We start from the raw sequence: 57,671 nt of genomic DNA on the forward strand, positions 1-57,671 counted from the left end.
TACCCGCGTGTGTCCGATTCGTTCGGTTACGTTGGGCGTCATGGTGGGGAGACCGAAACACACAGGGTGGATGCTCGCCGCGGCAGTGGCGATCCTCGTGACGGGATGTGGGAGCGGTGGCGACGACGAGATCGGATTCCCGGAAGCGGGATTCACCCGACAGGAAGGCGGCAGGGCGCTGACACTGCCGGACCCGGACACGGTCACCGACAGCCGACTCGAACTCGGGATCTCGTGGGCGGGCGAGGCGGTGTTGCCCGCCGAGGGCACCACGACGTGTCGGCATGTCACGTATCCGCGGGGGAGCGGCGAGTACTGGGAGTACGAGGTGGCGACGAGCGACTTCGCCGACTACGACGGCGGGGGAGAGTTACCGGGACGGGACTTCGCGGTGCGCGCGGCCCTGGGCATCCGATCCGAGACGGAGGATCGGACGGACGCGGTCGACATCGTGTTCTCCGGCCCGGGCGGCAGTCACCACCGCCTCGGTGGCACGCGGGAGGACGGCCTGTCCGTCTCGGTCAGCGCCGACCACACCGCACTCACCTTCATGATCAACAGCCTGGCGACCAGCATCGACCGGGAGCCTCGCTGGACGGCGGCCGCAGGAACGATCCACTGCGGCGAGATCGTCGAAGTGACGTCGGGCCGCTGAGCCGAGGCGCCGGCGAAACCGGAAGTCCCCGCCGAATCGTCGACTCGGCGGGGACTTCCGGCTCGGAGGTGCTACGCGGTGAACTGCCCCACGGTGCCGAGTGCGGTGCAGGTGGCGCCGGACTCGTAGTTCACCCCGCCGAACAGCGCGGCGAGCACGATGCCCTCACCGGTGTCGACCGTCTTCGACAGCGTCGGCACGTTCAGGATCGTGTCGTCCAGTGGGACCACGCCACTCTTCAAGGTGTTGACGTTGAACCACGCGACCTGCAGATCGGACTGCTTCGGGATCTCGAGGTGCGCCGGGACCGCCTGGAAGCGCAGGTGCCCCCGCTCGATCCACGGCGGGATGGGGAAGTTCGGTCCGGACTGCGCGCTCGCGACGGTGACCGTCATCGGATTGCCCGCCACACCGCAGCCGAACGTCGGGGCCGGGAACAGGAAGTCCTGCGCGGTCGTGGTGCCCACCTCTTGGCCGGTGACGCCTTCGATGACCTCGGTGACGCCGGGCGTGGCGAGTATTCCGCCGAACAGATCCTGCGCGAGCGGCACGGTCCTGGTCAGGTCGCCGAGCAGAGTCTGCAGCGACGGCGGCGCGGCCGGCGCGGGAGCGGCGCTCGCCGTCCCCGAGAACACGACGGCTCCCGCGGCAGCGGCCGCGACGGTGGCGGTGAGACGGACGGCCAGTCGGCGTGCGGCGCCGCGCCCGAAGCGTCGTGACATGTGAACTCCTCCCTGAGTGACCGGCCCTCCCAGCCGATCTGTCCTGGTACTGCACCATGCGGGAAGTCTCTACGTCAACTTTAGGGTTAGACCGTTACCGCATCGACTCCGAGGTCCGGCGACGAACGTGGGAGCATTTTCGCGTTCCCGATCGTTGAGCAGACAGAGCATTCCGCCGCACCCGGCGGTCCGCGCCACCGAAAGGATCACCCGATGATCGCCGCACTGTTCGTTCTCTACGTCGTCGTGGAGGTCGGTGTGCTGATCTGGGTGGGCAGCACGATCGGCGTCCTGTGGACCATCCTGCTGCTCATCGCGGGCTCCGCGGTGGGCATGGTGCTGGTGAAGTCGCAGTGGCGGGCCGTCATGGACGGCTTCCGACGGGCCACCCGCGGAGAGGCGTCGCCGACCGGTGCGGTCGCCGACGGCGCAATGGTCGCGGCCGGCTCCGTACTGATGTTCGTGCCGGGCCTGGTCACTTCCGTGCTGGGCTTGCTGATGCTGTTGCCGCCCACGCGGTGGGCGCTGCGTCCCGTCGCAGTCCTGCTCGCCGGCAAGCGCGCCAACGTGACTCTCGCGGGCGTCGAGTTCGCGTCTCGCCGCGCCCGCACGCAACGGGGGACCGTCATCGACGGGGAAGTGGTGGACGTCTACCCGGACTTCGGGTCGGACACCCCGCCCCAGGGACCACGCGCGCTGCCGTAACGGGCAGACTGGCTGCCCGTGAGTACCCAACTGCTGGTCGACGGCCGCATCTACAGTCCAAGTGCCCCCGACGCCACCGCGATGGCGGTCACCGACGGCACCGTCGTGTGGATCGGCGAGGATCGGCCGGGCCGTGCGCTGCACCCGGACGCCGAGGTGATCGAACTCGACGGCGCGTTCGTCACCCCCGGATTCGTCGACACCCACGTCCACGTCACCGCGCTCGGCCTGCAGTTGACGGGCCCCGACCTCTCGGGTGCCCGCAACCGAAACGAATGCCTCGAGTTGCTGCGCCGATTCGCGAGCGAGCACGACGACGCCGTCGTCTGGGGGCAGGGCTGGGACGACAGCACGTGGCCCGACACCGCCCCGAGCACCGCGGACCTCGATGCCGCGGCCCCCGGTCGGGCGGTGTACCTCAGCCGCATCGACGCGCACTCCGCGCTGTGCTCGACGCCACTTCGCGCGGCCACACCGGACCTGAACGCTGCCACCGGATTCACGCCCGACGGCGCCCTCTCCGCCGACGCCCATCACCTGGTGCGCGACCAGGCGCGGTCGCTGTTGACCGAGGCCCAGCGCGCACAGGCCCGTAGCGCGGCACTCGACCACTGCGCGGCGCAGGGCATCGTCGCCGTCCACGAGTGCGGCGGCCCCGCGATCGGGGGACTGACCGACTTCCGCGAATTGCTCGCGCTGTCCCACGGTGTCGAGGTCCGCGGCTACTGGGGCGAGGCCGTCACCACACCCGAGGAGGCGGCCGACCTACTGGCCCGCACCGGCGCCCATGCGCTCGGCGGTGACCTGTTCGTCGACGGCGCACTCGGTTCCCGGACCGCCGCGCTGGTCGCGCCGTACCACGACTGCGCCGGTCATCACGGCAACCGCTACCTCGACACCGCCGCCGTCGCCGCGCACGTGCGCGCGTGCACGATCGCCGGCATCCAGGCCGGATTCCACGTGATCGGCGACGACGCGATCCGTACCGCCGTCGCCGCGTTCGAGTCGGTCGCCGCCGAACTCGGCGGCCCCGCCGTCGCGGCGCGCGGGCATCGGCTCGAGCACCTCGAGATGGTCACCCCGGAGCAGGCGGCACTGCTGGGCAGCTGGGGCGTGATCGCCAGCATGCAGCCGGTGTTCGACGCCCTGTGGGGCGGTACCGACGGAATGTACGCGCAGCGCCTCGGCGCCGAGCGGGCCCTGCGCATGAACGCGTTCGCCCCGATCGCTTCGACCGGAATGTCGCTGGCGTTCGGGTCCGACGCGCCGGTCACGGCCGTCGACCCGTGGGCGATGCTCCGCGCGGCGGTGAACCATCACACGCCGGGCAGTGGCGTGTCCCCGCGGGCCGCGTTCTCGGCGGCGACCCGGGGCGCATGGCGCGCGGGCGGCGTCCGCGACGGCATGGCGGGCACCCTGACCCCGGGCGCACCCGCGTCCTACGTCGTGTGGGACGCCGACGAGCTGGTGGTCGCCGCCCCCAAGGACTCCGTCCAGCGTTGGTCGACCGACCCCCGCTCGCGGGTGCCGGCGCTGCCGCGCCTCGAGGACGACGCCCCGGCGCCGGTGTGCCGGCGCTCGGTGCACCGCGGGGTCACCGTCCATGAGGCCTGACCGGACCGCGCTGACGGCGACCGCACGCGACGCGGTTCTGGCGATCGCGTCGGGTCTGCTGCTGTTCGCGAGCTTCCCGCCGCGACCGCTGTGGTTCCTCGCGCCGATCGGCATCGCGCTGTTGACCGCGGTGCTCACCGGCTACGGCCGCGGCGGACGGAAACTGCGCGCCGGCTTCGGCTACGGGTATCTCGCGGGACTGGGCTTCCTCGTCCCGCTGCTGCCGTGGATCGGCGTGTACGTCGGCCCGCTGCCGTGGCTCGCGCTGGCGGCGGCCGAGTCGGTCTTCGTCGGACTGTTCGGCCTCGGCGCGGTCCTCGTCGCGCGGCTGCGGGCCCCCATCTGGGTGCTCGCCGTCGCGCTCGCGGCGGTGTGGAGTCTCACCGAGTGGCTGCGCTCGTCGGTGCCGTTCGGCGGATTCCCGTGGGGTCGCCTCGCTTTCGGCCAACCCGAGGGCTGGCTGCTCCCACTCGCCGCGCTCGGCGGCGCGCCGCTGCTCAGCTTCGGGGTAGCCCTCACCGGCACCGGTCTCGCGGCGGTCGCCCTGACCGCGGTGCGGCGCCGGCCGTGGCGCACGCTCGCCGGCCCGGTTCTGGTCGCGTGCGGCGCGTCCGTCGTCGCGGTCGCCACCCTGCCGTACGTGCACGCCGATGCGGACGGCGACCGGACCGTCACCGTCGCCGCGATCCAGGGCAGCGTCCCCCGACTCGGTCTCGACTTCAACTCACAGCGGCGCGCCGTCCTCGACAACCACGTGCGGCGCACCTTCGAGCTGGCCGACGACGTGGCCGCCGGCCGCGCGGCGCAGCCCGATCTGGTGGTGTGGCCGGAGAACGCGTCGGACATCGATCCGTTCCGCAACGCCGACGCGGCCGAGGAGATCACCGCCGCCTCGCAGGCCGTGGGCGCCCCGATCCTCGTCGGCGCGGTGCTGGTGAACTCCGATGGCACCACCACCAACTCGGTGATCGTGTGGGACGGAACCACCGGCCCGGGCGAGCGGCACGACAAGCGGATCATCCAGCCGTTCGGCGAATACCTGCCGTACCGCGACTTCTTCCGGTTGTTCTCCTCGTACGCGGATCAGGCGGGCAACTTCGTGCCCGGCGACGGCAACGGGGTCGTCCGCGCCGCCGGGATTCCCGTGGGCGTCGCGACGTGCTACGAGGTCGCCTTCGACCGCGCGCTCACCGAATCGGTGCGCGGCGGCGCGGAACTGATCGCCGTGCCCACCAACAACGCCACCTTCGGCGACACCGAGATGACGTACCAGCAGCTGGCGATGTCGCGGGTGCGCGCCGTCGAGCACCGACGCGACGTCGTCGTGGCGGCCACCAGCGGGGTCAGTGCCATCATCGACGCCGACGGCGCCGTGACGCAGCAGTCCCCGCTTTTCGAACCGGCCGCCCTGGTATCGGAGGTCTCACTACGCACCGGGACGACGCCGGCCACGCGGCTCGGCCCGACCCCGGAGTATCTGCTGTGCCTGGGTGCGGCCGTCGCACTCGGGCTGGCCGCGGTCCGCAGCCGGAGGCACGGGTCCGAATCGGCAGTACCCCTCCCCTCGGATGCGGGGGATCGTTCGGCGCTCTGACTCCACCCGCCCGGCGAATCACCGAAAACGCCCCCGTACCGCTCTCGGTAGCGGTGCGGGGGCGTTTTCGCGCCTAACATGGTGTAACAGCCAGCGTCCGGCGGTCGAACTAAAGAATGGTGTGCATCACATTTCGTCGACAACGATCGAGAGGTGAGACGGTGACCAATCCGTTCGACGACGCCGATGCCGAATACCTGGTGCTGGTCAACGAGGAGAACCAGCATTCGCTGTGGCCCGCTTTCGCCGACGTTCCCGTCGGCTGGGCGGTGGTGCACGGCCGGGACACACGTCGCGCCTGCGTCGACTACATCGATGCGCACTGGACCGATCTGCGTCCGTCGGCCGCGATGATCGCACCGGAGCATGATTCGTCGCTCGGCTAGGCGCGGAAGAAGCGCCGACAACCCCTTCGAGCCGACCCCGGACAGCGTGCCGGGACCAACCGGACCGAAGGGTCAAATACCGCTATCTACCAGGCCATTCGAGCCGTTTTCACGGGCCCGGAAACCGTCCGTGCGCGTAATGGATCTTGATATGGTGTGGTCCCGATGCAACCAGGGCATTCTGCTCTCAGGGGGCGTGTAAATGACGATGTCAGGATCTCGGGAACCGGGTGATCACGGTTCCGGTACACCAGCTCTCCCCGCGGAAGCGTTTCCACTCTCCGCGGTGCAACGAAGCATGTGGTTCGCCCAGCAGCTCACGCCGGCGGTGCCCGTCTTCATCGCGCAGTACGTCACGCTCCAGGGCGACCTGGACGTCGACCTGCTCAGCCGCTGCGCGGTGGTCGCGGCGGAGGAGTTCCAGTCGCCGTTCCTGCACCTGCTCGACGTCGACGGCGAGCCGTACCAGCTGATCGATCCCGGCACCGACACCTCGATCGGTCGGGTGGATCTGCGCGATCATCCGGATCCGACGGCCGCTGCCCATGCCTGGATGGAACGCGACTACTCGACGCCGATCGACCTCACCCGCGATCGCCTCATCGACATGACGATCCTGCAGGTGGGTGACCGAGAGTATTTGTGGTACACCAGAATTCACCATGTCGCGCTCGACGGGTACAGCGGCATGACGATGGCGAACCGGATCGCCGCCCTCTACACCGCCGCGGTCGAGGGCCAGGAGCCGCCACCGAACCGGGCGCTCGATCTCCGGGAGTTGCTCGCGATCGACCAGAAGTATCGTGCGTCGAGCCGCTTCCAGGCCGATCGCGAGTACTGGGCCGACCACATCGCAGGGATCGAGGCCGGCTCGACGCTGGCCGAGACCGAGGCGCCGGTCGCCGCCGTGAGCAGGCTCGAGAGCGGACCGATGCCCGACGCGGTGATCGCGGCACTCGATTCCACCGACCGCACGCTCGAAGCCACCCCCGCCGCGGTGCTGATCGCGGCGTTCGCGTGCTATCTCGCTCGCATGACCGGCCGCACCGACGTCCTGGTCAACATGCCCGTCTCGGCCCGCACCACCGCGCCGCTGCAGCGGTCCGGCGGCATGCTCGTCAACGTTGCGCCGCTACGGGCGACGGTACTGCCGAACGACACGGTCGCCGACCTCGTGGGCCGGATCCAGCTGGAACTGATGGGCGCCCTGCGCCATCAGCGTTGCAGCATCGAGGACATCCGCCGCGACGCCGGTCTCACCGGCACCGCGCGCGGGCTGGCCGGCCCGATGGTCAACGTCATGCTCTTCCACCAGAAGATGACGCTGGGCGAGATCGAGGGCGAGTACCACATCGTCACGTCCGGCCCGGTCGAGGACCTGCTGGTCAACTTCTTCCAGAGCGGCAGTCCGACAAGGACGTTCGTCGAGTTCCGGGCAAACCCCGGGCGGTACTCGCAGGACGCGCTGCGCGCCCACCATCAGCGGTTCCTCGAACTCGTCGAAGAGTTCGTGCTGGCGTCCCCCGACTCCCGCGTCGCCGACATCCACACAGAGAGTTCGGCGGTGGGCGCCCAGTTGTTGCGCACTGCCGCGCAACTCGAATTCTGGTCCGGTGAGCTTGCCGGCCTGCCCGACATCCTGTCGCTGCCGTCGGACCGCCCCCGCCCGGCGCGGCGCGCCCTCACCAGCGACCGGGTGGACTTCGAAATCCCCGCGGCGGTGCATCGTGCGGTCGTCGCGCAGTCCGAAGCCCGCGGCTGCACCGTGTTCGCCGCCGTCCACGCGGCACTGGTGGTGCTCCTGGCGCGCCTGGCCGACGTCGACGACGTCGCGATCGGCACACCCGTGACCGGGCAGAGCCCGGCAGGGGAGTTCGTCAACACGTTGACCCTGCGGACCCGGGTGTCTCCGGGCATCACGTTCGACCAGCTGCTCACCGACGTGTGCCGCGCCGACACGGACGCGTTCCGGCACGCCGAGACCCCGTTCGCGCAGCTGGTCGAGTCGCTCGACCGCACCCGCGAGAACGCGCACTCGCCGCTGTTCCAGGTGATGCTCGAGTTCCTCGACGGCCGCACGCCGCATCTCGACGAGGACGGCCTGGTGGTGCGGGGTGTCGACACCGGCCCCGACATCTCCGCGCTCGATCTGCGGCTCACCGTCGAGGAACGCTTTGCGAGCAACGGTGACGGGAGCCGCACACCGAACGGGGTGAGCGCATCGTTCGCGTTCGCGACCGACATGTTCGACGCGGAGACGATCGAGACACTGTCGGGGCGGTTCCTGCGGGTGCTCGACGCGGTGCTCGTCGACCCGGCCGTGACCGTCGCCGACATCGATCTGCTGGCCGAGGACGAGCGACGACAGCTCTCCGGGGTATGGGGTGGCGACGGTGTCGAGCCGCGGACCCTCGCCGACATACTCGGCGCGGCTGCGCTCGCCGGCCCGGACCGCGCGGCGCTGACCTACGAGGGGCGGACGCTGAGTTACTGCGCACTCGACGAGGACTCGAACCGGCTGGCGCGACTGCTCATCGCGCGGGGAGTCGGACCGGAATCGGTGGTGGCGCTGTCGATGCCGCGCTCGATCGAGTCGGTGTCGTCGGTGTGGGCGGTCGCCAAGACCGGTGCGGCGTTCGTCCCGGTGGACCCCAACTATCCGACCGACCGCATCGAGCACATGCTCACCGATTCGGGGTCGATGCTGGCACTGACCGTCGCGGCCCACGCGGCCGCGGTCGCGGATCTCGTGCCGGCCCTGGTCCTCGACGACCTAGGGTTCGACGAGCAGGTGCGGCAGTGGTCGGCCGACGCCGTCACCGACGCCGACCGACTTGCCCCGGTCCGCATCGACCACCCGGCCTATCTCATCTACACCTCCGGCTCGACCGGCACCCCGAAGGGGGTCACCGTCACCCATCGCGGGCTGGCGAATTTCGCCGAGGACGAACGCCGCCGCTACCGGGTGCGCCCGACGTCGCGGACGCTGCACTTCTCGTCGCCGAGCTTCGACGCGTCGGTGCTCGAGCTGATGCTCGCGTTCGGTGCGGGCGCCACCATGGTGATCGCCCCTCCGACGATCTACGGCGGCGCCGAGCTGACCGCGCTGCTGCGCGACGAGCACGTCACCCACGCCTTCGTCACGCCGGCGGCGCTGGGCTCCGTCGATGCGGACGCACTCACCGACCTGGAGTGCGTCGTGACCGGCGGCGAGGCGTGCCCGCCGTATCTGGTGGAGCAGTGGGCGCCGCGGCACCGGATGTTCAACGCGTACGGGCCCACCGAGGCGACGGTGGTGTCGAGCGTGTCCGAGCCGCTGGTGGTGGGGCGGGACGTCACGATCGGCAGCCCGCCGATCGGCACCGGCGCTCTCGTGCTCGACGCGCGTCTGCGGCCGGTCCCGCCCGGCGTCGCCGGTGAGCTGTACGTGTACGGCGACGGCCTGGCGCGTGGCTATCACGCGCGGGCGGCGACCACCGCGGAACGGTTCGTGGCCAACCCGTTCGACGGCAGCCGGATGTACCGCACGGGCGACCTGGTGCGCTGGCGGCGGGTCGGGCGCCGGCACGCGCTCGAGTACGTCGGGCGCACCGACTTCCAGATCAAGATCCGCGGCTACCGCATCGAGCTCGGCGAGGTGGAGGCCGCACTGCGCTCCCATCCCGAGGTCGGGTTCGCGCTCGCCACCGGGTTCGTCGGGCCGTCGGGTGACACGCTGCTCGTGGCGTACGTGCAACCGGAGGGCAACCGGGAGACGGTCGCGGGTGAGCACCTGGCGTCCGAGGTCACCGCGCACGCCGCGGACGTGCTGCCGCCGCACATGGTGCCCGCGCGCGTCGTGGTGCTCGATTCGCTTCCACTGACCCCGGCCGGCAAGCTCGACCGCCGCGCCCTGCCCGAACCCCGTTTCGACACCGGCGCCGGTGAGTTCCACGCGCCGGCCACGCTGGACGAGAAGAAGATCGCCGGCGTGTTCTCGGAGCTGCTCGGGGTGGAGCGGATCAGCACCACCGACAGCTTCTTCGACCTCGGCGGCAACTCGCTCACCGCGACCCGGATCGTGGCCCGCATCAACGCGACTCTCGGCACCGACCTCACCGTCCTCGACCTGTTCGAGGCACCGACCGTGGGAGCGCTCGCCGCCCGCGTCGAGGCCGCCGGCCCGGGCCATGGCGCCCGCCCGCCGCTGGTGCCGCGGGACCACGTCGGCCCGGTGCCGGTCTCGCTCGCCCAGCAGCGGATGTGGTTCGTCAACCAGCTCGACCCGTCGTCGGCCGCGTACAACATCCCGATCGCGGTTCGGCTGAGCGGACCGCTGGACGTGCCCGCGCTCCGGGCGGCGCTCGCCGACGTCGTCGGACGCCACCAGACGCTGCGCACGGTCTTTCCGAACACTCCCGACGGCCCGGTGCAGCTGGTGCGCTCGGCCACCGAGACACCACTCGACCTCGAACCCGAGGAGGTCACCGAAGCACAACTGCCGCAGCGGCTCTCGGCCGCCGCGACCGCGAGCTTCGACGTCTCGGTCCAGGCCCCGGTGCGTGCGCACCTGTGGCGGCTCGACACCACCGAGCACGTGCTCTCACTCGTCGTGCACCACGTGGCGGCGGACGGCTTGTCGATGGCGCCGCTCGCTCGGGACGTGATGGTCGCGTACGGGGCTCGCGCGGCAGGAACGGACCCGGCCTGGACACCGCTCGCGGTGCAGTACACCGACTACGCGATATGGCAGCGGGAACTGCTGGGCTCGGAGGACGACCCACGGAGCCTCGCCGCACGTCAGATCGCGTTCTGGCGGGACGAACTGACCGGTGCGCCCGACCTGCTCGAGTTGCCCACCGACCGGCCCCGGCCGCCGCAGCAGTCGATGCGCGGCGCCACGGTGGACGTCACGATCGCGCCGCACCTGCACCGACGACTGCTCGAACTGGCCGGCGAGTACGAGGCGAGCCTGTTCATGGTGCTGCACGCGGCCCTGGCCGTGCTGCTGGCCCGGACCAGCGGCGCGAGCGACGTCTCGATCGGGTCGCCGGTGTCCGGACGCGGCGAGGCCGAACTCGACGATCTGGTCGGCATGTTCGTCAACACGCTGGTGTTGCGCAGCCGGGTGGACCACGGCGGGACGTTCAGCGACCTGCTGGCGCACACCCGGACCACCGATCTGGCAGCCCTGGGCAACACCGACGTGCCGTTCGAGCGGCTCGTCGAGGTCCTCGACCCGCCCCGCTCGGAGGCCTACTCGCCGCTGTTCCAGGTGATGCTGGTCCTGCAGGGGTCGGACCGCCATCGGCTCGAGCTTCCCGAACTCACCGTCGAGGTCGACGAGATCGACACCGGCACAGCCAAGTTCGATCTCCAGGTGATCCTGACCGAGCAGCCGGATGTGGAGGGCCGCCCCGGTCCGATCGACGCGAGGTTGTCCTACGCGGCAGACCTGTTCGATCCCGGCACCGTCATGGTGTTCGCGGAGCGGTTCCTGCGGATCCTCGAGGCCGTCACCGTCGACCCGGTGGTCCGGGTCGGCGACATCGACATCCTCGTCGACGGCGAACGCGAACTCCTCCTCGACGAGTGGAACGCCACCGCGCACCCGGTGCCGGATGCAACGCTGGCCGACCTGTTCGACGCGCAGGCTCGGCGCACCCCGCACGCGGTGGCCCTGACCTTCGGTGACGAGCAGCTCACGTACGCGGAGTTCGCATCCCGCTCCCGACGCCTCGCCCGCGAGTTGATCGCCCGCGGCGTGGGGCCGGAGAGCCGGGTCGCGCTGGCGATGCGCCGCTCGTTCGACCTGCTGATCGGCATGTACGCGGTGACCGAGGCCGGCGGCGCGTACGTACCGCTCGACCCGGACCATCCGCAGGAACGCACCGACTACGTGCTCGCGAGTGCCGAGCCGGTGTGTGTGCTGACGACCAGCCGGGACCACGCCGGCCTCGGCAACGCGGTCGAGGTCGTCGAGATCGACCGGCTCGACCTCGCCGGCCGCGACGACGGCCCGATCCGTCCCGAGGAACGCCGCGGCACCCTCCGGCCCGACGACGTCGCGTACGTGATCTACACGTCGGGTTCGACAGGCCGGCCCAAGGGTGTGGCCGTCAGCCATCGCGCGATCGTCAACCGTCTGGCCTGGATGCAGGACCGGTACCGGCTCACCGGCGCCGACGTCGTCGTGCAGAAGACACCCGCCACGTTCGACGTCTCGGTGTGGGAGTTCTTCTGGCCGTTGCAGACCGGCGCGAGTCTGGCGATCGCGCTGCCCGAGGGGCATCGCGACCCCGCCTACCTGTCGCAGCTCGTCCACGACCGGGGCGTCACCGTCGCGCACTTCGTGCCGTCGATGCTCGCCGCCTTCGTGGTCGGCGCCGATCCGGCGCAGTGCCGGTCGCTGCGCACCGTTTTCTGCAGTGGCGAGGCGTTGCCTCCCGCCACCGCGGAGGCCTTCGCGGACTTCGTCGGCGCGGGCGGTGCCGAACTGCACAACCTGTACGGCCCCACCGAGGCCGCCGTCGACGTCACCTACCGGCAGTACACCGCCGCCGACACGGTGTCGGTCCCGATCGGCGCCCCGGTGTGGAACACCCAGGTGTACGTGCTCGATGCGCGGCTGCACCCGGCCGCGGTGGGGGTGCCCGGCGAGCTCTACCTGGCCGGCGTCCAGCTGGCCCGCGGATACGTCGGACGTCCCGATCTCACGGCGGAACGGTTCGTCGCCGACCCGTTCGGCCCGCCCGGTGCGCGGCTGTACCGCACCGGCGACCTGGTGCGCTGGCGGAAGACGGGAAGCTTCGACTACTCGCTCGACTACCTGGGCCGCACCGACTTCCAGGTGAAGCTGCGTGGCCTGCGCATCGAGCTCGGCGAGGTGGAGGCGACGCTTCTCACCCGGCCGGGCGTGGCACAGGCGGTGGTCGTGGTGCGCCACGACGACCTCGTCGGGGAGGCCCTCGTCGGTTACGTCGTCGCCGATCCGGGTGCCGACGTCGATCCGGCCGCGCTCCGCGAGTCCCTCACCGCGTCGCTGCCCGCGTACATGGTGCCGTCGCAGATCCTCGTGCTCGACGGGTTCCCCCTCGGATCCACCGGCAAGCTGGACCGCCGTGCGCTGCCCGCCCCCGAGTTCGGATCCGTGGAGACCGAGTTCGTGGCGCCGCGGAACCCCGTCGAGGAGATCCTCGCGCTGATCTTCGGCGAACTGGTCGGCACGGCCCGAGTGGGCGTGTACGACAGCTTCTTCGACCTCGGCGGGAACTCGCTGACCGCGACCCGGCTGGTGGCCCGCGTCAACGACGCCCTCGACGCGCACGTCGGGGTCCGCGACGTCTTCGACGCCCCGACCGTCGCCGCGCTCGCGCTGCGGATCGAGTCCGGGGGTATGCGCGGTGCCGCGCGGCCGCCGCTGTCGGCCGCGGCGCGCCCCGCGACCGTCCCGGTGTCGCTGGCGCAGAAGCGGATGTGGTTCATCAACCAGTTCGACACGTCCTCCGCCGCCTACAACGTGGTGCTGCCCGTCCGTCTCGACGGCGACCTCGACCGCAGCGCGCTGCGTGCGGCCGTCGCCGACGTCCTCGAGCGGCACGAGTCGCTGCGCACCCGGTTCCCGATGGTCGACGGGGAACCGACCCAGCTGATCGTGCCGACCGCGGCCGTCGCCCCCGACCTGGAACCGGTGCCCACCACCGAGCAGGACGTCCGCGAGCGGGTCGCCGAGTTCGCGGCGCAGGGCTTCGACGTCACCACGGCGCCGCCCGTGCGGTCGCTGCTGCTGCGCGTGGGCCCGCAGCAGCACGTGCTCGTCATCGTCGTGCACCACATCTGCGCCGACGGGTTCTCCCTGGCACCGCTCGCGCGAGACGTGATGAGCGCGTATGTCGCCCGGACCGAGGACCGGGCCCCGCACTGGGCGCCGCTCGCGGTGCAGTACGCGGACTACGCGCTGTGGCAGCAGGAGGTGCTGGGCGGTACCGACGACCCGGACAGCGTGCTGTCCGGCCAGCTCGAGCACTGGGCCCGCACCCTCGACGGGCTGCCGGAGGTCCTCGACCTGCCCACCGACCGGCCGCGCCCGGCGCAGCGTTCGCTGCACGGCGCCGTCCACCGGTTCCGGATCGGTCCCGATGTGCACCGGCGCCTCACCGCCGTCGCCCGGGGTCACAACTCGACCGTGTTCATGGCGGTGCACGCCACCCTGGCGGCGTTGCTCGCCCGGCTCGGCGACACCGACGACGTCGCGATCGGCACCCCGATCGCCGGTCGCGGCGCCGCCGCGCTCGACGACATGGTCGGCATGTTCGTCAACACACTCGTGCTGCGCAGCCGGTTCGATCCCGCCGCCACCTACTCGGAGTTGCTCAGCGCCGTCCGCGACGGCGACCTCGACGCGTTCGGGCACGCCGACCTGCCGTTCGAGCGGCTCGTGGACGCACTGGCCCCGGAACGATCCACCGCGCACTCGCCGCTGTTCCAGGTGATGCTCGAGTTCCGCAACAACGAGCAGCCGCGGCTCGAGCTGCCCGGCCTGACCGTCACGGTCGTCGACACCGGCACCGACACCACCAACTTCGACCTGCAGCTCACCCTCACCGAGGAGTTCACCGACGCGGGTGAACCTGCCGGTGTCGCCGCCGGATTCACGTATGCGACCGACCTGTTCGACCCCGCGACGGTCACCCGCCTCGCCGAACGGTTCGGTGCGGTGCTGCGCGCCGTCACCGACGACCCGGCGGTGCGGGTGGGCGACGTCGACCTGCTGACGGTGACCGAGCGGACCGCGATCGCCCCGGTGAGCGGCGGCGCCGGCGTGCCGGCCCGTACGCTGCCCGAGTTGCTGGCGACCGCGAGCGTCGTCGATCCGGCTGCCACCGCGGTGGTGTTCGAGGGGCGCGAGGTCAGCTACCGGGACCTGGATGCGGACTCGGATCGGCTCGCGCGGCTGCTCGTCACCCGCGGCGTCGGTCCCGAGTCGGTGGTCGCGCTGGCGCTGGCCCGGTCGATCGAATCGGTGACCGCGACCTGGGCGGTCGCCAAGACCGGGGCCGCCTTCGTGCCCGTGGACCCGAACTACCCGCCGGACCGCATCGAGCACATGCTCACCGACTCCGGTGCCGTCGTCGGACTGACCGTTCGCGCACACCGCGACGCGCTGCCGCCCGGCACCGACTGGATGGTGCTCGACGACCCCGCGGTGAGCGACGAGCTGCGGCACCTGCCCGGCGGCCCGGTCACCGACGCCGATCGGGTGCGCCCGGTGCGGCTCGACGATCCCGCGTACCTGATCTACACGTCCGGCTCCACCGGCGTCCCGAAGGGCGTCGTGGTGTCGCACCGCGGCCTGGCGAACTTCGCCGCCGAGGAACGGACCCGGTTCGGTATCACGCCGCGGTCGCGGACCCTGCACTTCTCGTCGCCCAGCTTCGACGCCTCCATTCTCGAGCTGCTGCTCGCGGTCGGGTCGGGCGCCACGATGGTCGTCGCGCCGCCCACCGTCCTCGGTGGCGACGAGCTGCGGGATCTGCTGCGCGAGAACAGGGTCACGCACGCGTTCGTGACACCGGCCGCGCTCGCGTCGGTGGATCCGGCGGGGCTGACGGCCCTCGAGTGTGTCGCGACCGGCGGCGAGGCCTGCCCGCCCGAACTGGTGGCGCAGTGGGCGCCCGGCCGGCGGATGTTCAACGCGTACGGGCCCACCGAGGCCACCGTCGTCGCCAGCATCAGCGAGCCCCTCGCGGTAGGGGTGCCCGTCACCATCGGCCGCCCGCCGATGGGTACCTCGCTGGTGGTCCTCGATGCGCGCCTGCATCCGGTCCCAGGCGGGGTGCCTGGCGAGCTGTACGTTCTCGGCGGCGGACTCGCCCGCGGCTATCACGCCCGCCCCGGCACCACCGGGGAGCGGTTCGTGGCCAACCCGTTCGGCGACCCGGGCAGCCGCATGTACCGCACCGGCGACCTCGTTCGCTGGAACGGCTCCGGCCAGCTGGAGTACCTGGGCCGCACCGACTTCCAGGTGAAGATCCGCGGGTTCCGCATCGAGCTCGGCGAGATCGAGTCGGCGCTGCGCCGGTCCCCGGGTGTCGCGCGCGCCGTCGTCACCGTCGACGGGTCCGGGCCCACGAGCCGACTCGTCGGGTACGTCGTGCCCGAACCGGGTGCGGCGCTCGACCCGGCCGACGTCACCGACTTCGTCGGCACGTTCCTCGCGTCGTACATGGTGCCGTCCGCGGTGATGGTGCTCGACGCGCTGCCGCTGGGGCCCGCGGGCAAGCTGGACCGGCGAGCACTGCCGGCACCGGACTTCGGGGCCCGCGCCACGGCCGGCCGCGCCCCACGGTCCGAGCGCGAACGGCAGCTGGCCGACCTGTTTGCCGAGGTGCTGGGCCTCGACTCGGTGGGCGTCGACGACTCGTTCTTCGGGCTGGGCGGCGATTCGATCATGTCGATCCAGCTGGTGTCGCGCGCGAAGACCGCCGGTCTGCACTTCACACCGCGGGACGTGTTCGAGCACAAGACCGTCGAGGCGCTCGCTCGTGTCGCACAGGCCGGCGCGGACGCAATCGTGCTCGCCGAACTCGACGGCGGCGGCGTCGGCGACGTCCCGCTGCTGCCGGTCGCACACTGGCTCCTCGGCCGCGGCGGACACCACGACCGGTTCTCCCAGGCCGCGCTGCTCACCGCCCCCGAGGGGCTGGGCGAGCCCGCGCTCGCCGGTGCGCTGCAGGCCGTCCTGGACCGGCACGACATGCTGCGGGCCCGGATCCAGCCGGGCGCGCACCGCATGACGGTGCCGCCACCCGGCTCGGTGTACGCCGAGTGGCTGATCCGGCGCGTCGAGGTCGACGCGGTGCCGGGCACCGACGCGTTCGCGGACGTCGTGCGTGCCGAGCTGGACGCCGCCGAGGACCGCCTCGACCCGGCCGCCGGCGAGATGGTGCAGGTGGTGTGGCTCGATTCCCGGGCCGACGGCGGCCGGCTGCTGGTCGTGGTGCATCACCTGGTGGTCGACGGCGTCTCGTGGCGCATTCTGGTGCCGGACCTCGCGACCGCGTGGGCGCAGATCGTAGCCGGTGAGCGACCCGACCTGGCTCCGGTCGGCACGTCGATGCGGCGCTGGGCGCACGGGCTGGTCGATGCCGCCGCGGACCGTCGCGACGAACTGGACCGGTGGCGCGCCATCCTCGCGGGCGGCGACGACCCCCTGCTCGGCGCGCGCCCGCTCGACCCGGCCGTGGACGTGGCCGCGACTGTCGGGACGGTCACGGTCGAGGTGTCGCCCGACGTGACGGAGGCGCTGTTGACGACGGTGCCGGACGCGTTCCGTGGCAGCGTCAACGACGGACTGCTCACCGCACTGGCCCTCGCACTGGTCCGCTGGCGCCGGGATCGGGGCGTCAGTGCCGACACCGCACTGGTCACGCTCGAGGGCCACGGCCGCGAGGACCACGTGCTGCCCGGCGCGGACCTCGCGCGCACCGTCGGCTGGTTCACCACGCTGTTCCCGATCCGGCTGGACCTCACCGGGATCGACGTGGACGACGCGTTCACCGGTGGCCGCGGCGCGGGTGCCGCGGTCAAGGCCGTCAAGGAGCAGCTGCTGGCGGTGCCCGATCACGGCATCGGGTTCGGCATGCTGCGCTACCTCGACGACGAGGGCGAGCGGGCGCTGCGGGATCTGCCGTCGGCACAGGTGAGTTTCAACTACCTGGGCCGGTTGACGGCCGCGGTGCCGGAGGACCAGCGCGCCGCCGGGTGGGTGCCGACCGACGACGCCGACCTGGGCATCCTGCAGGACCCCGACCTGCCGGTCGCGTCGGTCCTCGACATCAATGCCGTGACGAGCGACGGCCCGGACGGGTCCAGGATCCGTGCTACGTGGGGGTTCCCGGAGGGTGTGCTGTCGGAGGCCGACGTGACGGCGCTCGCGCAGCTGTGGACCGACGCGCTGGTCGCGCTCGCCCGGCACGTCTCCCGACCGGGCGCGGGTGGACTGACCCCGTCGGATCTCGATCTGGTCGCCCTCTCGCAGCCGGAGATCGAGACACTCGAGCAGCGGTTCCCGAATGTGACCGACGTGTGGTCGCTGTCGCCGCTGCAGTCGGGTCTGCTGTTCCACGCGCAGTTGGCCGACCGATCCGTGGACGCCTACCTCGTGCAGATGATGCTCGACGTGCGCGGCGCCGACGCGGGGCGGCTGCGGCGCGCCGGGCAGGCGATGCTCGATCGGCATCCGAACCTGCGCTCGGCGTTCGTACACGGCGAGGACGGCGCTCCCGTGCAGGTGATCCAGGAGCGGGTCCCGCTGCCGTGGAACGAGATCGACCTGTCGGAGTCCGACGAGCCGGTGCGCGAGGCGGAACTCGCGCGGCTGATCGCCGACGACCGTGCCCGACGCTTCGACATGGCCGAGGCGCCACTGATCCGGTTCCTGCTGGTCCGCACCGGACCGGACGAGCACCGACTGATCCTCACCAACCACCACATCCTGCTCGACGGCTGGTCGACGCCGCTGATGATGCAGGAACTGCTCACGCTCTACGCGACGGACGGGAACACCGCAGTCCTGCCGCGGGTGCACGCGTACCGCGACTACCTGGCGTGGATCGGCGCCCAGGACCCCGACGCCGGGGTGCGGGCGTGGGCCGAGTCCCTCGCGGGCCTCGACGAGCCGACCCTGCTGGCGCCGCTCGACCGCGGCCGCGAACAGGCCACCGTGCCCGACGAGGTCGACCTCTCGCTCGACGCCGCGCGCACCGCCCGGCTGCAGGCGATCGGCCGGCAGTGGGGCGTCACGCTCAACACGATGGTGCAGGCGGCGTGGGCGATCGTGCTGGGCGCGACGACCGGCCGGGACGACGTCGTGTTCGGCGGCACCGTGTCGGGTCGCCCGCCGCACATTCCCGGCATCGAGTCCATGATCGGCCTGTTCATCAACACGCTGCCGATCCGCGTGCGACTCGACGCCCGCGAATCGGTGGGGGAGTTGCTCCGCCGACTGCAGTCCGAGCAGGCCGGGCTGCTCGACCACCACCACGTGAGCCTGACCGACATCCAGGATGCCGTCGGGCCGATGCTGGCCTTCGACACGCTCACGGTGTTCGAGTCCTACCCGGTGGACCGGTCGGCGGTCACCGACGCCGACATCTCCGGGCTACGCCTGGTCCGCCTGCACGAGGGATCCGACGCCGCGCACTACCCGCTCACCCTCGTCGCCAACGCCGACGACCGACTGCGGATGAAGCTGAAGTTCCTCCCGGATCTGTTCGACCGTGGCCAGGCGCGGTCGCTGGCCGAACGGGTACAGCGCGTTCTCGTCGCCCTCTCCGAGGATCCCCAGTGCCCGCTGGCGCGGCTGCGCCTGCTGTCCGACTCCGAATGGGACGAGCTGGTGCCGCTGCGCGGCCGGCCCGCTCGGTCGCTGCGGACCCTGCCGCAGCTGTTCGCGGATGCGGCCGCCATCGATCCGGATGCCGTCGCCCTGATCTCCGGCGATGTCGACGTCACCTACCGGGAACTCGACGAACGCTCCAACCGGCTGGCCCGAGTACTGATCGACGACGGCGTGGGGCCCGAATCGTTCGTGGCGCTGGGCATCCCGCGGTCCGTCGAGTCGATCGTCGCGGTGTGGGCGGTCGCCAAGGCCGGTGCCGCGTTCCTGCCGGTCGATCCGAACTACCCGGCGGAACGGATCGCGTTCATGCTCGAGGATTCCGGCGCCACGGTGGGCCTGACGGTGGCCGGGGCCCGCGACCGGCTGCCCGCCGCCGTGCCGTGGACGGTCCTCGACGACCCCGCGTTCGAGACCCGGTGCGCGGCACGGTCCGCGGCCGCGCTCGGCGCCGACGAGCTGTCGGTGCCACTGCGGCTGACGCATCCCGCGTACGTGATCTACACGTCGGGCACCACCGGCACCCCGAAGGGCGTGGTCGTCACGCACGAGGGCCTCGACAATCTGTCCGAGGAGTACCGCACCCGGTTCGCGACGCAGCGCTCGTCACGAACCCTGCACTTCTCCACACCGAGCTTCGACGCCGCGGTGCTCGACTACCTGCTGGCGTTCGGTGCGGGCGCGACGATGGTGATCGCGCCGACGACCGTGTACGGCGGCCGCGAACTCGCGGACCTGATCCGTGACACGCACGTCACGCACGCCTTCATCACGACCGCGGCGGCCGCGACGGTCGACCCGGCCGGGCTCGACGAGTTCACCGAGGTGATGGTCGGCGGCGAGGCGGTCCCACCCGAGCTGGTGGCCCGGTGGGCGCACGAGCGGCGTTTCTACAACGGTTACGGACCCACCGAGGCGACCGTCATGGCGAACGTCAGTGCGCCGCTGGTCACCGGGGAGACCGTCACGATCGGCGCGCCGCTGCGCGGCGTGTCCGAGCTGGTCCTCGACACGAAGCTGCGCCCGGTACCCGCCGGCGTGCCCGGCGAGCTCTACATCGCCGGGCCGAACCTGGCCCGCGGTTACCACCGGCGACCCGGCCTGACCGCGGAACGATTCGTCGCGAACCCGCACGGGGTCCCCGGCGAGCGGATGTACCGCACCGGCGACGTGGTGCGGGTGCTGGGCGACCGCACCATCGAATACGTCGGGCGGTCCGACTTCCAGGTGAAGATCCGCGGCTTCCGCATCGAGCTCGGCGACATCGACAACGCGTTCGGCGACCACCCCGACATCCGGTTCGCCGTCACGCTGGGCCGGCCCGGCCCGACCGGGGAGACGGCCCTGGTCACATACGTGCTGCCCGTTGCCGGCGCCCAGCCCGAACCGGGCGCGCTGCGCGAGTACGTCGCCGAACACCTACCCGCACAGATGGTGCCGTCGAGCATCATGATCCTGGACGAGATCCCGCTGACCCCGATCGGCAAGCTGGACCGGGCCGCGCTCCCGGCCCCGGAGTTCCTGCCGGCCGCCACCACGTTCCGGGCGCCGACCAACCCCACCGAGCAGACCATCGTCGACACCTTCACCGCGGTCCTCGGACTCGAACGCATCGGCGTCGACGACAGCTTCTTCGACCTCGGCGGTAACTCACTGATCGCGACCCGGGTGATCGCCCGACTCGGCGGCGCCCTCGGCGTCGACCTCGGGGTGCGGGCACTGTTCGAGGCGCCGACCGCGCACCGTTTGGCCCGCTGGGTCTCGCGCGAGCACCTCGACACCGCGTCGCGGCCCCCGCTGGTCCCGCAGCAGCGGCCCGATCCGGTCCCGCTGTCGCTGGCCCAGAAGCGGATGTGGTTCATCAACCAGTTCGACACCGAGTCGGCGGCCTACAACATTCCGCTGGCGGTGCGGTTGACCGGCGATCTCGACGCCGCGGCCCTCGCGGCGGCGGTGATCGACGTCCAGGATCGGCACGAGACGCTGCGCACGTTCTTCCCGACCCGCGACGGGGAACCGGTGCAACTGGTGGTGCCGGCCGCCGAGGCGGCACCCCGCCTCACCGTCGTCGATGTCGCACCGGATCGCGTCCCGGAGCGGATCGCGGCCCTGATCTCGCGCGGCTTCGACGTCACCACGGCGGTGCCGGTGCGCGCCGAACTGCTGCGGTTGGGCCCGCGCGAGCACGTCCTCACGATCGTGGTGCACCACATCTGCGCCGACGGCTTCTCGATGGCGCCGCTCGCGCGGGACGTGATGGCCGCGTACGTGGCCCGCACGGGCGGACACGTACCGCAGTGGGCTCCGCTGCCCGTGCAGTACGCCGACTTCGCGCTGTGGCAGCACGAGGTCCTCGGCGCCGAGGACGACCCCGAGTCGCTGGTGCGCCGCCAACTGGAGTTCTGGACCGAGGCCCTCGACGGGCTGCCCGAGGCGATCACCCTGCCGACGGACCGGCCACGACCCAGCCGGCAGAGCTTCGACGGCGCCCGGGTGGAGTTCGAGATCCCCGCCGAGGTCCACCGCGCACTCGCCGAATCCGCACGCCGGCACAGCGCGACGATGTTCATGGCGGCACACGCGGCGCTGGCGGTGCTGCTGGCCAAGCTCAGCGGCACCGACGACATCGCGATCGGCACCCCGATCGCCGGCCGTGGCGAGGCCGAACTCGACGACCTCGTCGGCATGTTCGTCAACACCCTGGTGCTGCGGTCGCGCGTCGACCCGGACGCAGGCTTCGGGGACCTGCTCGCCCGCACCCGCGAGTTCGATCTCGCGGCGTTCGGGCACGCGGACCTGCCGTTCGAGCGGCTCGTGGACGTGCTGGCCCCCGAACGGTCGACCGCCCACTCGCCGCTGTTCCAGGTGATGCTCGAGTTCCAGAACAACGAGCTGCCCAGCCTCGAGCTGCCGGGGCTGGTGGCGGACCCGGTCGCGGCCGATCTGGCGGTCGCGAAGTTCGACCTGCAGCTCACGCTCGCCGAGCGGCACGACCAGGCCGGCGTCCCCGCCGGCATCGCGGCGGTCCTCACGTACGCGACCGACCTGTTCGAGCCGGACACGGTCCGCGAACTGGGGGAGCGCTTCACCCGACTGCTCGACGCCCTCGTGGTGGACCCGGCGCGGCCGACCGGCGACATCGAGATCACCACCGCGGCCGAGCGCGACGCGCTGCTCCACGAGTGGAACGCCGCGGGCGTCCACGTCGGCGACGAGACCCTGGCCGACCGCTTCGCGCAGGCCGCGGTCCGGTTCGCCGACCGTGCGGCCCTCACCTACGACGGGTCGACGATCGGGTACGCCGACCTCGAGGCGCGCGCCAACCGGCTCGCCCGGCACCTCGTCACCCTCGGGGTGGGACCGGAGACCCTCGTCGCGGTGGCGCTGCCCCGCTCGACCGACCTCGTGGTCGCGCTGCTCGCCGTCGTCAAGTCCGGCGCCGGGTATCTCCCGCTCGACGTCGGCTACCCGGCCGAGCGGCTCTCCTACATGCTCACCGACGCCGCCCCGGTCTGCGTGCTGACCACCGGTTCCGACGCCGACGCCCTTCCGGAGACGGACGCCCCGCTGATCCGCCTCGACGCCGACGAGACCGTCGCCGCGCTGTCCGCGCTGCCGGACCGCGCCGTCACCGACGCCGACCGGCTCGCGCCGCTGCGCCCCGACGACGTCGCGTACGTCATCTACACCTCCGGGTCCACCGGACGCCCCAAGGGGGTGCAGGTCACCCACCGGAACGTGTTGACGCTGTTCGCGAACACCGCGACCGCGTTCGGCTTCGACCAGCACGACGTGTGGACGATGTTCCACTCGTACGCGTTCGACTTCTCGGTGTGGGAGCTGTGGGGCCCGCTGCTGCACGGCGGACGGCTCGTCGTCGTCGACTTCTACACCGCGCGGTCACCGGAGATGTTCCTCGATCTGCTGCGCACCGAGCAGGTGACGGTGCTCAATCAGACCCCGACCGCGTTCTACCAGCTGGCCGAGGCGGACCGGCTCGCTAGCGAACACGGTTCGTCCGCACCGGATCTGGCCCTGCGCTACGTCGTGTTCGGCGGCGAGGCCCTCGACCTCGGACAGCTGGGCCGGTGGTACACCCGCCACCCGGACACCGCGCCGCGACTGGTGAACATGTACGGCATCACCGAGACCACCGTGCACGTGACGCACCTCGAACTCGACCGCGCGTTCGCCGAGGCCGCCGACGCCAGCGTCATCGGCCGCGCGATCCCCGGCCTGCGCGTCGTCGTCCTCGACGAGCGCCTGCACCCGGTCCCGCCGGGTGTCACCGGCGAGATGTACGTCGCCGGTGAGCAGTTGACCCGCGGCTACCTGGGCCGAGGCGCGCTCACGTCCGGCCGGTTCGTGGCCGACCCGTTCGGCGCACCGGGCACCCGGATGTACCGGACCGGGGACCTCGCCCGCTGGAACCGCGACGGCCGACTCGAGTATCTGGGCCGCTCCGACTTCCAGGTGAAGATCCGCGGCTTCCGCATCGAGCTCGGCGAAATCGAGGCCTCCCTGCTGCGGTTCCCGGGAGTCGCGCAGGCGGTGGTCGCGGTGCACCGGGACGGCTCCGGACCCGCCCGCCTGGTCGCGTACACCGTCCCCGAGCAGGCGGCCGAGTTCGATCCGCAGGACGTACTCGACCACGTGGGCCGGGAACTGACGTCGTACATGGTCCCGGCGACGCTGATGGTGCTCGACGAACTCCCGCTCACCGCGAACGGCAAGCTGGATCGCAAGGCGTTGCCGCAACCGGAGTTCGGCGTCCGGATCGCCGGTGGGCGGGCGGCGGAGACCGAGGCCGAACGCACCCTCGCCGGGCTGTTCGCCGAGGTCCTCGGTCTCGACTCGGTGGGCGCGGACGATTCCTTCTTCGGGCTCGGCGGCGATTCGATCATGTCGATCCAGCTGGTCTCCCGGGCGAAGGCCGCGGGGCTGCGCTTCACCCCGCGCGACGTCTTCGAACATCGCAGTGTGGCGGGACTCGCGGCCGTCGCCGCGGCGGAGACGGGGGACGCGCCGGTCCACCTCAAGGAACTTCCCGGCGGCGGGATCGGCGAATTCCCGCTCACGCCGATCATGCGCTGGCTCCTCGACCGCAGCGACGACGTGCGCCGGTACACGCAGACCGCACTGCTGGCGCTGCCGCGCGACATCGACCTGGACGGACTCACGCGCACGCTGCAGGCGGTCGTCGACCGGCACGACATGCTGCGCGGCGAGCTGCGGGCCGGCCCGGACCCGCAGATGCTGGTGCGGCCGGTCGGCGCGGTCGATGCCGCCCGGTCGATCACCCGGATCCCGGTCGACGCGCTGTCGGGCCCCGCCTTCACCGCGACGGCGGGCGCAGCGCTCGAGGACGCCGCGGGCCGGCTCGACCCCGGTACGGGAGACCTGCTGCAGGCGGTGTGGTTCGACGCCGGGGAGGCCGGTGGACGGCTGCTGCTGGTGATCCACCACCTCGCCGTGGACGGTGTCTCCTGGCGCATCCTGGTTCCGGACCTGGCGGCCGCGTGGACCCGTATCGCGGCCGGGGAACTGCCCGACCTCGAACCCCCCGGCACCTCGATGCGCCGGTGGGCGCACGGACTGGCCGACGCCACCGGGCGGGACCGTGAACTGGGCCTGTGGCAGGCCGCGCTCGGCACCGTCGACCCGGTCATCGGGTCGCGGCCGCTCGACCCCGCGGTGGACGTGTACGGCACCGGCGACAAGGTGTCCGTGGAACTGCCGTCCGCGGTCACCGAGGCCCTGCTCACGACGGTGCCGGAAGCGTTCCGCGGCAACGTCAACGACGCCCTGCTCACCGCCCTGGCGATGGCGCTGACACGGTGGCGGCGCACGCGCGGGGCCGAGACCGACGCCGCGCTGGTCAATCTCGAGGGACACGGCCGCGAGGACCAGGTGCTGCCCGGGGCCGACCTGGGTCGGACCGTCGGCTGGTTCACGACGATCTTCCCGGTCCGGCTGGATCTGACCGGGATCGACGTGGACGACGCGTTCGCCGCGGGACCGGCCGCGGGTGCCGCCCTCAAGGCCGTCAAGGAACAGCTGCTGGCGATCCCCGATCACGGCATCGGGTTCGGCATGCTCCGGTACCTCGACCCGCGCACCGCCCCGGTCCTCGCGGCGCTGCCGGTGCCGCAGGTGAGCTTCAACTACCTGGGCCGTCTCGGCGGCACGGCCACCGAGGACGTCCCGTGGGTGCCGGTGGGCGACACCGAACTCGACGACGCCCCGAGCCCCACGATGCCCGTCGCGAACGCCCTCGACGTCAACGCGGTCGTCGGCAGCACCCCGGACGGGCCGCGGCTGCGCGCGACGTGGGCCTTCCCGCGTGGTGTCCTCGCCACGGTCGATGTCGGCGAACTCGCCGACCTGTGGGTGCGGGCGCTGTCGGCACTCGCACGGCACGCCGCGCACCCGGGCGCGGGCGGGCTCACCCCGTCGGACCTGGACCTGGTCGATCTCGACCAGGCGTCCATCGAGACGCTCGAGCACACCTACCCGGGCCTGGACGACGTGTGGTCGCTGTCGCCGCTGCAGGCGGGCCTGCACTTCCACGCGATGCTCGCCGACGAATCGGTGGACGCCTACCTGGTGCAGTTGACGCTGTCGCTGGGCGGCACCGTCGACACCGATCGGCTGTGGCGGGCCGGGCAGGCGCTGCTGGACCGGCACCCGAACCTGCGGGCGGCGTTCGCCCGGCCCGACAACGGCGCCTCGGACAGTGGTGCGGTGCAGGTGATCCCGGGTCGGGTGGAACTGCCGTGGACCGAGGTGGACCTCTCGCGCCTCGATCCGGCGGCCCGCGCCCGCCGCTACGACGAACTGATGGTCGCCGACCGGGGCACCCGCTTCGACCTGACCACGGCCCCGGCGATCCGGATGACGCTCGTCGATCTCGGCGGCGGCGACTACCGCCTCGTGGTCACCAACCACCACATCCTGCTCGACGGTTGGTCGACGCCCCTCGTGATCCGCGACCTGCTCACGCTGTACGCGACCGACGGCGACGCGTCGCTACTGCCGCGGGTACACCCCTACCGGGACTACCTGGCGTGGATGGCGGCGCAGGACCCCGCCGAGTCCACCGCGGCGTGGCGCAAGGCGCTGGCCGGGCTCGAGGAACCGACACTGCTGGCCCCCGCCCGGCGCACCGTCGGCGGCGGCACCGAGGAACTCGAGGTGACGCTGTCGGACGAGCACACCGACACGCTGCGCTCGCTCGTGCGCGAGCGCGGACTGACCCTCAACACCGTCGTCCAGGCGGCGTGGGGCATCGTCCTCGGCGCGCTGACCGCCCGCACCGACGTGCTGTTCGGCGGCACCGTCTCCGGCCGGCCCCCACAGATTCCCGGGATCGAGTCGATGGTCGGGCTGTTCATCAACACGCTGCCGGTGCGCGTCACGCTCGACGCCGGCGAGAGCCTCGGCGAACTCCTCGACCGGGTCCAGCACGAACAGGCCGCGCTGCTCGACCACCACTATCTCGGCCTCGCCGACATCCAGCGCGCCACCGGGCCCGCCGCGACGTTCGACACCCTGACGGTGTTCGAGTCGTACCCGGTGGACCGCGATGCCCTCACCGCCGACACCGACATCGCCGGCCTCAAGGTCACCGGGATCGACGGCCGCGACGCCGCCCACTACCCGCTGTCGCTGGTCGCGTCCGTGAACGGCGGCCTCAATCTGAAGTTCGAGTACTTCCCCGAGTTCTTCGATCCGGCCGTGGTCGAGTCGATCGCGACCCGGGTCGCCGTCGTCCTCGAGAACATCGCCACCGACCCGGACCGTCCGCTGGCGCGCCTCGACCTGCTCACCGAGGCCGAGCGCCACGACCTCGCGCCCGTGGTCGGGGCCGTCGGCGGATCCGTGCGCACGCTGCCCGACATCTTCGCCGACGCCGCCGCCCTGGACCCCGACGCGATCGCGCTGTCGCTGTCCGGCCGCGAGGTCACCTATCGGGAACTCGACACCCGGTCGTCGCGGATCGCCCGCGTCCTCATCGACCAGGGCGTGGGTCCGGAATCGTACGTCGCGCTCGGTATCCCACGGTCCGTCGAGTCGGTCCTCGCGGTGTGGGCGGTGGCCAAGACCGGTGCCGCGTTCGTGCCGATCGACCCCAACTATCCGATCGAACGGATCGAGCACATGCTCGCCGACTCCGGCGCCGGTCTCGGACTGACCGTCGCCGACCATCGACACCGGCTGCCCGACACCGCCACCTGGCTCACCCTCGAGGACCCCGACTTCGCGGCGGCCTGCGCGGCCCGCTCCGACGCCCCCGTCACCGACACCGACCGCACCGCACCGCTCGGCCTCGAACACGCCGCGTACGTCGTGTACACCTCCGGGTCGACGGGCCGGCCCAAGGGCGTCGTCGTCGCGCACCGCGGGCTCGACAACTTCGCCCTCGACCAGCAGGAGCGGTTCGGCGCCACCGCCGCATCCCGGACCCTGCACTTCGCGACTCCCAGCTTCGACGGCGCGGTGTTCGAATACCTGCAGGCGTTCGGGGTGGGCGCGACGATGGTGATCGCCGAGCCCACGGTGTTCGGCGGGGCCGACCTCGCCCGCGTGATCGCCGAGGGCCACGTCACCCACGCGTTCGTCACCACCGCCGCCCTCGCGACGGTCGACCCGACCGGCCTCGACGAGTTCACCCACGTCGCGGTCGGCGGCGAGGCGTGCCCGCCGGAGCTGGTCGCACGCTGGGCGCCCGGCCGGGAACTGCACAACGCGTACGGGCCCACCGAGACGACGATCATGTCGAACATCAGCGACCCGATGACCGTCGGGGACGCGATCACGATCGGCGGCCCGATCCGCGGTGTCCGCGAGGTCGTCCTCGACGGCCGCCTGCAGCCCGTGCCGGTCGGGGTGCCCGGTGAGCTCTACATCGCCGGACCGGGCCTCGCCCGCGGCTACCACCGCCGCCCGGAGCTCTCCGCGGAACGGTTCGTGGCCAACCCGTTCGGCAAGCCGGGGGAGCGGATGTACCGCACCGGCGACATCGTGCGGTGGCGCCCCGACCTGACGATCGAATACGTGGGCCGCTCGGACTTCCAGGTGAAGGTCCGTGGCTTCCGCATCGAACTCGGCGAGATCGACGCCGCCCTGGCCGCCGATCCCACGGTCGGCTTCGCCGTCACGCTCGGCGTGCCCGGCCCCGCCGGGGACACCGTCCTCGCGTCGTACGTGGTGCCCACGACGGGGTCCGTCGTCGATACGGGTGCGCTGCTCGACCGGCTGTCGTCGCGGCTGCCGGCCCACATGGTGCCCGCCGCTGTCACGGTGCTCGACGAGATTCCGCTCACCCCCGTCGGCAAACTCGACCGCGCCGCGCTGCCCGAGCCCGAATTCACGTTCACGACCGGCGAATTCCGGGCACCGACCAACCCGCTCGAGTACACGCTGTCGGACGTCTTCACCGAGGTCCTCGGCGTGGAGCGGATCGGCATCGACGACAGCTTCTTCGACCTCGGCGGCAACTCGCTGATCGCGACCCGCGTCACCGCCCGGCTGAGCGGTCTCCTCGACGCCGACATCCCCGTCCGGGCGCTGTTCGAGGCGCCGACGATCCACGCCCTCGCGCAGTGGATCGGCCGTGAACGCGTCGCCGGTGCCGGCAGCGGTCACGCCCGACCCGAACTCGATCGGCGTGAACGTCCGGCACGCATCCCGCTCTCGCTGGCCCAGCAGCGGATGTGGTTCATCAACCAGTTCGACACCGCGTCCGCCGCCTACAACATCCCGATGGCGGTGAACCTCACCGGCGTGCTCGATGTGACCGCCCTGCGTGACGCCGTCGGCGACGTACTCGAACGGCACGAGTCGCTGCGCACCGCCTACCCGATCGTCGACCAGGAACCGTCGCAGGAGGTGTGGCCGGTGAGCGAGGTCCTCACCGACCTGGAAGCGGTCGCGGTCGACGACGAGACCGAACTGCGCAAGCGGATCACGACGTTCGCCTCGCACGGGTTCGACGTCACCGCCGCACCGCCGGTGCGCGCCGAGATCCTCGAGATCGACGCCGAGCACCACGTGCTGGTGATCGTGGTGCACCACATCTGTGCCGACGGCTACTCGATGGCGCCCCTGGGCCGGGACCTCATGGCCGCCTACACCGCCCGCGCGGCGGGCGCGTCCCCGCAGTGGGCGCCGCTGCCCGTGCAGTACGCCGACTTCTCGCTGTGGCAGCACGAGATGCTCGGCTCCGACACCGACCCCGAGTCGCTCATCTCGCGGCAACTGCAGTTCTGGACCGAGGAACTCGCGGGCGTCCCCGACGTCATCCAGTTGCCGACCGACCGGCCCCGCCCCGTGCAACAGACGTTCCGCGGGGGTCGGGTCGAGTTCCGCGTCCCCGTCGAACTGCACACGCGCGTCACCGAACTCGCGCACCGGCACGGGGCGAGCATGTTCATGGCGATGCATGCGGCCCTCGCGACCGTGCTGGCCCGGCTGGCGGACACCGACGACATCGCGATCGGCACCCCGATCGCCGGCCGCGGCGAGATCGCCCTCGACGAGCTCGTGGGGATGTTCGTCAACACCCTGGTGCTGCGGACCCGGATCGATCACGCCGCCTCCTTCGACACCCTGCTGCGCCAGGTGCGCGAGTCGGACCTGGCCGCGTTCGGGCACGCGGAGGTCCCGTTCGAGCGTCTCGTCGAGGAACTCAATCCACCCCGGTCGACGTCCTATTCACCGCTGTTCCAGGTGTCGATCGAGTTCCAGAACAACGAACGACCCCGACTCGAACTGCCCGGCCTGGTGGTCGAGGGCGTCGGCATCGACGCGCAGGTCGCCAAGGAGGACCTGGAACTGGTGCTCGCCGAGGAGTTCACCGACGACGGCGGGCCCGCCGGGATCGTCGCGTCGCTGGACTTCGCCACCGACCTGTTCGACGAGTCCACCGTGCGCCGCATCGCCGACCGGTTCGTCCGGGTGCTCGAGGCGGTCACGACCGATCCCGGGCGGGCGGTCGGCGACATCGAGATCCTCGACCGGGACGAGTTGGCGGCCCTGGCACCCGCACACGGCGACGTCGACGTCTCGCCACACGTGTGGCCCGAACTGCTCGCGTCGGCGGCGGCCGTCGACCCGGACGCGGTGGCTCTGTCCTACCTGGGTCGGACCGTCACCTACCGGGAACTCGACGAACGTTCCAACCGCCTCGCCCGTGTCCTCGCCGGCCGCGGCGTCGGCCCGGAAACCTTCGTCGCCCTCGGCATGCCCCGCTCGATCGACGAGATCGTCTCCATCTGGGCGGTCGCGAAGGCGGGCGCGGCGTTCGTCCCCGTCGACCCCAACTATCCGGCCGAACGCATCGCGCACATGCTCACCGACTCGGGAACCCGCGTCGGCCTCACGATGTCGGCACTGCGCGAACGACTTCCCGACACGGTGCCGTGGCTGGTCCTCGACGACGATGCGCTCACCGCGCGTCTGGCGGAGGCGGCACCGGCCCCGGTCACCGACGCCGACCGGACGATGCCACTGCACCTGGAACATCCGGCGTACCTGATCTACACGTCGGGATCGACCGGACGGCCCAAGGGCGTCATCGTCACCCACGTCGGCATCGCGAACCTCACCGAGGAGGAACGCCGCCGGTTCATCGTCTCCCCGGACGCGCGGGTCTCGCATCTCGCCTCGCCCAGCTTCGACGCCTCCGTGTTCGAGATGATGATGGCGTTCAGCGCCGGAGCCCGCCTGGTGATCGTCCCGCCCACCGTCTACGGCGGCGCCGAACTGACCGACCTCCTCTCCCGGGAAGGCGTCACGCACGGCTTCATCACGCCGACGGCACTCGCCTCGATCGAGGACGAGGGCCTCGAGGCGCTCCGTGTCCTCGCGGTCGCCGGTGAGGCGTGCCCACCCGAACTGGTCGCCAAGTGGGCGCCGGGACGGCGAATGTTCAACGGCTACGGGCCCACCGAGACCACCATCCAGGCCAGCGTCAGCGCGCCGATGCAACCGGGTGAGACCGTCAACATCGGCGGCCCGGCGATCGGCTTCGAGGAGGCCGTTCTCGACGGCCGACTGCGCCCGGTCCCGGTGGGCGTGCCCGGCGAGCTGTACATCTCCGGGCCGGGCCTGGCCCGCGGTTACCACAACCGCCCGGGACTGACCGCCGAACGGTTCGTCGCAAGCCCGTACGGGCCGCCCGGATCCCGCATGTACCGCACCGGTGACGTGGTGCGCTGGCGGCACGACAACACGATCGAGTACATCGGCCGCTCCGACTTCCAGGTGAAGGTCCGCGGCTTCCGCATCGAACTCGGCGAGATCGACGCCGTCCTCACCCGGCACCCCGCCGTCACGTTCGCGGCCACCCTCGGGCACACCGGCCCGTCGGGGGACACGCTCCTCGCCTCGTACGTGCGGCCCGTCGAGGGGCACTCGGTCGAATCCCGGGAGCTGCGGGCGCACGTCGCCGCCCAACTGCCGGCCCACATGGTGCCGTCCGCGGTGGTGGTGCTCGACGAGATCCCGCTGACCCCGGTCGGCAAACTCGACCGCCGGGCCCTGCCCACACCGGAATTCACGTCCCTCACCACCGAGTTCCGGCCACCGACCACGGCCACCGAACGCGCGGTGACCGAGGTGTTCGCCGACGTCCTCGGCGTCGACCACGTCGGGATCGACGACAGTTTCTTCGACCTCGGCGGCAACTCGATCATCGCGACCCGGATCATGTCGGAACTGCAGGCGCGTCTCGGTCGGCAACTGCCGCTGCAGACGATGTTCCTCGACCCGACCCCGTCGGGCCTGGCGAAGCGGATCGACCTGCCGGTCGGCTACCTCGGACGCAGTGATTCGCCCGTGGACGACGCCCTCGGCGTGGTGATCCCGCTGCGGCCCAACGGCGAACGGCCGCCGCTGTTCTGCGTCCATCCCGGAATCGGCCTGTCGTGGGGCTACGCGGGCCTGGTGCAGCACCTGTCGAAGGACCGCCCGGCCTACGGTCTGCAGCTGCCGCTGCTCAGCGGCGGGCCGGACTTCGCGTCGGTACAGCAGCTCGCGCACCGGTACGTCGAGGAGATCCGCACGGTGCAGCCACACGGGCCGTACCACCTGCTCGGCTGGTCGCTCGGCGGTGTGATCGCGCACGCGATGGCCGTCGAGCTCCGCAACGCCGGCGAGGACGTCGCGACGCTCGCGATCATGGACAGCTACCTCACGGAGGGGGAGGAGGAGCCCGGGCACCTCACGGTGATCGAGCTGCTCGAGGGCCTCGGACTGGACCTCGCCCCGTACGGCGACGTGCAGGACCTGACGTACGCGCAGGCCGTCGACCTGCTGAACGAATCCCTCGGCCAGGACACCGGTCTCACGCCGGCGCACCTCGAACGGATCAACGAGGGGTTCACGACGTCGGCCCGCATCATGAATCGCTACGCCCCGGACGTGTTCGACGGCGACCTGCTGTTCTTCACCGCCGGCCGCGGCGACGGCAACACCGACTCGACGTCGCAGCATTCACCGCAGGTGTGGCAGCCGGCGATCACCGGACGCATCCGCGAGTTCACGATCGACTGCGAGCACAACCAGATGATCGAGCCGGAAGCACTGTCCGCGATCGGTCCGGTACTCGAGGAATACCTGCTATCGCACTGAAATCGGTTTTGCGACAACAAACTTCGCATAGAGCACGGACACCGCAGATTCTGTGCGGAGGAGGGGAACTCCGACTAGCGTCGGAACGACTGGCCTGCGATCTTCCACACAGTTTGGAGAGCGTCATGAACCTATCGAAGGCTTCGAAGGCCGCTGCCGCGTCCGTTGCCGCCGTTGCAGCGCTCGGTGCGGGAGCCGGCACCGCCTATGCAGCACCCACGCCGGGAGACGTCTCCGTGCCGCTCGTGCAACCCGTCGTCGACAAACAGACGGCGCAGGACAATCTCATGCGCGAGATCGGCATCGGATGGGAACGGGGAGGTCTGGCGGGCATGGGGACCGGGGCCGGCGTCGGACTCGCGATCGGCTGCGTGTCGATCTTCCCGAACTTCATCGCCGGCTGCATCCTCGGCACGGGCATCGGCGCCGGGATCGGCGCGTACAACGGCATCACCGGCGCCAACCCGAACGTCCAGCCGGCGTTCTACGAATGGCTCAACGCCACACCGTGAGCCGGGCCGGTCCCCTGCGGGTGGTCGTCACGACCACTCGTAGGGGACCTCGTCGGTGACCCCGAGGTCGTCGCACAGCCGCCGGATCGCACTGCAGTCCTGCACCAGGCGTTGCCGCCCCGCGTCGTGCGCGGCGTCCGCCACGATCGTGTCGGCCCCGGGCACGTTCTCGTGGTCGAGTACCGCCGCCCAGGTCGCGAAGTCGTTGGACCGGAACGCCTCGAGCCCGTCGGCGAGCCCGGTCAGCAGCACCCGCCGGTCGTCGCCGTCCAGCCGCTCGAACACGAGCTTGAGCAGTTCGCCGGCGATGGACGAGTGGCAGTACTCGTCGCGGCGGTGCAGAACGACGGTGGCCCGGTTCACCGGTTGCACGTCCTCGTCCTCGGCCATCAGGCCCAGGTACGAGCTGATCGACGTCTCGGCGACGGTCGTGAACGCCAGCGACACCAGCGCCGCCTCCCGTGGTGTCCCGGCGGCGTCGACGGCCGCATGGTGCCGACGGACCGTGGGCCCGTACGGAAGTCGACGCTCGGGCAGATCCCACGCCCGACGCCTCCGGGTCAGCGCACTCGCGTTCAGGTGCATGAGTGTGTGGTACTGCTCGTCGACCATCGCCTGCATCGTCGCGACGGTGAGCGTGTCACCCAGCCCGGTGCCGAACGCGTCCTGCGACAGCAGCCGGAAACCCGGGTTGACCACGTACTGTTCGACGTCCATCACGTTCTTGTTGTAGGCGATCCAGGCCCACGCCAGGATTCGGCGCCGCACCGGATCGTCGAGCTCGGCGAACAGGTCGTGGTCGTGGAACGGAATCAGCGCCGCGGGATAGTCGGCCTTCTCCGGATCGAACAGCTCGTCCAGGTCGGGTTCGGGCCGTTTGACGACGGCCCGGCGCGGCCAACTCCCGGCGAGGCTGCTGATGATCGCGCTCTCCACCGGATCGGCCGGATCGAACGGGGGCAGCGACGGCAACCGCAACAGCTCCTCGTGCTCGGCGGCCTCGTTCCCGACTGCGTGATCGGTCATCGTGTTCCTCCCTCCGATCGTTCCCGCGGCGCGAGCGGACCGCCGAACACGTCCGCGCACAATGCCCGGTAGTCGTCGACGTGGTCGCCGAGCGGGGCGAGCGCCGCCGCCATCAGATCGCCGAACTCGCGCTCGTCACCCTCGGCCACGACGTCCGACAGTCTGCGGAGCGCCGCGGCCAACGCCGTGCGGGCCGAGGTCGCGTGCGGGTTGCCGGACTGGATGTCGTGGTAGACCTCGGGCGCCCCCGACCCGACCCGCGCGAGCAGCGCGAGCAGCGCCGCGTGCGGTGGGGTCGCGGCCCCCACCAGCGTGTCCGCGTCGACGTCGAGATCGCCGAGCGCCAACCCGAAGGCGAGGACCGCGGCGTGGGTGAGCGCCTGCGTCGCGGCGGCGATGCGGTCGTGCTCGTCCGCGTCCATCACCACCACCCGTGCGCCCCAACCCGTCACGGCTCCGAGGAAGCGGTCGACGGCAGGCGAGTGGTGGTGGACCACGGCGGCGACGGGCCGACCGGACAACCCCAGGCCGGGCGCGAACAGCGGGTTGATTCCGACCGCCGGACGCGTCGGCGCGGACTCCGCCAGCACGCGATGGATACGCGACTTGACCGACAGGGTCTCCACCAGCACCGCACCGGGCCGCATGCACCGGTCGACGACGGGAGCCGCGTCCACCGCGACCGACTCGGGAACCGCCAGAATCACCGTGTCCGCGCCGGCGAGCGCGGCTCGCATCGCCGGGCCGGGGGAAGTGACGTCCCCGGAAAGCCCACCGGATTCCTGCGTGTGCGGGGCCGAATCGACCACCGTCACCGAATCACCCTGGGCACGGGCCGATCCCGCGAGCATTCCACCGACCGCCCCGGCCCCGCCGACGATCACCAGCGCGCACGTCGTCGTGTCGGCGGGCGTCGTCACGGATCACCCACCTGCTCGCCCGAATCCTCCTGCGGGTCGTCGTCCGTCGAGGTCACCGACAGGCACCGTCGCATGGTGACCGCCTTGACCATCGTCTCCTCGAGTTCCTCCTCGGGATCCGACAGCGCCACGATCGCCCCTCCGACACCGAACGTCACCTGATCCGCGGTGGCCACCATCGTGCGGATCACGATGGAGAAGTCGGCGGTGCCGTTGATCGAGAAGTAGCCGATCGCCCCCGAGTAGACGCCGCGCGGCCCCTCCTCGAGTTTGTCGATGATCTCCATCGTCCGCAGCTTCGGTGCCCCTGTCATCGACCCGCCGGGGAACGCCGCCCGCACACAGTCGACGGACGACACGTCGTCCCGAAGTGTGCCGCGCACCGTCGACACCAACTGGTGCACGGGCGCGTACGTCTCGACGTCGAACAGCTTCGGGACGTGCACCGAACCGGGGACACACACGCGCGACAGGTCGTTGCGGACCAGGTCCACGATCATCAGGTTCTCGGCACGGTCCTTCTCGCTGTCGAGCAGATCCTGGCGGAGAGCGGCGTCCTGGTCCGATGCCGCGTGCCGCGGACGGGTTCCCTTGATCGGCTTCGAGTCGACCACCCGGTCCGCGCCGATCCGCAGGAACCGCTCCGGGGAGGCGCTGAGTACCGCCACGCCCGAGAACTGCAGCAGCGCACTGTACGGGGTGGGGCTGATCTCCCGGAGCGTCTCGTAGCTCTGCAGCGGATCGATCACCCGATCTACGGTGGCGGCGTTCGTCAGGCACACCTCGTACGACTCACCGGAGCGGATCTCGTCCAGGCACTGTCCCACCAGCGCCAGGTACTCCTCCCGGCCGTGCCGCAGACGAGGTTTCGTGTCGTCTTCCAGTTTCACCAGCGGGTGCGGAGGCGGCGCCTCGACCGCCTCGTCCAGCTTCCGGATACGGGACTCGGTGTCCGCGAACCACTTCGCGACCCCGGGATCGTCGGGCTCCTCGCTCAAAGCGAGCAGGTGGCAGCAGCCGCCCAGATGATCGATCACCACCGCGCGGTCCGCGAACACGAACGCGGCGTCGGCGGTGGGGGAGGTGTGGACGAGCTGGCTGCCGGCGTCGGCCTTGAGTTCGTAGCCGAGGTAGCCGACGTAGCCGAGCCCGAACGCGAACGGCAACTCCGGTATCGGCGGCACCGCGCGGATACGGAGCTGCTCGTCGATGTAGTCGAAGAACCGTTGGTGCACATGTTCGTCCGGCCGGCCCTGCCGCTGCACGCACACGGTGGTCTCGGCGACCCGATAGGTGATGTACTCGGCGAGCGGGCCGGAACAGTCGCCCATCACCGAGAACTGCGACTCGGGCTCGAGGGCCGCAGTGCCGTCCAGCCAGAAGCTGTTGGGGCCGTCCGCGAACAGGCTGCCGTACACCGCCTGCGGATCGACCGCACGGTCCACGCGGGTGCTCGACACGTGGTAGCGGGCGGGTCGTTCCCCGGAGCGCGGCGCCGCCGCCGGCGCCGCGGGGGCAACCGGGCGGCTCGTCCGGCTGCCCGACGACCGCGTCGGGGTCAGGTCCCGGAAGTTGCCGAGCAGTTCGCGTCCGTACTGCGTGCAGATCGATTCCGGATGGAACTGCACACCCCACAGCGGGTGCGCGCGATGCCTGGCGGCCATGATGAGACCGTCCTCGGTCCACGCCAGCTCGTCCAACTCCGGGGGCATGGAGTCGACGATGAGGGAGTGGTAGCGCACCGCCTGGAACGTCGACGGTATCCCCGCGAAGAGGTCGGACTCGGTGTGCCGGATCGACGAGATCCGCCCGTGCATGGGCACCGGCGCCAGTCCGACGCTGCCGCCGAACAGGTGACACAGTCCCTGGTGCCCCAGGCACACGCCGAGCACGGGGACCTCCCGGTTCGCGATGGCCCGTGCGCTGATCCCGAAGTCCCGTTTGCGGTCCGGGCGGCCCGGTCCGGGGGAGATGACGATGTTGTCGAAGTCGACGAGCGGCACCGACGCCCAGTCGGCGTCGTTGTGCACCACGACGGGTGGCTCACCGTTGACCTCCGACAGCAGGCTGTAGAGGTTGTAGGTGAACGAGTCGTAGTTGTCGATCAGGAGCGTGCGGGTCGCCATGGCGCCATCAGCCCGTCGCACGATTCGCGTCGCCGTCCGCCCCGATGACCAGATCCTCGACCCGGCAGGTCTCGCCGATCATCACTTCGTACAGCCTGCGCAGGAACTCCGGCGACAGCCCGTGGGAGCGCGCGAACTCCTCGGCCCGGTCCTGCACCAGGTTCACGCGTTGGGGCTGCATCATCGGAATGCTTTGATGTCGCTTGACCTCGGCGATCCGTACACACACGTCGATCCGTGCACGGATGTCCTCGAGGAAGCGGCGATCGATCTCGTCGAGTTCGGCTCGCAGGCGGACGAGACTCGGCTCGTCCACCGGAAACGTTCCCGTCGATCGTTCTGAGGTGTCGGCCGTAACCGGGCCACTGGTGTCGTCCATGCGCCACCTCGCCTTACGTCTACTGGACCTGCGCGGTAGTTCTGCGAGCCATCGCGTCAGCCGGATCCGCTAGCTGCGTGCGTTCCTTTCATGATGGCACGGGGGCTGGGGCGTGGCGAATCTTCGGCGATATTCCGGCGGCCCCGCACGGACACGTCGAACGGTTCGGTTTCGATGCGGTCACGAACCCCGTGATGTGTGCGGATTCGATTGCAGCGCTGACGATCGCACGGTATTCAAGGACGAAACCTCGGGTGCCGCAGCATGGTTCGCCCGAACGGCCCTGGTCCCGCGCCGGCGTCGCATATGCTGGGGCGCCGTTCGGCCGACTCGCACCCGTCATCGGATTCTCGGGGCGATCCGAAAAGCGTGGTTTCGGCGAACATGAACCGTTTGTGGTGCCGCGCTTTTCGAGGGGGATCTACCGATGTCTTCTGTTCAGATGCCACCGCCGCTGCGGGCGCGGTCCGCCGGTCGCCTCGCACGGGCGGTCGTGGTCGCCCTCGGGTTGCTCGTCGCGGCGCCCGTGACCGCGACGGCCGCGCCGGCGCCCGTTTCGGCCGATCCCGACCCCTTCTACGGGCAGCCGGCCGACCTCGGGGAGCGCGCGCCCGGCGACGTGCTGGCCGCCCGGCGCATGCCGCCGCTGCCGCAGTTCCCGGGCACCACGGTCTGGCAGATCCACTTCCGCTCGACAGGCTCCGAGGGCCGCCCGATCGCGGCCGTCAGCACCATCCTCGTGCCGGACGTCCGCCCACCCTCCGGGCCCCTGCTGTCCTACCAGCACATCATCAATGCGCTCGGCCCCCGATGCGCCCCGTCACGGACGCTGTACACGAACGACCCCGACCTGGCGATCCGGGAGGCACCGGCACTCAACGTCGCGCTCAGCCGCGGATGGACCGTCGCCCTGCCGGATCATCTCGGCCCGGAAAGCGCGTACGGTGCCGCCAGGCTCGGCGGACAGATCACCCTCGACGGAATCCGGGCGGCGCAGCGCGTGCCGGAACTGGGGCTGGCGGCCGGCCCGGTCGGAATGGCCGGGTACTCCGGCGGTGGGATGGCGACCGCGTTCGCGGCGGCGCTGGCTCCGTCGTACGCCCCGGAACTGAACATCGTCGGGGCCGCGGCGGGCGGCGTGCCGATGAATCTCGGCAAGATGGCGCGCGGCCTCGGAACGGCGCCGCATCCCGCGTTCGGGCTGGCGCTCGCCGCGGCCCTCGGCCTCGAGCGCGAATACCCGGACCGACTGCCGGTGAGCGATCAGTTGAACGCACAGGGGCTCGCCATGCGAGACGCGGTCACCGACGCCTGCACCAACGGCATCCTCATCGCCGGCGCCGGGCACAGCGCCTCGGAGATCGCCACGACGACCGATCTCCTCTCCAGCCCGTCGGCGCAGGATGTCCTGTCCGACAACAGCATCGAGGACTACCCGGGGGTTCCCACCGCGCCCCTGTTCGAGTGGCACAGCCCCACGGACGTGCTCATCCCGGTCGACTCCATCGACGCGACGCTGCAGCGGTACTGCCGGGCCGGTGCCAAGGTCGAGTCGGAACTGTTCCCCAGCCCGGACCACCTCACCACCGCGGTCCTCGGGGCACCGCGGGCGCTGGACTACCTCGACGCCCGCTTCCGCGGCGAGCCGGCACCGAGCAACTGCTGATACACGTCGGCTGATACACGTCGGCTGATACACGTCGGCGCCGCCACGACAGGTCGTGGCGGCGCCGAGACGATTGTGCGGCGGCGTACCGACTATGCTCCGCGGCGCTTGGCCTTGAGCAGGTCCAGGCGCTCCTTGAGCAGGTCCTCGAGCTCCTCGACCGAACGACGCTCGAGCAGCATGTCCCAGTGCGTACGCGGAGGCTTGACCTTCTTGACCTCGGGCGCAGCGCCCTCGACCAGCGTGCCTTCGAGACCGTTCTTGCACAGCCAGACGCCGGGGATCTCGGCCTCGTCGGCGAAGGGGACGTCGAACTCCTCGCCGTTGTCGCACCGGTAGCGCGCGATGCGGCGGGGGGCCAGGTCGTGGTCACGATCGGTCTCGTAGCTCACCGCTCCGAGTCGGCTACCTCGAAGTACGCGATCTGCCATGGTGTGTCCTCTCTTCGTTCGTCACCGCGCCAGTTCGCCGGGGGGCGCACCGAGCGTTCACAACCATCTACAACGTCCCGGAATCTCGAATCGTTCCCGACACTCCCGTTGGATGCGGCCGCACCATCTTACCGGGCAGCCGCCCCGAGGCCCGCAGTAAGGTGTGCGTTCATGGCCGCAGCGTCCCGGAGACCCGAATCGTGTGTGTGGTGCGGGCGCGAGGTCGCCCCGGCCGGGATCGGCCGCCGCCGCCGCTACTGCCGGCAATCGTGCCGCCAGCGCGCCTACGAGCAGCGCAACGCGGTGAAGGGCACGTCGATTCCCGCCGACGCCGTCGTCCTCAGCGTGGAGGAGGCCTCCGCCCTCTCCGACCGACTGTTCGAACTGCGGTGCGCGGCCGAGGACGTCGCCACCGCCGTCGCCGAGGGCGCCGCGGGCCGCGAACTGTCCGATCTCACCGAGCGACTGGTCGTCATGGCCCGCGACGCCGAACGGTTCCGCTGACCCATCGAGTCCCGGCGGGGTCCCGGAAACCTGTCCGCGCTTCCCGAACCCCACTACCGTGGGAGAGGTCAGCGTGGAACAGACCGGAAGGGCAGAACCGTGACGACACCCGAACACCATCCGCACGATCCGGCCGACCACCCGCACGTCCACGGCAAGGACTGCGGGCACGAGACCGTCCAGCACGGCGACCATGTCGACTATCTCCACGACGGGCACCGTCATGCCGAGCACGAGGGCCACTACGACGAGCACGGCGAAGCCGACTGAGCTCGCGGAGCGGGGGCCTCGTTGGCGACACAGCCGGAACAGCCCTTCGCCGGGCTGCACGAGACGCACTCCGGAGTGGTCATCCTCCTCGGTGATCGCGTCTACAAGACCAAGAAACCGATCCGCACCGACTTCCTCGACTTCCGTACCCGCGCGGCGCGCCTGGCGGCGTGCGAGCACGAGGTGGAACTGAACCGGCGGCTGGCACCCGACGTGTACCTCGGCATCGCCGAACTCGGGAACCCGGACGGCACCGCCGGCGAGCCGATGGTCGTGATGCGACGGATGCCCGAACAGGCACGGCTCTCGACCCTGGCACGCGCGGCGTCGACCACCTGCCCGGACGCGGTGGATGCGGTCGCCCGGATCGTCGCCGACTTCCACCGCGACGCTGCCCGCGGACCCGGGATCGACCGGGAGGGGACCGCCCAGGCCGTCCGTGGGCGCTGGCACGACAACATCCGCGAGACGCGGGAACTGCGTCAGTCCGTCATCGGCGAGGACCGCCTCGACGCGATCTCGCGGGCCGTCGACCGCTACCTGGACGGGCGCGGGCCCCTGTTCGCGCGGCGGATCACCGACGGCTGCGTCGTCGACGGGCACGCCGACCTGCTCAGCGACGACATCTTCTGTCTCGAGGACGGCCCCCGCATCCTCGACTGCCTCGAGTTCGACGACCGACTCCGCTACCTGGACCGCATCGACGACATCGCGTGCCTGGCGATGGACCTCGAGTTCCAGGGGAGACCGGACCTCGCCGAGCGACTCCTGGCGGGGTACCGCGACGCCCTCGCCGAGACGGCCCCCGACTCGCTCGTCGACCACTACATCGCCTACCGCGCGTTCATGCGCGCCAAGGTCGACTGTGTCCGGCATCTGCAGGGCCGTGCCGCGTCGGCGGACGACGCGGTGCGCCACACCACACTCGCCGAGCGGCACCTCGATCGGGCCCGGTGCCGTCTGGTCCTCGTCGGTGGACTGCCGGCCACCGGGAAGTCGACGCTCGCCGCCCGCCTCGCGGAGGCCGTGGGCGCCGAGTTGATCGCGAGCGACCCCGTCCGGCGCGCCATGTTCGCCGCCGACCGCACCGCGACGCCGGATCCCGGCTACCGCAGCGGCCGGTACTCGTCCGACTCCACCGGCCGCGTCTACGACTCGATGCTCGACCGGGCCCGAGAGTTGCTCGCCGGGGGCCGCTCCGTGGTCCTCGACGCGTCCTGGACCCATAGGGAACACCGACTGCGCGCCGCCGAGACGGCCGTAGCGGTGTGCGCCGACCTGGTGCAACTCCAGTGCACGGCCCCCGCCGAGCTGGCCGAGCACCGGCTGCGGGAGCGCGCCGCCTCGCGCCGGGATCACGACTCCGAGGCCACACCCGCGGTCGCCGTCGCGATGGCCCACGATGCCGATCCATGGCCCGCCGCCGCCGGCATCGACACCTCCGGGCCGCTCGACATCTCGATCGCCGCCGCGACCGCCGAGTGGTCTCGGAACCCGGACTAGATTCCGGCGTCCCGCCACACGTCGTCGACGCGGCGCCGCCCCGTGCGCGGAACCCCGTACTCGTCGGCGGACGGCGTCCCCAACCGCACCACGACCTGCGGGAACCGGCGGTGTGCCCCAGAGGCCACTGCGGCCTGCCGCACCATCTCCCGGCTGGCCGCAATCTCCGTCACATGGGTGAGCGGGCACGTCCCGAGACCGCGGGCGGTGGCCTCGAGCAGCAACTCGGACAGCGCCTCCCCGCACCGCAGCCAATCGAGCCTCGTGTCGGTGTCGGTGGTGAGCACGGCCAACGCCGCGCGGTCGGTGATTCCCGGCGGTTCGAGGGCGTGTGGACACTCCCGCCTTTCCGCGACCGTGCCGCCGTCCGGCAGCACGACCGGGGGGAAACCTTCCTCGGCACCGGAATGCCCGGTCCACCAGAACAACTCGGCCCGGTAGGCCGCGTCGTGCCGGCGCAGATCGGCGCCGCTCCGGGTGGCCTCGGCGAGGCGAGTCGCGCCGTCCTCACCGAGGAAGGTGATCGCGACGTCGTGCCTTCCCAGAATGTCCCCGAGACCGGCGAGAGTGTCCGGGGGTGGGGCACCGAACGCCCGGCGGTCGGTCCAGCGGCCGGCGATCGCCTCCCGCAGCGACCGGGTGCGATCGGAGTCGTCGGCGGCGACGAACGCCACCGACGCCAACAACAGGGGATTGCCCGGATCGGGTAACCGGTCGACGACCACGCCGAGACCGTGCCCGGCGACCGCGACCTCGAGATGGTGGAGGGCGGTGCCGCAACTGATCACCATCTGGCGAGCCGACGGATCGACCGCGGGCAGCGCCCGCATCCGGTCGGCGTGCAATTCCAGGCTCCCGCAACTGAACACCCACGACCACGGCTGGCTGTTGTGCACCGAGGGAGCCCGACAGGCGACGGAAACCGCCGCCCGGATCGGCTCGGGAGCCGTTCGGGTGCCCATGCATCGAGTGTGGTCCCACCGGCGTGTCGCGGCAAGAACCGCGCAGCGTGGCGGCCTGTCAGGGGAGCGGACGGAAATGGCCGCCGTCCAGCACGGCGGGTGGCGGATTCGAGAAAGGAACTACCGGGCGAATCAGGCGCAAATGGTCGTGAAACGCGACGACGCTCCCGGAAACCGCTGCGTCGACGGGGGTGCCGGGTGTTTCCTGGAACGAGTCGACTCGGGAGCCGTCGTCGAGGGGGTCCGCATGGGCAGTGCACCGATCGTCGTCGGCGTCGACGGATCTCCGAGTTCCCGCGACGCCGTGCGCTGGGCCGCGCGCGAGGCGACCGTGCGCGGCGACCCGGTACTGCTCGTCACGAGCGTCACCACCGGGGGAATCGGAATGTCCTCGCCGTTCACCGATGATCTGCGCATCCGCGGCGAACACGCACTGGAGGAGGCGGTCGGCCTCGCTGCTGCCGTCGGTCCTGCGCCCACGTCGACGGAGATGGTGACGCTCACGCCGGTCCACGCGCTGATGAACCACGAGGGCACCGCCCGGATGATCGTCCTCGGCACCCGCGGCCTGGGGGAGTTCACCGGAGGGCTCGTCGGGTCGGTGACCTCGGCGATCGTCCACCACGCTGCCTGCCCCGTCGTGGTCGTGGCCGGCTGGCCGCGACCGGGCGAGCCCGACTTCGACGGCCCCGTGGTGGTCGGTGTGGACGGCACCCCGACCAGCGATCCCGCCGTCGCCGCCGCCTTCACGGAGGCCGCCCTGCACGGGTCCGACCTGGTCGCACTGCACGCGTGGTCCGACCGGGCCCTGCCGAACGGGCCACTCGGCGCCGAGTGGGCAGACATCGCCGACGCCGAACAGGACAGGCTCTCCGAACGGCTGGCCCCGTGGCGCGACAAGCACCCGGAGGTGCGCGTCAAACAGGTGATCGTGCAGGACAGGCCGGCCCGGAATCTCCTGATGCGCGGCGCGGGCGCCCGACTGATCGTCGTCGGCAGTCGCGGCCGCGGCGGGTTCCACGGGATGACGCTCGGATCGACCAGCGCGGCGCTGCTGCGGACCGTCACGATCCCGCTGATGGTGGTGCGCTCACACTGAGTCGTCGGTCCACACGTCACCATCGAGCCCACTGTCGGGGCCGGCGCCACGGCCACGACAGATCATCACCGGGCACGGCGCGTGGTGCAGCAGGTTCTGGCTGGTCGACCCCAACAGCGCCCCGGTGATCCGGCTCCGTCCCCGGCTACCCACCACCACGAACCGCGCCTGCCCCGCGTACTCGAGCAGCGTCCGTCCCGCACTGTTCTGTTCCAGGACCATCTCGACGTGCACGTCCGGCCACGCGGCCGAGTGACCGGCGATGCTCTCCGCCACGAGCGCACGCTCCTCGGCCTCCACCGCCGACCAGTCGACGAGCCGGAATGCCCCGTACCGCTGCACCGTTTGCGCCGGGCCCCACGCGTGCACCGCCACCAGCCGCGCCCCCAACACCGCCGCGTACTCGTAGGCGACGCCCACCGCGTGAAGGCTCAGCTCGCTACCGTCCACGCCGACCACGATCGGCCGATCGTCCGCTGCCGGCGGCACACCGCCCCGGCACACCAGCACCGGGCACCGCGCGTGGTTCGCGACCCGCTGTCCGGTCGAGCCCACGAGCATCGCGCCCACCGTCCCGGCACCGGTCGCCCCCAGCACCAGCAACCCGGCTCGCGCACTCAGATCCAGGAGCGCGGCGGCCGGGGGACCCGGATACTGCGCCGACGTCGACTCGACGTCGGCGAACTCCGCACTCACCAGCTCACGGGCGCGCCGCAACATCCTTTCGGAATCCGACTCGAGCTTCTCGGTGAACTGCGCCTGGATCAGCACCGCGGCCTCGCTCAGATACACCCCCGGACTCGGCAGCACGTGCACGATGTGCAGGGGAGCCGACCGGCGGCGAGCCAGTTGCGCCGCCCACCTCAGGGCGTCGACCGACGACGGCGACCCGTCGACGCCGACCACCACCGAGCCCTCGGCGAAGTCCGTATCCGGGTCGGTCTCCACGGCGAATCTCCCTCACACGTCGGGTGCGGTCTCCAGCCTGCCATCGACGACACTGTCGGTGCGGGACCCGTCGGCCGGTCCGCGCGGCACCGTCACCCGCGTGCCCGACGCGAGCATGTGCTCCGAGCCGTCGATGTCCACCCGGATCGGTGGGGCCTGACTACGGCGCGTCGACACCGTCACCGTCGCATGGTCGCACCGCACCCGGATCCAGTGGCCGCGGTAGCGCACGTCGAACTCCAGGGACCGCAACTCGTCGGGCAACTGCGGATGCAGCCGCAGCACTCCGCCGCGGATCTCGAACCCCGAATAGCAGCGCTGCAGAATGTCGATGCTGCCCGCCATCGCACCCAGATGGATCCCCTCTCGGGTGGTGCCGCCCTGGGTGTCGGACAGATCCGATTCGAGCGCCTCACCCAGCATCCGCCACGACCCGCGCCGATCACCACGCACCAGCACCCACGCATGCGTCACCCGGCTGAGTGTCGACCCGTGCGACGTCCGCGCCAGATAGAACTCGACGGTGGCGGGTATCGACGCCGGATCGAACGGATAGCCCATGCCGTGCACGAGGGCAGTCAACTCCTCGGCAGAGAACAGGTACAGCAGCATCAGCACGTCCGCCTGCTTCGACGCGCGGTACCGCCGACAACTGTCGCCCTCGGCCTCGAGGATCAGGTCCAGGCGTCCGATGTTGCCGTACCGCGTGCGGTAGCCCGTCCAGTCCAGTTCCCGCAGCGCCTCGTAGCCCTCGAACTGGCCGATCAACCCGTTCGGCAGGAAGCACAACCGGATGCGCTGCCGAAGGTAGTCCCAGTGTTCGATCTCCTCGGCCGTCACCCGCAGCCGTTCCCACACCCCGGCCGCCTCGTTCTCACCCAGGATCCGGTAGGCGTCGAGCGCCCGGGCCAGCGCCCACGACGTCATCACGTTCACATACGCGCTGTTGTCGATGCCGCCGCCGGGCCGATCCGGGTACCCGTCGTGGAACTCGTCGGGACCCATGACACCGCGGATGTCGAACCGGTCGTCCACCGGGTCGTACACCGCCAGGCTGGCCCACAGCCGCGCGTTCTCCACCAGCATCTCGGCCCCGAAACTGGCCAGGAACCCGAGATCCGCGGACGTCTCCCAGTAGTGCCACACGTTGTAGGCGACCGCGAGCCCGACATGGAACTGACGGCGCGAATGGTCCGCCATCCATCGACCCGAGCGCGGGTTGAAGAACAGCCGGGGCGTCTCCTCCCGGCCGTCGCTGCCGCTCTGCCACGGGAACAGCGCCCCGCGCAGACCCTGTGCCTGCGCCAGGCGCCGGGCCTGCGGCAGCCGCCGAAACCGGTACAGCAGCAACGCCCTGGTCAGCTCCGGCAGCCGCAGATTGAGGAACCCGAACACGAACATCTCGTCCCAGAAGATGTGGCCCCGGTAGCCCTCGCCGTGCAGTCCCCGCGCCGGCACGCCGGCGTCCAGGTCCGCGGTGTGCGGGGAGAGCGTCTGCAGCACATGGAAGATCTGCACGTTCGCCGCCAGCCGGGTGCGCACATCCGCATCGACGACCACCTCGAACCGCCGCCACAGCGACGCCCACGCCTCCACGTGATCGGCCAGGATGCGCTCGAACGCACAGGCACCGTGCGCGGCCTCCCGCGCCGCGAGCCCCGGCTCGGAGATCGCCCGATCGTGCGAGGTGTACATCGCGACCGTCTTCTCGACCTCGACGCTCCGTCCCGCCTCGACGTCGAGTGAGATCTCGTCGGCCACCGCATCCGCCTCCAAGGACCGGCGCCGGTCGGCCTCCACGAACATCCCGTCCACCCGTACCCGTGTGCGCGCCGCCTGCGCCACCCGCAGCCGCGACTGACTGGTCTCGGCATGCAGCCACACCACGTCGCTGCCCGACGGCCCCGCCGTCACCTCGGTCAGATGCCGATCCGCGAAACGGGCCAGATCCGGGACGTTCGTGTTCCGCACCGTCCCGTCGAGCGCCGACCGGATCGTGAGCCGGCCCGACCAGTTCTCCGGCCTCAACAGCGTGTCGACGACCCCGAGATGCGGGTCCGCCATCGACACCAGGCGCCGCTGCCGCAGCCGGGTCCGCCGACCGTCCGGGTCGACCAGCAGCGTCTCCCGCAGCCACAGACCGCCCCGGACATCCAGACCGACGTGATGGTGGAGGACCGTGCCGTCTCCGTCGAGGGAGAACCACGGTCCGTCGTCGACGCGGAAGGTCGTCCCCACCCAGTTCGGCAAATTCACGATGCTCTCGTCCTCGTGCCGAACGTCGTCGATGAGCGAGTCGAGACGGTTGTAACAGCCGGCGACGTACGCGCCGGGGTAGTGCACCCCGTCGGCGCGGGACTCCGACAGCGCCCCCCGCACACCCTGATATCCGTTGCCGAGGGTGAGCAAGGATTCGCGTTGACCCTCGGTGGCCGGATCGAAGCCGAGATACGTGAGCAGCCACGCCCCGCTGTCACCGTCCGCCGCCGTGAGCGCGCACAGTTCGCACCCGGAATCGGGTCGTGCACCGATGGCGGACACGGCGCCATTGTCCCATGCATCCCCGAATCCCGAGCGGATCCGCGCGGCGCTGGGCATGCCCCGGCACGGCATGGCAGCATCACGAGGTGGCCAGTAGACCCGTCGCAGACCAGCAGCTCCGCGACCTCACGCAGCTGCGTCGTGTCCGGGACCGGATCGACCGGGAGTATGCGCAACCGTTGGACGTGGAAGCACTCGCGCGCGGGGTGAACATGTCGGCCGGGCACCTCAGCCGACAGTTCAAGCGCGCGTACGGCGAGCCGCCGTACGCCTACCTGATGACCCGACGGATCGAACGCGCGATGGCCCTCCTGCGGCGCGGCGACCTGAGCGTCACCGAGGTGTGTTTCGAGGTCGGCTGCTCCTCCCTCGGCACCTTCAGCACCCGCTTCACCGAACTCGTCGGCGTCCCGCCCAGCGTGTATCGGGACCAAGTACGCCCGGACGCCGAGATCCCGTCATGCGTCGCCAAACACGTCACGAGACCGATCAGAAATCGAGAAGCGCAGCCGTCACGCCCCGCCTAGCGTGATCGTCATGAACATCACCATTCACTCCGCCTTCCTTCCGCACACCGACCGCGACGCCACCCTCGGCTTCTACCGCGATCTCCTCGGCTTCGAGGTCCGCAAGGAGGTGGGCTACAACGACATGTACTGGATCACCGTCGGTCACCCCGACCAGCCCGACACCTCACTGGTCCTGCACCCGCCGGCCGCCGACCCCGGCATCACCGACGACGAGCGCCGCACCATCACCGAGATGATGGCCAAGGGGACATACGCGATCCTCACCCTCGCCACCCCCGACCTCGACGGGACCTTCGAAAAGCTCGAGGCGGGCGGCGCCGAGATCGTCCAGGAACCGATCGAGCAGCCCTACGGCATCCGCGACTTCGCCGTCCGTGACCCCGCAGGCAACCTCCTCCGTATCAACGAGGTGCGCTGACATGACGACCATCGACACCCTCGTCCTCGACGTCCCGGACACCTCCGCCGCGAAGGCCTTCTACACCGAACTCGGGGTCGACGCGCACGTGGCCGTCGCCGAGGCAGCGACACCGGACACCGGATTCCGCGGCTACACACTGTCTCTCGTGGTGTCGCAGCCGAACATCGTCGACGCGTTCATCGAGGCCGCACTCGGCGCCGGCGCCACCGTTCTGAAGCCGGTGAAGAAGAGCCTGTGGGGGTACGGCGGCGTCGTGCAGGCCCCCGACGGCGCCATCTGGAAGGTCGCCACGTCGTCGAAGAAGAACACCGGGCCCGCCGAACGCCGGTTCGACGACATCGTCCTGCTGCTCGGCGTCGAGGACGTCAAGGCGAGCAAGCAGTTCTACGTCGACCGCGGGTTCGAGGTCGCGAAGAGCTTCGGCCGCAAGTACGTCGAGTTCGCCGCACCCGACTCCCGGATCAAGCTGGCGCTCTACGGACGCCGCGCCCTCGCGAAGGACGCCGGCGTCCCCGCGGACGGGACCGGCGCCCACGGGATCGTCATCGGCAGCGACGTCCCGGGATTCACCGACCCGGACGGATTCACGTGGCAGAGCACCGCGCGATGACAGTGCAGTCCGGTAGACATGGAGGCCGCACACCACACAGGGAGGCAGGACCAGCATGACCCCGAGGACAGGGACGCCGGCACCGGCGACGCACACCGCGGACAGCCACGACCTGATCCGCGTGCACGGTGCGCGGGAGAACAACCTCAAGAACGTCAGCGTCGACCTGCCGAAACGACGCCTGACCGTGTTCACCGGCGTCTCCGGCTCGGGTAAGAGCTCTCTGGTGTTCGCCACCATCGCCGCCGAATCGCAGCGCATGATCAACGAGACGTACAGCGCGTTCGTGCAGGGGTTCATGCCCACCCTCGCGCGACCGGACGTCGACGTCCTCGAGGGGCTGACGACCGCGATCATCGTCGACCAGGAACGGATGGGCGCCAACCCACGCTCCACCGTGGGCACGGCCACCGACGCCAACGCGATGCTGCGAATCCTGTTCAGCCGGATGGGGAAGCCGCACATCGGTTCGCAGCAGGCGTTCTCCTTCAACGTGGCGTCGATCAGCGGCGCCGGGGCGGTCACCGTGGAGAAGGCCGGGCGCACCGTCAAGGAGCGGCGCAGCTTCTCCATCACCGGCGGCATGTGCCCACGCTGCGAGGGCATGGGCAAGGTCTCCGACTTCGACCTGACCGCGCTGTACGACGACAGCAAGTCCCTCGAGGAGGGCGCGCTGACGATTCCCGGCTACAGCATGGACGGCTGGTACGGCCGGATCTTCCGCGGCTGCGGATTCTTCGACCCCGACAAGCCGATCGCCAAGTTCACCAAGAAGCAGCTGAACGACCTCCTCTACAAGGAGCCCACCAAGGTCAAGGTCGACGGCGTCAACGTCACGTACGAGGGCCTGATCCCGAAGATCCAGAAGTCGTTCCTGGCCAAGGACCGGGAGGCGATGCAGCCGCACATCCGGGCGTTCGTCGACCGTGCGATCACCTTCCAGACCTGCCCCGACTGCGGGGGCACCCGGCTGAGCGAGGAGGCACGCTCGTCGAAGATCGAGGGCCTCAGCATCGCCGACGTGTGTGCCATGCAGATCAGCGATCTCGCCGAATGGGTGCGGGGACTCGACGAGCCGTCGATGGCGCCGCTGCTGAAGTCGCTGGGGGAGACGCTCGACTCCTTCGTCGAGATCGGCCTCGGCTACCTCAGCCTGGACCGTCCCGCCGGCACGCTCTCCGGCGGCGAGGCACAGCGCACCAAGCTCATCCGCCACCTCGGGTCGTCGCTCACCGACGTCACCTACGTGTTCGACGAACCCACCATCGGTCTGCACCCGCACGACATCGCGCGGATGAACGACCTGCTGCTGCAACTACGGGACAAGGGCAACACCGTCCTGGTCGTCGAACACAAACCCGAGGCCATCGCGATCGCCGATCACATCGTCGACCTCGGCCCACACGCCGGCACGGACGGCGGCGAGATCGTGTTCGAGGGCACCGTCGACGAACTCCGCACCAGCGGCACCCTCACCGGCAAACACCTCGACGATCGTGCCTCGGTCAAACCGTCGGTGCGGTCGGCGTCCGGCGTCCTCGAGGTGCGCGGCGCCGGCACCCACAACCTCCGCGACGTCGACGTCGACATCCCGCTCGGCGTGCTCACCGTGGTGACCGGTGTCGCCGGCTCCGGCAAGAGTTCGCTCATCGGCGGCTCGGTGGTGGGCCGGGACGGCGTGGTGTCCATCGACCAAGGCGCGATCAAGGGCTCGCGGCGCAGCAACCCCGCCACCTACACGGGACTGCTCGAACCGATCCGTAAGGCGTTCGCCAAGACCAACGGCGTCAAGCCGGGCCTGTTCAGCGCCAACTCCGAGGGCGCCTGCCCCAACTGCAACGGAGCCGGTGTCGTGTACTCCGACCTGGCGATGATGGCGGGCGTGTCCACGCCGTGCGAGGTGTGCGAGGGCAAGCGGTTCCAGGCCGAGGTACTCGACTACAAGTTCGGCGGCAAGGACATCAGCGAAGTCCTCACGATGTCCGTCGCGCAGGCTGAGGAGTTCTTCGGCTCGGGTGACGCGAAACTGCCTGCTGCGCACAAGGTCCTGGCCCGTCTCGTCGACGTCGGACTCGGCTACATCAAGATCGGTCAGCCGCTCACCACGCTCTCCGGCGGTGAACGTCAGCGCCTCAAGCTCGCGACGCACATGGGGGAGAAGGGCGACGTCTACATCCTCGACGAGCCCACCACCGGTCTCCATCTCGCCGACGTCGAGAACCTGCTCGGCCTGCTCGACCGCCTCGTCGACTCCGGCAAGTCGGTGATCGTGATCGAGCACCATCAGGCCGTGATGGCGCACGCCGACTGGATTATCGACCTCGGCCCGGGCGCCGGCCACGACGGCGGCCGCGTCGTCTTCGAGGGCACGCCCGCGGATCTCATCGCGGACCGTTCGACGCTCACCGGTAAGCATCTCGCGGAGTATGTCGGCGGGTGACTCATAGAACCCCCACCCACTAATACGTCACAGTGACGTAGTAGTGGGTGGGGGCGTGCGGCCTCGGCAGCTGCGAACGCCGAGTCGCTCGGGGGAGGACGTCGCGGGCTCGGACCATCCGCAGGGTCGGGAGTTCACATGCCCGAACTGGAGAAGTCGTTGCTGCCGGATGTGGTCTTCGCGGAGTATGTGACGCGACCTTCACGACGCAGCCTCCGCATCCTGCGTCCGATCAAGAAGAAGGCAAGCGCGAACAAGACCAGGCCACCCACGGGAATTGCGATCGCCAGGAGCAGTCCCACTTGTGCGCTCATGGAAAACATCATGCCGTCCGATGGCCCGCAGCCGCCCGCCGACCGCACGGTTCTCATCGGGCCATCCACCGAGCCACCGGATCCCGACGTCGCAGGCGCGACCAGCAACCCGAGGAAGCCTCGTACTCAATATGTCACTGTGACGTATTGGCGGTGGACCGCCGGACAGCAGGAGAGCGCCGGCAAGGCCGATCCGGCCGGAACCTAGGCCCACGGGTCCACGGGCAGTCAGGGATCGAGAGTTCGACGGCCCGTGGCGGGAACCCGGATCGGCGGCGCCGAGCGTAGCGAGCCGACGACCACGGACCGATGCGATCAACCCGGTGCCGCCAACTCGCCAGTTCGCCGTTCGAAGTGCGGCAGTCGGCGGGATGCACACGGTGGCGACAGGTGGCCGATCCGCGCATCATGGGCCGACATGCAGGGACGCGCCACGAGATGCCGTCGGGCTCATTCAACGGCGTTATCGCAGTTCGCCGTTTCGCCGATAATCCACATTATGTCAAGTAATCGAGATCTGGGGGTTCCCCGCGGGAGCCGGGCGGTTCCTGATCGACGTCCGGTCCACGCGCGCAACGCCGGCAGACCCACACGACCCGACGACGGACCCCGCGCGGATCCTGGCCTCCAGCGCGCATGATTGCGCGGGCAGGACGCCGATCTGCGCGCGGCGGGCCCACCCACCGTCGTTCGGTGCCGCTCACGGCCGACGCGACGCCGGACGGCCACCGACGCCTAATGGCCCGATATCCTGCATCCGAGTCGACGGGCGTCGCGCAGATGCGTGCGCTCCGCGACGACACCGGCGAGAACGCGCCCGCCACAAGCACGACATCGAACGCAATCCACGCGGCGGGCCCGCACTGGTCGCTGTACGGTGTCTCAAGATCCGACCACGCTGCCCCGCCGGTTCCGGCGGACACCTCCACCACCGTCATGGATAATGCCGAATATCCATGTCCGCGTGAGTGTTTCATGATTGCGACCTGTACACGGCGAAACGGCATCCGATCCGAGTTCGGACGCCCGGCACAGCGGCTGCCCCGCACCACCACCCGCCGCGGCAACAGCAAGTACCTGCACAAACGCTGCGACGCAACCACTGACTGCCACGGATGTGCACCCGCGAAGCCCCGGACACTCCCCTCCCCAACCGCCAAGCGTCCGTGGTGAACCGTGTCCGCTGTCGATCGGGCGGTGGCCAGTGCGAGCGCACGTACGCAGATATCGGAGCGACCCGATCCCCTGAACTGGCCCCCGTCGCCGTGGTCCGCCACGAGGCCGGCCCCGGCCTCAGTCCCGCTCGCTCACAACGCTGTGAGAACCACCGCGGAGCTGACTTCGTCCGTCAGGCTCGGTCGACGAGTTGCTCGTGGCCGGCCTTTCGCGCGCAGTTCGCGCAGCAGAAGATGCGGCTCTCGTCCTCGACGCCGTGTCCGAGGATCCGGCAGCCGCAGTGACCACACACCGGCGCCATGGCGTGGGCCGCGCACTCGAAGCTGTCGAACGTCCCACGCCGGTCCCCCATGACCACCGTGAATGCCTTGTCGTACTCGTTCCCGCACGTATCGCACGTCGCCATCACACGCCTCCCGCCCGGGCCACACCCGACCGCACCGTGCCATCGGTAGGCCCTGCTGCGCTGTCGGACTACCCCGAACCGAGGCGAGCCATGCATCCGACGATCGCGGGAAAACGACGGAACCCCCGCCGCGAACGGTGCGCGACGGGGGTTCCGTGAAGTAGATGGTCAGGCACACGTCGGGGGGTGCGCCTGACCTCCTTCAAACTATCCATACCGTGTGGTCAGGAAAAGCCGGTTTGGGGTGAAATCGAGGGTGAAGCCGCCGCCGAGACATGTATCCGTCGTGCACGAAATGTTCGCCGGCAAGCGAAGTTACACCGTTTCTCGGCTTTGTCCGGTGAATCGGATCGCTCCGTCACCCCACATTCCCGTCCCGGTCGCGATCGAACGCATGTGCCGATGTCGACCGACGGCGATGATCCTTGTCGGAGCCGGCCGATAAGCTTGCCCGGACGCGAACCCGAATCGGGCATCGCGCTCGACGCAGACGCGGAAGGACATTGGAGCAGGCCCACGTGAGTGACGATCGACAACTACTCGAGGCCTGGTTCGGCGAGTTCCTGCTGCACCGCAGCACAGCGAAGCCGTCTCCCCACACCCTCAAGGCGTACCGCCAGGACTTCACGGCCGTCGCGGGATTCCTGTCCGAGCAGACGGGAACCCCGGTGACGGAATTGCCCGTGGAGGTGATCTCGAAGCTCTCGATGCAGCAGGCGTTCGCGGCGTTCGCCGCCACGCACGAGGTCGCCTCCATCCGCCGGTGCTGGTCCACCTGGAACACGCTGTGCGACTACCTGTTCTCCATCGACGCCATCGTGGCCAACCCCATGTCGGCGGTCCTTCGCCCCAAGGCGCCCAAGCGAATTCCCAAGGCGCTTCCGGCCGACGCGGTCACCCGGCTCATCCGCACGTTGCAGGACGACGACACCGACGGCGTCCGGCCGTGGGGTGAGCGGGATTTCGCGATCATCCTCACCGCGCTGCTGACGGGCATGCGTTCGTCGGAGTTGATCGCCGTGAACCTCGGTGACGTTCGGGGCACCACCGAGCCGGGCGGTGGATCCGGACGCGTGATCCTGGTCCGCGGCAAAGGCAGCAAGGAGCGGGTCGCGACCGCGGAACCCGCGCTGGTGGCCGCGTTGACCGGCTACCTCGAGTCGCGCATCGAGCGGTTTCCGGGGACCACGAAGCGCCGTGTGCCGGAGGACGCGACGCCATGGCAGCACTTCCGCAGCACCGATGCGTTGTTCGTGGGTGCAGACGGCACGCGGATCACCCGCGGCACGCTGCAGTATCGGGTGCTGCGGGCCTACCGTCGGGCCGGGATCAACGGCGAACGCGCCAAGGGTGCGCTGACGCATCAGTTCCGGCACACGTTCGCCACCAACATGGCCGACGAGAACGTCAGCATCTTCACCCTGATGCGAATGCTCGGACACGAGTCGATGAACACCACGCAGGTCTACACCGAGGGCGCGGGCACGGGGGTGCGGGAGGCCGCCGCGCGCAACCCGCTCTACCGCTTCCTCGACGGGAACTGACAACCCGGGACGTCCGATCGGCGCCTCGGCGGGCCGCAGCCCCGGGACGTCGCCGGTCTCGCAGGTTCCGGCGCCGTCCGCTCGCTGGTCGTTCGCGGCCGATTTCATCCGTTTCGCCCACACGGGTGTCGTCTGCCTGACACACTCGTGCGACCGACACCGTAACGCCGGGCCTGCAGGCATGCGCAGCGCCTGTCCGGCAGCGAGATCCCGGCCAGCGGGAGCATCGACGCTGCGTGGGCTGCCCGCCGGAACGGCCTCCACCTGCGCCTTCTCCCATAGTCCCAGGTCGTGACCGGCAGCCGGGTCGCGCGGCAGTCCCACTCAGTGCACATCACTCCGATGGGGTGACAGTGACGCGCCACACTCTGTGACCAACGGAACAGGACCAGCCCACCCACGGCCGCCGGAATCCGTGTAAACGCGACGATCTCGCGGATCTTCGAATTCACGCAGCACTGCCCGCCCGCGGGTGAGTCAAGAGTCTGGACAACTACTTCAGTGACAGCAACTGCAGATACCCACGGCCCGTCCGCGGCCCCCGCCTCCACGGGCCGCGGACGGTACAACCGGCAGCGACCGGCTTGGGCGATCATCACCGTCCTCGTGCTGGTCGAGATCATCAGCGCCTTCGAAACGTCGATGGTGTACGCCGCCATCCCGACGTTCATCAGGGAGTTCCACAGCGACGCCGCCACGGTCGGCTGGGCGGTCACCGCCTTCCTCCTCGTCGCCGCCGCGTCCGCCGCGGTCTGTGGCCGCCTGGGCGACATGTACGGACGTGAACGCGTCCTGGTCGTCCTCCTCGGCGCCGCCGCCGTCGGTTCGTTCATCAGCGCCATCGGCGACAGCATCGGCAGCATCATCGTCGGCCGCGCCATCCAGGGTGTCGCCGGTGCGATCCTGCCGCTGTGCATCGGCCTGGCACGCGAGCATCTGCCGGCGAAGAAGGTTCCCGTCGCGATCGCGATCATCTCGGGTTCCGCGGTGGCTGCCGGATCGGCGTCGCTGCTGGTGGCGGGTGTCATGCTCGACCACGCGAGCTGGCACATGATCTTCGTCGTCGCTGCGGTGTACGCGGTGCTCGCGCTCCTGCTGGTGCTGTTCGTGTTGCCGTGGCGCCCGCCGACGGGCACGACGCAGCGGGTCGACTACCTCGGCACGATCGCCTTCGCGCCCGCCATCGCGGCGGTGCTGCTGGGCATCAACAAGTCCGGCGCCTGGGGCTGGACCGACGTCAAGACACTGGGCCTGATCATCGGTGGTCTCGTCGTCCTGGCACTGTGGGTGCTGTGGGAGCTGCGGGTGACCGACCCGATCGTCAACGTGCGTCTGTTCACCGACCGCAAGGTGGCGTTGACGATGGTCGCGACTCTGGCGATCGCCGTGGGCCCGATGGGTATCAGCACCATGATCATCCCGATGATCCTGCAGTCCCCCACGACCGCGCCGTTCGGTCTCGGCATCTCCGCGACCAACGCCGGATGGCTGTCGTTCATCGGCTCGATGTTCGGCTTCGTGTGCACCCCGCTCAGTGGTCGTATCTCGCGGGCCGTCGGCTCGCGGACGTCGATGCTGCTCGGCACGGCGCTGTTCACGATCGGCAGCGCGATGCTGATCGTGTTCCACGACTCGGTGGCCGGCATGGTGGCGATGATCATCACGGTCTCGATCGCCACGGCGTTCGCCTACACGGCGCTGCCGAACCTCATCGTGGAGGCCGTGCCCGAGAGCAACACCAGTGAGGCGACCGGAACCAACTCGGTGCTGCGCACCGGTGGCCAGGGCATCGGTACGTCGATCGCGACGATGCTGTTGGCATCGTCGGCCGTGTCCGCCGGCAGTGCCGCCCCGACGGTGGGTGGCCTGAACACGGTCGCGACGATGATGGTCGTCCTGGGCTTGGTGACGTTCGGATTCACGTTGCTGATCCGCCGCGGCAGCGTCTTCAAGGACGCGTGACGCACTTTCGCTGACGTTCCCCTGATGGGCGGTGGGTTTTCTCCCACCGCCCATCGTCGTGTCCGGAGGTCGACGGCGTTGGCAGGACGATGCGCCGGGCGGCGGCTACGGTGACAAGGGACAGCACGTTTCGACGAGCTTCGAGGAGCGCAGGATGAGCAACCCCTCGGCACGACCCGCACGACACCGCGTCGTCGTCATCGGATCCGGTTTCGGCGGACTGTTCGCCACGCAGGCGCTCAAACGCGCGGACGTGGACATCACCCTCGTCGCGCGCACCACCCATCACCTCTTCCAGCCGCTGCTGTACCAGGTGGCGACGGGGATCCTGTCGGTCGGCGACATCGCCCCGGCGACGCGAATGGTGTTGCGGAAGCAGAAGAACGTCGAGGTGCTGCTGGGCGACGTGGAATCGATCGACCTGGCGGCGGGCAAGGTCACGTCCCGGCTGCTCGAGCGCGAGACGGTGACCGAGTTCGATTCGCTCATCGTCGCGGCGGGGGCCGGGCAGTCGTACTTCGGCAACGATCATTTCGCCGAGTTCGCACCCGGCATGAAAACCATCGACGACGCCCTGGAGTTGCGCGGACGCATCCTCGGCGCTTTCGAACAGGCCGAGTTGTCGGACGATCCCGAGGAACGTCGGCGCCTGCTGACGTTCGTCGTGGTGGGGGCCGGACCGACCGGCGTCG

At 70.5% G+C, this 57,671-nt stretch carries 30 protein-coding genes (1 of these 30 only partly in view); 20 read left to right on the forward strand and 10 right to left on the reverse strand.

The genetic code is table 11. The annotated features are described in order from the left end of the window. Positions 1-40: 40 nt before the first annotated feature. Entirely contained in the window at positions 41-655 is a 615-nt protein-coding gene (locus tag ABEU20_RS22930; protein WP_420166682.1) for a hypothetical protein, read from the forward strand. Between the two features lie 71 nt (positions 656-726). On the opposite strand, the gene ABEU20_RS22935 is transcribed toward ABEU20_RS22930, so the two are convergent. Further along, the gene (locus tag ABEU20_RS22935) at positions 727-1,377 is read right to left on the reverse strand and encodes a hypothetical protein (protein ID WP_420166683.1); all 651 of its coding nucleotides are present in this window, start codon (positions 1,375-1,377) and stop codon (positions 727-729) included. A 213-nt stretch (positions 1,378-1,590) separates the two neighbouring features. Between ABEU20_RS22935 and ABEU20_RS22940 the strand changes: the two genes are divergently transcribed. The 6 genes from ABEU20_RS22940 (at position 1,591) to ABEU20_RS22965 (ending at position 33,201) form a co-directional block, all read left to right on the forward strand. Beyond that, entirely contained in the window at positions 1,591-2,082 is a 492-nt protein-coding gene (locus ABEU20_RS22940; protein WP_420166684.1) for an FxsA family protein, read from the forward strand. Between the two features lie 12 nt (positions 2,083-2,094). Further along, positions 2,095-3,696 (forward strand): amidohydrolase, encoded by a 1,602-nt coding sequence (locus ABEU20_RS22945; RefSeq protein WP_420166773.1) that lies wholly within the window; start codon positions 2,095-2,097, stop codon positions 3,694-3,696. Further along, positions 3,686-5,290, forward strand: a complete 1,605-nt coding sequence (gene lnt, locus ABEU20_RS22950; protein WP_420166685.1) for an apolipoprotein N-acyltransferase — start codon at positions 3,686-3,688, stop codon at positions 5,288-5,290. Before ABEU20_RS22945 ends, lnt begins: the two co-directional genes overlap by 11 nt. 161 nt (positions 5,291-5,451) lie before the next feature. After that, positions 5,452-5,676 carry an MbtH family protein gene (locus ABEU20_RS22955; protein ID WP_420166686.1) on the forward strand — a complete coding sequence of 75 codons (225 nt, stop codon included), beginning with the start codon at positions 5,452-5,454 and terminating at the stop codon, positions 5,674-5,676. 202 nt (positions 5,677-5,878) lie between these two features. After that, on the forward strand, positions 5,879-32,689 hold the full coding sequence (locus tag ABEU20_RS22960) for a non-ribosomal peptide synthase/polyketide synthase (protein ID WP_420166687.1): 26,811 nt from the start codon (positions 5,879-5,881) through the stop codon (positions 32,687-32,689). A gap of 125 nt (positions 32,690-32,814) precedes the next feature. Further along, on the forward strand, positions 32,815-33,201 hold the full coding sequence (locus ABEU20_RS22965) for a hypothetical protein (RefSeq protein ID WP_420166688.1): 387 nt from the start codon (positions 32,815-32,817) through the stop codon (positions 33,199-33,201). A 27-nt stretch (positions 33,202-33,228) separates the two neighbouring features. Here ABEU20_RS22965 and ABEU20_RS22970 read toward each other — a convergent pair whose 3' ends face one another. Genes ABEU20_RS22970 through ABEU20_RS22985 form a run of 4 tightly spaced genes read right to left on the reverse strand, consistent with a single transcriptional unit; the run spans position 33,229 to position 37,589 of the window. Beyond that, positions 33,229-34,227: an AurF N-oxygenase family protein gene (locus ABEU20_RS22970; RefSeq protein ID WP_420166689.1), complete on the reverse strand. Its 999-nt coding sequence runs from the start codon at positions 34,225-34,227 to the stop codon at positions 33,229-33,231. Then, positions 34,224-35,147 carry a prephenate dehydrogenase dimerization domain-containing protein gene (locus ABEU20_RS22975; RefSeq protein ID WP_420166690.1) on the reverse strand — a complete coding sequence of 308 codons (924 nt, stop codon included), beginning with the start codon at positions 35,145-35,147 and terminating at the stop codon, positions 34,224-34,226. The genes ABEU20_RS22970 and ABEU20_RS22975 overlap by 4 nt, the downstream gene beginning before the upstream one ends. Beyond that, positions 35,144-37,273 (reverse strand): aminodeoxychorismate synthase component I, encoded by a 2,130-nt coding sequence (gene pabB, locus ABEU20_RS22980; RefSeq protein ID WP_420166691.1) that lies wholly within the window; start codon positions 37,271-37,273, stop codon positions 35,144-35,146. The genes ABEU20_RS22975 and pabB overlap by 4 nt, the downstream gene beginning before the upstream one ends. Positions 37,274-37,280: 7 nt before the next feature. Continuing rightward, complete coding sequence (locus ABEU20_RS22985; protein WP_420166692.1) at positions 37,281-37,589, reverse strand: chorismate mutase family protein; 309 nt, start codon at positions 37,587-37,589, stop codon at positions 37,281-37,283. Between the two features lie 490 nt (positions 37,590-38,079). Between ABEU20_RS22985 and ABEU20_RS22990 the strand changes: the two genes are divergently transcribed. Further along, the gene (locus tag ABEU20_RS22990; RefSeq protein ID WP_420166693.1) at positions 38,080-39,318 is read left to right on the forward strand and encodes a lipase family protein; all 1,239 of its coding nucleotides are present in this window, start codon (positions 38,080-38,082) and stop codon (positions 39,316-39,318) included. Between the two features lie 92 nt (positions 39,319-39,410). Here ABEU20_RS22990 and ABEU20_RS22995 read toward each other — a convergent pair whose 3' ends face one another. Next, positions 39,411-39,749 (reverse strand): RNA polymerase-binding protein RbpA, encoded by a 339-nt coding sequence (locus ABEU20_RS22995; RefSeq protein ID WP_420166694.1) that lies wholly within the window; start codon positions 39,747-39,749, stop codon positions 39,411-39,413. 171 nt (positions 39,750-39,920) lie between these two features. Between ABEU20_RS22995 and ABEU20_RS23000 the strand changes: the two genes are divergently transcribed. The 3 genes from ABEU20_RS23000 to ABEU20_RS23010 all read left to right on the forward strand — a co-directional run bounded on the left by ABEU20_RS23000 (position 39,921) and on the right by ABEU20_RS23010 (position 42,026). Continuing rightward, entirely contained in the window at positions 39,921-40,253 is a 333-nt protein-coding gene (locus ABEU20_RS23000; RefSeq protein WP_420166695.1) for a hypothetical protein, read from the forward strand. A gap of 99 nt (positions 40,254-40,352) precedes the next feature. After that, positions 40,353-40,523 (forward strand): hypothetical protein, encoded by a 171-nt coding sequence (locus ABEU20_RS23005; RefSeq protein WP_005513144.1) that lies wholly within the window; start codon positions 40,353-40,355, stop codon positions 40,521-40,523. A 21-nt stretch (positions 40,524-40,544) separates the two neighbouring features. Beyond that, entirely contained in the window at positions 40,545-42,026 is a 1,482-nt protein-coding gene (locus ABEU20_RS23010) for a bifunctional aminoglycoside phosphotransferase/ATP-binding protein (RefSeq protein ID WP_420166696.1), read from the forward strand. Here the strand turns inward: ABEU20_RS23010 and ABEU20_RS23015 are convergent. Next, positions 42,023-42,988: an Acg family FMN-binding oxidoreductase gene (locus ABEU20_RS23015; protein WP_420166697.1), complete on the reverse strand. Its 966-nt coding sequence runs from the start codon at positions 42,986-42,988 to the stop codon at positions 42,023-42,025. The two genes, ABEU20_RS23010 and ABEU20_RS23015, sit on opposite strands and share 4 nt — an antisense overlap. A gap of 247 nt (positions 42,989-43,235) precedes the next feature. Between ABEU20_RS23015 and ABEU20_RS23020 the strand changes: the two genes are divergently transcribed. After that, positions 43,236-44,087: a universal stress protein gene (locus tag ABEU20_RS23020; RefSeq protein ID WP_420166698.1), complete on the forward strand. Its 852-nt coding sequence runs from the start codon at positions 43,236-43,238 to the stop codon at positions 44,085-44,087. Here the strand turns inward: ABEU20_RS23020 and ABEU20_RS23025 are convergent. Next, complete coding sequence (locus ABEU20_RS23025; protein ID WP_420166699.1) at positions 44,079-45,035, reverse strand: universal stress protein; 957 nt, start codon at positions 45,033-45,035, stop codon at positions 44,079-44,081. The genes ABEU20_RS23020 and ABEU20_RS23025 overlap by 9 nt on opposite strands. 12 nt (positions 45,036-45,047) lie before the next feature. After that, the gene (locus ABEU20_RS23030) at positions 45,048-47,576 is read right to left on the reverse strand and encodes a glycoside hydrolase family 65 protein (protein WP_420166700.1); all 2,529 of its coding nucleotides are present in this window, start codon (positions 47,574-47,576) and stop codon (positions 45,048-45,050) included. Positions 47,577-47,662: 86 nt separating this feature from the next. On the opposite strand from ABEU20_RS23030, the gene ABEU20_RS23035 reads away from it, so the two are divergent. The 5 genes from ABEU20_RS23035 to ABEU20_RS23055 all read left to right on the forward strand — a co-directional run bounded on the left by ABEU20_RS23035 (position 47,663) and on the right by ABEU20_RS23055 (position 52,099). After that, on the forward strand, positions 47,663-48,103 hold the full coding sequence (locus ABEU20_RS23035) for a helix-turn-helix transcriptional regulator (RefSeq protein ID WP_420166701.1): 441 nt from the start codon (positions 47,663-47,665) through the stop codon (positions 48,101-48,103). Between the two features lie 10 nt (positions 48,104-48,113). Then, the gene (locus ABEU20_RS23040; RefSeq protein ID WP_420166702.1) at positions 48,114-48,524 is read left to right on the forward strand and encodes a VOC family protein; all 411 of its coding nucleotides are present in this window, start codon (positions 48,114-48,116) and stop codon (positions 48,522-48,524) included. Position 48,525: 1 nt separating this feature from the next. Then, positions 48,526-49,137, forward strand: coding sequence for a VOC family protein (locus ABEU20_RS23045; protein WP_420166703.1), 612 nt, complete (start codon positions 48,526-48,528; stop codon positions 49,135-49,137). A gap of 55 nt (positions 49,138-49,192) precedes the next feature. Further along, positions 49,193-51,577, forward strand: coding sequence for an ATP-binding cassette domain-containing protein (locus ABEU20_RS23050; RefSeq protein WP_420166704.1), 2,385 nt, complete (start codon positions 49,193-49,195; stop codon positions 51,575-51,577). A 138-nt stretch (positions 51,578-51,715) separates the two neighbouring features. After that, a complete protein-coding gene (locus tag ABEU20_RS23055; protein WP_420166705.1) occupies positions 51,716-52,099 on the forward strand; it encodes a hypothetical protein in 384 nt (127 codons plus the stop codon). A 1,140-nt stretch (positions 52,100-53,239) separates the two neighbouring features. Here ABEU20_RS23055 and ABEU20_RS23060 read toward each other — a convergent pair. Then, on the reverse strand, positions 53,240-53,473 hold the full coding sequence (locus ABEU20_RS23060; RefSeq protein ID WP_420166706.1) for a hypothetical protein: 234 nt from the start codon (positions 53,471-53,473) through the stop codon (positions 53,240-53,242). A 518-nt stretch (positions 53,474-53,991) separates the two neighbouring features. Between ABEU20_RS23060 and ABEU20_RS23065 the strand changes: the two genes are divergently transcribed. The 3 genes from ABEU20_RS23065 to ABEU20_RS23075 form a co-directional block, all read left to right on the forward strand. Next, complete coding sequence (locus tag ABEU20_RS23065; RefSeq protein ID WP_420166707.1) at positions 53,992-55,017, forward strand: tyrosine-type recombinase/integrase; 1,026 nt, start codon at positions 53,992-53,994, stop codon at positions 55,015-55,017. Positions 55,018-55,623: 606 nt separating this feature from the next. Then, positions 55,624-56,979, forward strand: a complete 1,356-nt coding sequence (locus ABEU20_RS23070; RefSeq protein WP_420166774.1) for an MFS transporter — start codon at positions 55,624-55,626, stop codon at positions 56,977-56,979. Between the two features lie 154 nt (positions 56,980-57,133). Further along, on the forward strand, positions 57,134-57,671 hold the start of the coding sequence (locus ABEU20_RS23075; protein ID WP_420166708.1) for an NAD(P)/FAD-dependent oxidoreductase. Its footprint extends 836 nt past the window's final position; 538 of the gene's 1,374 nt are visible here — the first part of the coding sequence; it begins with the start codon at positions 57,134-57,136; its stop codon lies off the right edge, out of view.

Source organism: Rhodococcus parequi (genome assembly GCF_046042785.1).
In the GTDB taxonomy this organism is placed as follows: Bacteria; Actinomycetota; Actinomycetes; order Mycobacteriales; family Mycobacteriaceae; genus Prescottella; species Prescottella parequi.

Coding starts and splice junctions, on each gene's coding strand:
- ABEU20_RS22930 (WP_420166682.1), top strand. CDS start 41: ATGGTGGGGAGACCGAAACACACAGGGTGGATGCTCGCCGCGGCAGTG.
- ABEU20_RS22935 (WP_420166683.1), bottom strand. CDS start 1,377: ATGTCACGACGCTTCGGGCGCGGCGCCGCACGCCGACTGGCCGTCCGT.
- ABEU20_RS22940 (WP_420166684.1), top strand. CDS start 1,591: ATGATCGCCGCACTGTTCGTTCTCTACGTCGTCGTGGAGGTCGGTGTG.
- lnt (WP_420166685.1), top strand. CDS start 3,686: ATGAGGCCTGACCGGACCGCGCTGACGGCGACCGCACGCGACGCGGTT.
- ABEU20_RS22960 (WP_420166687.1), top strand. CDS start 5,879: ATGACGATGTCAGGATCTCGGGAACCGGGTGATCACGGTTCCGGTACA.
- ABEU20_RS22965 (WP_420166688.1), top strand. CDS start 32,815: ATGAACCTATCGAAGGCTTCGAAGGCCGCTGCCGCGTCCGTTGCCGCC.
- ABEU20_RS22970 (WP_420166689.1), bottom strand. CDS start 34,227: ATGACCGATCACGCAGTCGGGAACGAGGCCGCCGAGCACGAGGAGCTG.
- pabB (WP_420166691.1), bottom strand. CDS start 37,273: ATGGCGACCCGCACGCTCCTGATCGACAACTACGACTCGTTCACCTAC.
- ABEU20_RS22990 (WP_420166693.1), top strand. CDS start 38,080: ATGTCTTCTGTTCAGATGCCACCGCCGCTGCGGGCGCGGTCCGCCGGT.
- ABEU20_RS22995 (WP_420166694.1), bottom strand. CDS start 39,749: ATGGCAGATCGCGTACTTCGAGGTAGCCGACTCGGAGCGGTGAGCTAC.
- ABEU20_RS23000 (WP_420166695.1), top strand. CDS start 39,921: ATGGCCGCAGCGTCCCGGAGACCCGAATCGTGTGTGTGGTGCGGGCGC.
- ABEU20_RS23015 (WP_420166697.1), bottom strand. CDS start 42,988: ATGGGCACCCGAACGGCTCCCGAGCCGATCCGGGCGGCGGTTTCCGTC.
- ABEU20_RS23020 (WP_420166698.1), top strand. CDS start 43,236: ATGGGCAGTGCACCGATCGTCGTCGGCGTCGACGGATCTCCGAGTTCC.
- ABEU20_RS23040 (WP_420166702.1), top strand. CDS start 48,114: ATGAACATCACCATTCACTCCGCCTTCCTTCCGCACACCGACCGCGAC.
- ABEU20_RS23045 (WP_420166703.1), top strand. CDS start 48,526: ATGACGACCATCGACACCCTCGTCCTCGACGTCCCGGACACCTCCGCC.
- ABEU20_RS23050 (WP_420166704.1), top strand. CDS start 49,193: ATGACCCCGAGGACAGGGACGCCGGCACCGGCGACGCACACCGCGGAC.
- ABEU20_RS23055 (WP_420166705.1), top strand. CDS start 51,716: ATGCCCGAACTGGAGAAGTCGTTGCTGCCGGATGTGGTCTTCGCGGAG.
- ABEU20_RS23060 (WP_420166706.1), bottom strand. CDS start 53,473: ATGGCGACGTGCGATACGTGCGGGAACGAGTACGACAAGGCATTCACG.